Consider the following 57,671-nt stretch of genomic DNA (forward strand, 5'->3'; position numbering starts at 1 on the left):
GCGTGGCGAACCAGCGTTCGACCTGATTGAGCCATGACGCCGAAGTGGGTGTGAAGTGAACCTGGAAGCGGGGATGAGGAGCGAACCACGCCTTGCCAACCGGGAGAGAGCATTTTTCGAACGGACTGCTCAGGTCATCCTAATCTGACCCAGCAATGCTCGTCTCGCACTATCTTCCAGCCGGAACGGGTTACGCTGACGGATACTTCACAACTCACAGATGCGACGTCAACAGGACATCGGCCGGCGCTGCGAGTGCCGAAGGTTGCTTGAAAGGCGCGGTAGTCGGCGGTGTCGCTGGTCACTATGCTGGGCATCATGCTGTAGTTGGTGCAGTCGGCGGCTGCGTCGTTGGCCGGCATCTCGCCAAAGAGAAGCGGAAGCAAGCTGCCGCTCACGCGCAATCACAGGAACACGCGCAGATGCAGCCGACAGTCATGCGCTGAGCGGCGGCGTCGGCACGTTCAAACTGCAGGCACCAATTGAATCGGCTTGAGGGTTGACCATCGAGCGATGAGCCGGCGAAATCTAATGCACCGGCGACCGCGCCAGGCGAGCGCCTCCCAAAAGCGTTTCTCAGGACGTGGTCTTTTCGACCTTTTTTTGCAGGGTGGGTTGTCGGCTTGAGTGACCGACGCGCTATATGGAAAGGGACAGCATGAAGCGCTGCAGGAGAGCCGTGGACTGCTTTTCGGCATCGTCCTCAAGCGCCGCCGGGTACAAATCGGCGCCCATGCGCTTCACGCTCTTTCCGAAACTTTTGGGGGTTCGACGTCATAGTCTCGCTGATTACGTCGGCGCGCGCGGACCAAGCCTCGATGTCTTTTCCGAGCTAACTCAAGCGGTCGAGGGTCGTTTTAAAACGAATACCATGTTGAACTGAGGTTACGCTTTGGTCATTCAGCGGGGTAAATTGGGTGGGGGCCTCGATGCCGAGTGCCCAGAGCGTGGAACTTCAAATTTTCGCGGAAGTGTTCTATATAGGCCTAAAATTTCAATGAGCCATGCACAACGAGCGCGGAGGCGCCGAATGTTGCTCTATGTCTCTGTGACTTTGGTTTAGTTCGCATCGCGCAAGGGATGCAACGTGCCCGCAGAGTCCTGGTACATTCGTGAACACCATTGGATTGGACCTCCCACTTCGCCTCGCCACTCCTCGTCAAGACAGTACTTTCCGTCTTCGGTGATTGACCAGCGGCCGGTTGTCTTGCCGACCGAGGCGGACTTCGCAGCGGGCTTCGGCAACCGTACGATTGCGGCAGTGCCGTCGGCGTTGTTGCTCCAACGACGAACGCCACCGCTCTGACTGATGCGCTCCATATGCGAGTTCGGAACCAAGGCAACCAGCTACTTGTGCGTCAGCGGAACTCGTGATTCTGTAGGAGCCTCAGGCGACGAGCAGGCCAGCAGCACGAGTCCCAGAAGCATGAGAGAGCGATTCATGTGCAAGTTGCACCTCGTTTGTTTGCAATCTGTGCTGGCTCCCCGGTACGAGCCGCTCAAACGCGTCGACACCGGATACGGCGGAACCAGGCGACCTGGGCTTCCGTGTCGGCGGCCGACGTCAAGGCCGCCAACGACGCCATCGTGGCTCTCCTTGGCAACCTCCTGGCGGACGCGAAGGTCACGGTGCGGGTCGACTTGGTCAGTGCGCCGTTCGCGGCCGACCATACGGATATAGCTGGTTTTGCAAGGTCTATCAGGAATGGGCCCAGCGTCTGTCGGTCACTATGCGGCAGACGCACGTGCCCGACCAGAAGCTGTTCGTTGACTACTCTGGCAAGAAGCTCGGCATCATCAATCCGGACAGGGGCGAGATCCGCGAGGCCGAGCTGTTCGTCGCAGCGCTGGGCGTGTCCAGCGATACATTTGCGGAGCTCACGTGGATCCAGCATTTGCCCGACTGGATCGGCTCCCATGTGCGCGCCTTTGCGTTCTACAACGGACTGGTCGAGATTCCTGTGCCCGACAATTTGAAGTCGGGCGTGCACAAGCCCAGCTTCTATGATCCGACTGTCAACCGGACCTATCAGGAGATGGGGGGCCAGCGCGCAACGCCAAGAAGGATATCTTCTTCGGGCAATAAGTGTGCAAGAAGCATAAGCGCCTCGAAGGCTTCCTCCAAGTCGCCTTCGAGATGGCGACGTGCCCATTGCGTGCGAGATGCAATACTCCGGAAGTTTAGGTCTCGAGGGCCACGTCATCGCCGGGTACGAGATCACAGCATCCGCCGGACAAGTCGGACCTTACTATGGCGCATATGCCGCCTCGTCTGGCGCGCTGACAACTCGCGACAGACGACGCTCAAGCCCGATCACCCGAAGCCCACGCGACGGCCGGCTTCAGCTGACACTACTCTTGGTGGACTTGCAGCAAGCCACGGAAAGAAAACAGCCCAATCGGCGTGAGCCGCTTGAGCTGCTTTTTGATCGGTCGTACCTTTTCTAGCGACCCGCTCGCAAGCTGGCCCGTGCTCAACAATTGCCTTTCTTGCCTTGTCCCGGCGGGCAAAAGCCATTGCCGACGCCGCCTTGCGGCTTGACCGCGACAGCTGGCGAGTCGGGGACATACACAGCACACGCGCTTGTCACGCCGGCGGCGATCAACAGCGAGGCGAGGACGGCGATTCTTTTCATCATGTTCTCCTGGCGGAAAGGCGGGCGGCTCTTCGCTGCGCGTTGTATATGGTCAGAAGCTGAAATTGACATTGCTCGGATTCGTCGTCGCGTTGACGCTCGTCGACTGCGTGGCACCCGATGCCGCGTCCGCTTCCAGCGTGTATTGACCGGCGGCGGCCGGTGCAGCGGCGAAGCTCAGCGGCAGCGCGCCAGAGTAGGTGCTGACGATGGGCGCCGCGGCCGGCAACGACAATGCGTAGGTGCCCGTGTCGAGGTTCGCGTTGACGGACGCGATCTCATACGTGCCCGCGTCGATCGGCTGCGACGCACGGACGAGGGCATTGGCGGTCGCTGTCGCTTTCCCGCTCACCGTACTCATCGACGACGAAGGCAGTGCGATCGGCGCGTCGGAGGTGGAAACCGCGGTGCTCGTGTTCACGACGACCGGCACCGAGCGCACGATACCCGTGGCGACGTTCTTCTGGACGATGACCACATCGTAGGTGCCCTGCGTCGAGCTTTGAATCAGCGGCGAAAGCACGAACTTTCCGGTGCTGTCGGCGAGAGTGCCCTTGACGACCTTTCCGCCCTGTTCGGCATACACGGTGGCGCCTGCCTGCGCGCGCCCGACATAACCGGCGATTTGCCCGCTCACCGTGGTGGGCGTTGCCGTCACGACTGGCTTGAGCGCATAGGAGCCGTTGCCGCGCGTGACGATGGACTTGCACGCGTTGAAGTCGAGCACCAGGTCGACGAGCGTGTTCGGTTGCACTGTGAAGGGCTGGATGATCTTGTAGCCGCTTTGCGTCGCGCTCGGGGTGTCGAGCGGCTGTTCGGTGCCGCCGGACGGCACCACCGAGTTGGCGAGCGTGTTACTCGAGTTCGACGCGAGCAGCAGGCGCACCTGCTGGTATTGGCCCGCGGGCAGTGCGCTCTGACCGAGATCGGCGAGCACACCGTTGGTCAATGACAGCAGGTCGATCTTTTGCGGGGTGGGCAAGGCGACCGTGGTCCAGCCGGCGTCGTTGTCGCCAGCCTGCGCGCTTGCGTTGACGCGCACCTGCGAAACGGTCACGTAGACGTGATCGAAACCGCAGGAAGGCGCATCGGTCATTGCGACGTGCAGCGTGCCGGACGGCGTGCCCGAAGCGCTGTCACCGCCGCCACCGCCACATGCCGCGAGCATCAAAGGCAGTAATGCGGCGAGGCCCAGCATTCTCCAATGTCTTCTTGTCATCTTCGCACCCTTTATATTTGTTCGAGGTGGCGGAAGATTAACGCCTTAATGGTACGACGATTGTAACCGTGAGCGCGGAAACTGTAACTTCTCGAACAAGATGTAGATCATCAGCCTTGGATAAAACGCATCGAGATCCTTAAGCTTTTCATGTATCCGCCGCGGGTGTCTGTCATGCAGGAAGGCCGGCGCGTCCCACCCATCGCTGTTGCAACGTCGCGCCGAAGCGGATCGTCGTCAGGACAGCAACGAGATAGCCCGCGGTCATCAAGCCGCGAAAAAGTGACATGTGCGGTAACGCACGCGGGATTTTACCGGGGTAGTTACCGCTTGTTGGTATCACCTAGACTTTCGAGACAACCCGATTGCAGAATCAGAGGTGCCTGGTTGCTCTAAAAAGCGGCAGCAACGCTCGTGCAATTAGAAACAAGGTTGACCCCAAACAAGGCCTCGACATGAAAGAGGAAAGTCAAACCGTGCTGGTCACGGAAATCGCGCGTGACGTGCTGACGGAAATCGCCCCGCAGGAGCTGTCTGTCTTTGTTCCTGCGAGCAGGGCCTTCTTCGCGAATCCACAAGCCGTTATCAAGCAGACCCGATCAACCGACGCGTCCCTCGGATTCGGCGCTGACCCTTTTATCGTGTATCTGACGCCGGTGGTATTGCACGTCCTCAACGAAACTTATAAGTTTTTGATTGAGGTGGCAAAGAAAGCTGTCGCGGACGAGCTAGCCAAGGAAACGCCCGACATAATCCGGGGAATGTTCAAGAAATTCTCAACAACCAAGGTGGCTGTCCACATCACCTTGACCCCCGAACAACTTGAACTGGTACACGCAAATGCGATTCTCGCGGCAACGAGGCTTCGGCTCTCGCCCGACAAGGCCAAAGCACTTGCGAACGCGATCACTACGCAACTGGTACTCCCCGAGGAGTAGAGTGTGGCGCGCGTACTCTCATCCAGTTCAAGCAAGTTTCGCCCAAACCCGTTTCCGTTTCCGTCGGACACCACGCTCCGCTTCGCGCTCCTGGTCATTTTCGTGGTAGCCGGCAGCGAGATATTCTTCATAGATCTGTGGTGGGCGCTACATGACAGCGAAAGCGAAGCCGCCGGTGCGTGCGTCACGAAATACGTAACCGGCCTTCTCCAATACTTTCAATCCGCGTTGTCGTCGTCTTCGGACTCCATGAGCGCGATATACAAGGAGGGGATGCGTGGGTCGAGCAGTTGCTCTCAACTGATGCGGGGGTCCGGCTTCTTCGCCTTGGGCGGAGTCCTGCTTACGGTTCTGGTGTCGCTTGCAATCTATTTAATCCTGCCCGCGTGGAGGCGTAAAGCTCAGCGGTATGAGGACATCACCTTATCCGACTCGCCTGATCTTTACAGATCGCTAAACGACCTTTGTGACCGCGCTTCGCTCAAGCGGAAGCCAACCTTCGTCTGGAACCCACTCTCGATGCAGATGCCTAGCGTATTTGGCCGGATAGGACGTCATTACGTCGCGCTAGGGGGAGCATTCGTCGCCCGTTATTTTCGCGGTGAAAAGCTGGAATTTACGGCAATCGTTTCACATGAACTGGCTCATCTCGAAAACTCGGATGTGGATAAAACGTACCTGACGATAGCAGCGTGGGCCGCCTTTCTGGTGACGAACCTTTTGCCCGCTGCGATCATTTGCGCGGTAGCAGGCTTGCATCGCACGGCGCCTCTGCTCTTCGACGTCACCTTGTCGACGGTCGTCATCGTTTTTTCCGGGCTCGCGGTGCTGCGCACACGCGAATACTACGCGGATGTCCTGGTCTCAGCGTGGGACGAATCGCCAACGCCCATCGACCGTGCATTGGCATCCCTCCCGGCCGCGTCCGATTTTGGGTGGCGTCGCTACCTCCGGTTCCATCCGAGTCCAGCTGCCCGGCAAAATGTGATCAGAGACCCTTTTCATCTTTTTCCCGCGAGCCCGTGGGATGCCTTCGGCGTTGGTCTCGCAGCGTGGACCATTCTCTCGGCCACCAACGACGTACATGCCTCGTTCATTCCAACGACCCAAACCGCTTACCTGGCGTCCGACGCAGTAGCTCACGTTCTGGCACCCGCCGTCGTTTTGCTGATCGCCGTCGGTGCTGTCGGCATCGGCGTCTGGCGCACAGCGTTCATGTCGCTACTTACCGACAGGAATCCGCGCGCAGGATGCGCGCGCCTCGGTATCGCGTTCGGTTTGAGCTACCTCGCCGTTCAATGCATCGTTCTTGCCAGTGCGTTGATCACACCGGCACCAAGGGCAATTCCACAGGCCTGGCATATCTCCTACTTCGCTCTCCATTGCGCAATAGGGTTACTGCTCACCCTTGCCTGCATCGCGATTTTCGCGTGGATAGCCGATGCCGCATCGGCCTGGCTCGGAGTTGTGCTGAATCAACGCTCCCCGCATCCGGTCATGCTGATTACGGCGGCCGTGGCCCTCTTCCTTCTGGGTTGTTCACTCTTCGCCGCTTTCTCCCTGCTATCCTTTCCCGTTATATTCCGTCTGGATGCGGACGACCGTTTCACCTTAGTCGTTTTTGCTCTCGGGCCGCCAACGTTCCTCGCGTCGATTGCCGCATGCGCGTTTCCTCTGGCAGGCGAAATTCGTTCCCGCAGGCTCATGCCAGAACCGGTCCCCGCGTGGGCTATCCTTGATAGAGACTCGCAGCTGTTCGTTACGCAAGATCAGTTGTTCCTCTCCAGAGCGGCCGTAACTGGAATATGTGCAGGGCTGGTCTGCTGCCTTTATTGGGAGGCAATGTACTTTCGCAGTATCCTGCCTGCCGGACTCGGTCAACACATTTTCGCCCTTTACCTATGGATGCACAACGCCACTCGCGCACTCGGGCCGGACGTCGACCTCTATCTGACTTTCGGCGTGTTTCAGGGCGCGGCAGCCACGATTGCCGCAGCAGGTCCTGGCCGCTTGGGAACGGTCATGGGCCTGCTTGCAGCACTGACTTCCGGCATCGTCATTACAGCCGGCTACATGATCTCGCACGGCATTCCCGACAGTCCTTGGTCGCATGTTCTTCAACGGATACTGACACCAAACTATGTGGGTATGATGGTTGCGCTGCCAGCCGCTATCGCTTCGGCCGTTTTGGCGACACTTCTCCGTCGCTTTCGAGACTCTTCTGGGCGCGGAAGAGAACAGGTGTCAAACGCTGAAAGTGTCCGTGAGGCCGGGATTGACTCCGATGTTGCCAACTCCGATTGTCGCAATGTATCGCAGAATCCGGCCCTCAGCCGAAAGTGGCGGACATTTCAGAACTTCGCTGCTTCGACCCTTGCCTTGAGCGTTGCTGTCTGCTGGATCGTTCGCGCACAGGATGCCTATCGAAACCACCTCGGCGTGGAGGGCTATCGAGCCGCAGCACAGGCTGGTGATAGCCGTGCGCAGGAAAAAGTGGGCGATCTCTACGCGACGCGACAGTCATCTGCCCAACGCGACGCTCAGGCAGTCTTTTGGTGGAGTAAGGCCGCCGCGCAGGGTAGCGCCACCGCCGAGTTTAAACTTGGCACGATGTACGCTGATGGACGAGGCGTAGCGCAGAATAACGAGATCGCGTGGCAGCTCTTCAGCGATGCTGCTGCAAAGGGAAATCCTGTCGCGGAATTCCTTTTGGGTCAGATGTATCTGGAAGGACGATGGGTCAATAAGGATTTGGGTTCCTCAGCGTTCTGGTTGCGTCGAGCATCGGCCCACGGGTTGGACGATGCGTGGATTTACCTCCGGACGATGTGTCGCCACGATATCTGGCAGGCGTGTGATTGATCTTGGGACGCTGGGAGCCTAGGCGCGTAGCGAGCTAGGGCAGTGATCGAAAGGAAGCGACGCTGGCACACGCACCTGTCCGAGCTGCGCCAACTCTTCGCTTTCTGAGCGGAACGGAGTCCGAGCGCGGTTCAATCCTTCGACGACGCGGGTCTGTTGCTGCAGGCGGACATTACGGGGCAGGGCGTGGCGACTGCACGCCTTCAACTTGCGCGCGATTTCATTGTGAAATACCGGATCCTCGACACGCAGATGCCAGATGCCGATGTCGAACGGATAGGGATCGGGCGGCGTCACATCGGCGTGCGTGTGTAGCGAGATTCGGCGGGGACGCGACATTTGAACCCTTCTCTGCAAATTTCTCATCGGTTAAGTTTTGCTTACGTCAATTCTTTGGTCGCGACGATACCTGGGCAAAAAGCGGTCCGTAGCCCTCGTTCCAACGTAAGCGAGTACGGCGTACCGTCCAGGCACTCCAATCAAAAGTCGCCAGAGTAGCCCTCGCCACATCGAGTAGGGGGACTACCTCGACAACAGAAGCACCGACGAGAACTGGCCGTAAAGGCGTACCGAATCATCCGCTCGCATTCCGGCGCGAGATAGCCCGACTGGCGAGCGAACTGATACCCGGAGGACCGAACGATGACGAAGTACCTTATCTCCTTCCCCAAATCGGCGATGGACATCTCCGACGAAGACATAGCTGCGGTTGGTGAAGCGGCGCACGCGGTCATACGCCGGGCGAAAGATGCCGGTGTCTATGTTTTCGGCGGTGGTATCAACGAGGACGTCGCGCCGCTGATGGTCGCCGCTGACGGCACCGTCACGAACGGTACCTACCCGCAGACCAAGGAGTTCGACGGCGGCTTCTGTGTCCTGGAACTGCCGTCGCGCGAAGCCGCCGTCCAATGGGCCGCGAAGATCGCCAAAGCCTGCCGCTGCTCGCAGGAGCTCCGCGAGTTCGGGTATGACTCCGAGAGCTGACTGGCGAGGTCGCAGCCCGATAATAAGTGTGGCACCAGCGACGTTCTGACTAAGGATCGTGATCTTCAGACTGCGGTGCGGAGCTGGTCGGCGACGACCCACGGGGCGAGTTCGTCGATGCGGTTAATCGCATGATCGGCGATGCGTGCGGGCACGTAGCGAAGATATGCCTCAGGATCGATGCCGTTGAGTTATGCGGTGCCGACGCGGCTGTAGATTGCGGCGGCACGTTCGCCGCCAGAGTCTGCTCCAGCAAACAGACAGTTACGTCGACCGTCGGGAAGTGGGTTCGCGCGCGTCATGCAGGGCAGCTTACGCGACGGCGACGACGTTTACAACGCTGAGGCCGGTCGAGCCGTTCTCGCCGGTTGCCGCGAGTCGATGCCTTCCAGCAGCGTCGATAGTTGCGCCAGGCTCAGGCAAATGACGGCACCGTCGGCTTGAGGCCATACGAAGCGCCCCTTCTCGAGTCGCTTCATCGGCAGGCACATGCCATCGCCGCTCCAACACAGCACTTTGAGCAGGTCGCCGCGTTTGCCGCGAAACACGAAGACGTGCCCGCAGAAGGGATCCCGTTCAAGCACGGTCTGCACCTTGTCGGCGAGACTGTTGAATCCGGCCCGCATGTCGGTCACGCCGGCAGCGAGCCACACACGCGTGCCGGCAGGAAGGCCGATCACGTCTCAGCCTCCGCAGCGGCACGCAACGTATGCAACACAACACGCAGCGTGGCTGCGTCGGGCGTGCCCTCGATACGCACGCGTGCGACGCCGACGCAAATCTCAATCACTCCCGCGACGGCAGGCTGAGCCATACTCTGCGGCTGAACGGGCAATGAAGCCGCATTCTCGATCGCACGCTCCTCGGGCACCACATTTACCGGCAACAGGGTCGGCGGTTCGTACAGTCCAGCCTGATAGGCTCGGCGCCATTTTGAACAACAGATTGGTATTGAGCCGGTGTTCCAGAGCCAGTCGTGCGACCGACACAGCCGGTTCACATGCTGGCTTTGCGAGTTCTCGCCGAAATTCGGTGGGGTGTTGACCTCCGTTGACGCTGAAATCGAAATCGCGATCCGTATAGATGCGCTTGAGATACGCAAAGCACTCAGCGCGTAGGCGGCCGATCCGGGGTGACAGCGGGGCACTGAACGGCCGCCATTCTGCGCTGTGGCGCATCCTCGCCGGGTCGCTCCGGCAATCGCGGGGTCGGCCGCCGCGGGGATCCCCGGTACGCGATCGTGTCGTCGGTCGCGAGCGACGACAACGCGGCCGCGCTCAACGATCACCGAGAGAATCAGGCGTTCCGCCTCTCCCTGTACGCGCGCTGCGTCGCGCCCGACCCGTGCGAGGAGAGCCACGACTGGATGGCGTCGTAGTCGTTCGACGCGTTCAGCAGGCAGGCGTCGCGAGGTGCCCGGAATTGCTCCCACGAGCCGTCGGGTTCGTGCGGAACGCGAAGGCGTTCCAACGGCACGACCGGACTGGCCTGTTCGGCGGCAATCAGCGCGGGGGCGCGCTCCGTCCGAAGACGGCGGCCAGGTCCGCGCGATGGAGACTCTCGGCAAAGGCAACCAATTGGCGCCGGATGCGGCCGAACACGCCCGGCGCGGGCGTGCCCGCGACCTGGCGATCGTCGGGCTGACGGGTGACTGCCGCGCGTGCGCCCAGGACGGCGTACCAGCCACGCACGGCGAGCGCCGCGTCGTCGGCGAAGGTGAACTTGTTCAGGAGACGGACTTGATCTGACGTGGCCCGGCGGGGCTTGTTGGTGTGCTGAGCAAACCCGGGATTCTTCCACGATACGAACTATCCAGCGCGGCCTTTTACTTAGGGTTTCGATTTTCGCGCCGTAAACCAAATAAGCGCCGAAGCGGCTGCTCGTCGCCTGTCGCTTCATCTTCTTGAGGCGCATATCAATTCGACTCCGCCGAGTCGCGCATTTGTCATTCGATGGAATTTTTCATGGCCCCGACGCGCTCCGATATTCCTAGCACGATGCGTCGCAAATTCCTTTCGACGCTCGTCCTCGGCGCCGGCTCGCTTGCGCTGGCCGCTTGTGGCGGCGGCACGAACTCGCCGACTGTTGCCGGTTCGTCGAGCAAGACGAGCCCGAGCACGCCCTCCGGCTCGCAGGACACGAGCAACGCCGGCCCGAGCACGAGCGACACCGGCCCGAGTACGGTCAACCCCTCGCCGAGCACGAGCGACACCAGCCCGAACGCGGCCACCGGCTCGCCGAGCACGAGCAACCCCGACCCGAGTACGGCTAGCCCCTCGCGGAGCGCTAGCGACGCCAGCGCGAACGGCGTTCTGCTCGACTCGTCCTTCGGCGTGAAAGGCGACGGAATCACGAACGACCGCGTCGCGCTGCAGGCCGCCATCGACGGATCGGTCGGTCAGATCCTCTTGATCACCGGACAGAGCCGGATCGACAGCACGGGCCTCACGCTGCGCTCGAACACCCACATTCGTTTCGCACAGGGCGCTTCGATCAAGCTGCTGGCTCATAATACTGATTCGTATCAGATCATGCGCGTCTGGGATGTGAGCAACGTGAACATCGAGTCGCCGTATCTCGACGGCAGCAAGTCGCTCAACGCAGCGACGTCAGGCGAGTGGGGTATGGGCATCTCGATCGCCGGCAGCTCGAACGTCACAATTACGTCTCCGACGACCATCAACTGCTGGGGAGACGGCATTTACATCGCCAACAGCTATACCGAGGCCGGCGTGACGAGCAAGACCGTCGTGATCAACAACCATCTCGCGGACGGCTGCCGTCGCCAAGGTGCGACGATTATTTCGGGCGACACCATCACCTTCAACAACCCGGTGTGGCAGAACATCGCGGGTACGGCACCGCAGGCGGGCCTCGACATCGAGCCGGATGACAACACGGCGGTACTCCGGGCGATCAGGATCGTCAGCCCGAAGACGCTAGGCTGCGCCGGTCCGGGCATCCAGGTCTATCTCGGATCGTTCGCAGGGCCGGTCGCCAAGGCCGTCGATATTCAGATCACGAACCATACCGACGACAGCCAGACCACCGGGCCGTTCGGCGTCGGCGGCCTGGAACCGGGCGGCTACATCGTGACGGGCACGATCACGAGCGCGAATCCGGTGTGGAAGGAGACCTGGTATCTGGGCGACTGGGTCCCATCGGGCCCGACGGTCTCGGTTGTGAACCCGACGATCGGTTAAGCTCGCGATTCGAGCGGCAGAAGGCGCGCTGGGCGAGGAACGTGTCCAAACGAGTTCCACCAATATGCGCGATTTTTTGCTTGGCGACTCTCCCAAGCAGCCGTTCAACGTTCGACATGGTGCCCGGCAGATGAGCCAGGCATTCGCCACGCGACGACGGGCCAGTCGGACCCGCTCAATCGAGAAATGGAATCCGATTTTGCGACCACGCTCCTTGGTCGGGGCGCGGGTCGCGGCCGTTAATTCTTTTGCATGTAGTTGTGGGCCTCGGCGCGCCAACATTTGCTGCGCGAACCTTTGCACAGCGAGTAGCGCCGGCAGGTCTCTTAAGGGTTGCCTAAGGGTAATGGGGATATATTTCGCGGGCCATCGTTGAACAACGACGTCTCAGCAGACAGATAATAAAAAACGTGCGTAAGCCAGAATACCGTCCCAACGGCAGCTGGTCCCGTCGAACATGGTCGCATCCCGTCGCACAGGCAGGGAGCGTCTCGCTGGAATTTGTCATTCTGCTACCGTTCCTGCTCATGGTGCTGGTCGGTATCGTCGATTTCAGCCTGATGATGTATGACAAGGCAGCGCTCGTCACAGCTGCTCGCCTGGCAGCGAGGGCGGGGGCCGTAGTAAGCGTGCCAGCGCTGACAAGGACCCAGATTGCCGCGGTCGCGACCGCCAATGCGAACGGCTCGCGCATCAGCGGAGGCGCGAGCAGCACGCCAAGCGTCACCGTAACTCAAGCGAATGGTACGACCTCCGGGAGTGCGCTCACGGTTCAGATCTCCTATACCTATAACGGTTTGATCTTGGGGTCGACGCTAAGCGCACTGACCGGCCCTCTCGTGCTGAACGCGACGGCGGTGATGAATTACGAATGAGCCGTATGATCCAATGCGACACTCCTGCGATCTGAACACCGTGCACGGAGGACGTTTCCTTCCGCGCGCGCGCCGGGCCAACCATGCGGCGTCCCTTCGACGTCAGCGGGGCGTGATGTCAATCATGATGCCCTTTCTGCTGCTCATCGCGCTGATGGCGGGCGCCGTGGCATTGGACATGGGACATTTGTACCTGGCCCAGGCTGAATTGCAAACGGCGGCGGACGCTGCTGCCCTTGCCGGTGCGGCTTCGTTGCTTTCCGCTAGCAGTTCGGGCCCGAACTGGAGCGCTGCGCAGGCTGCCGCAGCAAGTGCAGTCAGCTTGAACTCCTCTGACGGTGTCACACTGCACGATGCCTCCATACAATCCGGATACTGGAATTTGTCTGGCTCCCCCGCGGGCATGCAGGCGACGACGATCGTCCCGGGAAGCTATGACGCGGCCGCCGTCCAGGTGACCGTCTCGCGCGCGCCGGGGCTCAATGGCGGTCCGGTCAGCTATTTTCTAGCGCCCCTCTTTGGCATGAACAACGGTCCGGTCAGCGCGACGTCGGTCGCGATGGTGTCCGCGCCGGGATCGATCGGGGCGGGTGGCCTTTTTCCTGTGGCAATCGGGACATGCATCTACAGCCTGTATTGGAACGCGCGGACGGGCACGCCCAAGATTGATCCGTCCACGGGAGCGGCCTACGAGGTGTCTTTTGGCGCTGGCTCGAACGTCAGGGGTTGCCAGTCAGGCCAATGGACCTCCTTCCAAACCAACGCAAACGACGTGCCGACCGTGCGCGGGTTTATCGCCAGCGGCAATCCAACGGCCTTGAACATCGGCGACTCGATCTGGATTGAGCCCGGCGCCAAGACAACGCTTTATTCGGATGTCAGCACGAAAGCCGGCATTAATGGCATCGATGTGATCCTGCCGGTCGTGAATGACGCGAGTTCCGCGAGCTCCTCGACGCAGCCCATCGTGGCATTCGCCGCATTTCATATCGACAAGGCGCATGGCGGCAGCGGCAAGTACATCCAAGGTCATTTGCTCGCCGGGTACAAAATAACGACGGTTGGCAACGGGCAAGTCGGCCCTTACTACGGTGCGTATGTCCCGCCGCGTTTGGCCCGTTGATGCGCTGACCTTGAACCGAAAGAGTGGGCGACCGCATTGGCCGCCCATCCGCTGTTCGGAGAACTCGGTTTCGACGATCGGAGTGCTCTGAAAGCGGACCAGCAAGAAAGCGGCAACGGTCTGCTAGAAATGGACCTCCGCGCTGAAACCGGGCACTTTTGAGGCTGTTCTGTGCCGCATCGACTTTGGAAAACGCTTCGTGCATCGACTCAATATTCGCTACTTTTTTGCCAGGTTTCCGCCGATAGCCACGAGTAGCGCGTTCAGCGACACTGGCTTACCCAAATGGGCATCGAACCCCGCACGTAACGCCTCGGCAGCGTCCTGCTCCCGCCCGAAACCGGTTAAAGCGATCGCTGGGACCGCCTTACACGCCGGCAGTTCACGCAACTTCGCAATCAATTCGTAGCCGCTCATCGTCGGCATGCCGATATCCGACAGAATGAGATCGAACTCGGTTTCGCTCGCGGCCTCGAGAGCTGCTTCGGGACTCGATTCCGCTCTGACCTGCGCCCCTTCTAATTCAAGCAAAGTCCGGAACCCTTCGAGGCTTTCCAGCGAATCGTCGACAAGTAGTACGCGCAACCCCTTCAGAATGCTGGGATCAGCGGTTTTACCCGTGCGCAATACAGATGAGGAGGGAGGAAGGTGCGGCAGCCATAGTCGGAAACAAGATCCTTGGCCCAAGCCAGCCGACGAGCCCTCAATGCGTCCGCCGTGCATTTCAACTAGTTGCTTGGTAAGCGACAAGCCGATGCCCAAGCCGCCGCGATCATGTCGGCCGCCGCCATCCGCTTGAGTGAACATATCGAAGACTTTCGGCAGAAAATCAGGCGCGATGCCTTGTCCCGTATCGCGTACCTCGATGCAGACGTATCGATCATCGCGCGTGAGCGATAGATTCACGCGTCCGCCGTGCGGCGTGAACTTCAAGGCATTTCGCACCACGTTCCAAATCATCTGCTCCAGTCGTACCGGATCGGCCTGAATCGTCAACGGCGCGTCAACGCCTGACACTAACATTTGAATTTGCTTGTTCGCGGCTTCCGTCTCACTCGCCTCGACAATTGCTCGAAGAACGGATGCAAGATTGACCGGCGAGAAATGCAACGCCAACTTGCCCGTGCGCACGCGCGACAGATCCAACAGGTCGTCTATGATCTTGGATTGCCCGAGGACCGAACGTTGAATCGCGTCCGCCGCATCCTGAACCAGCGCAATATCTTTCACTTCGGGCGAGCGGCTCAGCAACTCAGCCTTGACGTGAATCAGGTTAAGCGGATTCTTTAGCTCGTGCGACAGCACCGCGAAAAATTCATCCTTTTGGCGGTTCACCGTTTCCGCCTGAGCCCGAATGGCCCGCTCGAGCGCCAACTGAAGTTGCTGCTGGCTTTCCACGCTCTTACGGTCGGTTAAATCGCGCGCTATTTTCGCAAGACCCGTAAAGGCGACCGTGTCGATCCACGTCATGACACCGCTGCAATAGATCTTTCTCCCATCCTTTCTGAGATGCCAACGCTCGTCCTCAGCGCGACCTTCCTTCTTGGCTGTTTCTCGTTCGGCGAGCGGTGCGCTCGGCCGATCTTCCGGGACGAATATGAGATCGATCGGCTTGCCCACGACCTCGTGTTCTTCAAAGCCAAACATGCGATGCGCTCCTCGGTTCCAACTGAGGATCGTGCCGTCCGGATCTTGCACAATGATTGCATAGTCGTCGGTGGTCAACGCAGCAAGCTTCAGGCGCTCTTCGCTCGATCGGGCCGCTGCCTCGGCCCGGCGTCTTTCGGTAATGTCGATCAGCGTGAGCACGGCACCGTCGATGCGATCATCCAAGGTTCGGTATGGCAGTACACGAGCGAGGAACCAATTGCCGTCCATGGTGCTGACTTCCCGCTCCACTGTCTTCAGGTCCTCGAATGCGCTTCTTGCATCTGCGGCAAGCTCCGGATACTTCAAACGGTGCGTCAAATCGAGCAGGGGGCGACCGATATCCGTCTCGATTAAGTTGAACAGCCCCACGGCAGCGGGCGTATAGCGTTTGATGCGCATCGAATGGTCGACAAAGATGGTCGAGATGCCGGTGGAGGCGATCAAGTTTTGAAGGTCATCGTTGGCTTTCGCGGTCTCTTCTACCTTTGCCTGCAACGCACTGTTGATCGTCACGATCTCTTCGTTGACCGATTGCAGTTCTTCCTTGCTGGTTTCGAGCTCCTCGGTCGCGGAACGCATTTCTTCGTTGATCGCCTGCAACTCCTCATTGGACGCCTTTAGCTCCTCGCTCGAGACGTTAGAATGCTCGACGGTCGATTGCAATAACTCCTTCAGCCGCCGCACTTCGGCCTCGAGGTGAGCCACCACGGGACTCTCATCAGTCGGAGCGGCTGCGGAGGCATCGGGCAACGTCGTCTCCTCCGCCTCATCGAAGAACACTGCAAGGACGTCCCCACCGGCGGCGTCATGGAACGGGCGGACGGTCATATTGACGAAGGACAAAGCGGTGCCACGCGCAAATCTCACGCGTTCCGCATCGACGCTTTTGCCATGCCGCAGCGCCTGAAAGAGCGCGGTCTGGAGTTCCACTCGCAACTCCGGATTGATCAGGATGAGCAGATTGTGTGACGGTTCACCGCCGACGTATCGAAGGAATCGACCGATATCCTCAGACATATGCAGAATTTCCCCGTCCCGATCAATCAGCACGCTCGGCGGCGCATAGTGCGCCATCGCGCTTCGGTGCAAGGCGGCGAACGAAGAGTTCCTGCCGCCGATCTCTGGTTTTATGGTGCCGAAGTGAGTCCGCTGCGCCAGTGGCGCCGACGAGCGGTAACATCGTGGCAGTTCGCGCGCTCGCCGACTTCTTCGCGCGATAAATCCGGTTCTTCTTGTCGATGGCGGCGAAAAGGTCATCGGCAATCTCAGCCGACTCGGAACTACCCAGAAAAAGGTAACCGCCCGGTTGCAGGGCGAAGTGAAACGTCTGCAAGACTTGTCGCTGTACCGTACGGTCCAGGTAGATCAGCAGGTTGCGGCATGACACCAGGTCGAGCTTCGAGAAGGGCGGATCACGCAGAAGGTTGTGTGCGGCAAATAGAACCTGTTCCCGTAAGGATTTGTTGATGAGGTAGCGCCCATGCGTGAGCGTAAAAAACTTTCGAAGCCGTGCAGGCGGAACGTCGGTCACAATTGGTGACGGATAACTGCCCGTGCGCGCCATCTCGATGGCACTCTCATCGAGGTCTGTGGCGAACACTTGGATACCACAGCCTTTATTGCTTTCCGCTATACATTCATTAAGCAGCATGGCGACCGAATACGCTTCTTCGCCGGTCGAGCATCCTGCGGCCCAGACGCGGATGAACTCGTCATCGGACTTGTCTTGGCAGATGCGCGGCACAATTTCGCGCTCAAGGGCTTCAAAAGCGTCCCGATCGCGAAAAAAATTCGTCACCCCGATCAACATGTCCTTAAGCAACGCGGCGGACTCTTCCGGGTGAGCATCGAGAAACCGCTGATACGAAGGTAAGTCCCGAAGCGCGTTGACTTGCAGCCGACGTTCGATGCGTCGCAGAACCGTCGCGCGCTTGTAGTGCCGGAAGTCGTGCGCTGTACGGGCGCGCAGCGTGGAAAGGATTTTCTGCAGTGCGTCTTCCGCGAGCGACGCCGTCACTGCCGCTGCATTACTATCCGCCGACGTCTCCACTAGAGGCCGATCTTCGACGGTGGGAGGCAACTGAATCGCTCGCGCGTTGTCGCGTAATTCGATAAGTTTCTGTGGGATCTCAGCGACCGGCAGCGCAATGTCGACCAGGCCCGTCGCGATGGCATTGCGGGGCATCTCATCGCATTCGGCGTCCTCGGGACTTTGCGCGATCGTGACGCCGCCATGCTCCTTGATCCGACCTATTCCGATCGTACCGTCGCTACCAAAACCCGAGAGAATCACGCTGATCGCGCGGGTACCGTGTACTTCGGCGAGGCTACGAAAAAACAGATCAATCGCCACTGGTCGTCCTGGTTCGCGATTGGAAGACGTTACCCTGAGGTAGCCATCATTCATCGACAGGTCGTTGGCCGGCGAGATGAGATAGATATGATTCTTTTCGATTTGGGTCGGTTGCAGGACTTGCACGACCGGCATTCTAGTGAGTCTCTGGAGCACGGCGTCGGCCTGGCTCTCATGCTTGGGCGATAGGTGAAGCACGATCACAAAGGCCATGCCCGCGTCGTTTGGCATGTGCTCAAAGAGGCGCGTCAGCGCTTGAATTCCGCCGGCCGATGCCCCGATGCCGACGATCGGAAACTCCAGCGACGGCGTGACAGCTCGAGTCTCGTCGGGCGGGACAACCGAAGGCTCAGGCGCTTTATTGCTGGTCATGACGAGATCTTGGTTACAACACTTTTTGGCAGTTTTGCCAAAAGAATTCAAATGCGTAAGGGATTGATTCGTCGAGCGTACACCACGAGCGTCACGGACAGTGACTAAACAAGAGATCGCCTAGTTGGCACGGGGTTTTGGGGAAAATTTACATCCCTGGCAACTTCAAAGGCAGCGATATTGAAAATAGTGCCGAGCAAGCGCGGGCCCGTTCGCTCGGGCGCTCCACTTGCCCACGGAACGAAGCCGCGCAATTGAGATGCCCGCATTTCAAATACTGCCCGCGGCTTCAGACTGATTATGGCTTCCGAGGAGTCTCTTTTTGTAACTCGCTTTTGCTGGGCAAACACATTATGGCCGCCCACGCTTGTCTGGCCATATCGCACGCGTGGATGCGCAAGAGCCGTCCTCTGGCCCGATGGATACCGGCCGCCGATAACACGTGGCAATGTCGGTTGTACTCTGTTAGCAACCCGTGGATGCTCGACTGCATGGCCGGCGGCATTGGGTCGCGCAGCGACCGACGGAGCCAACAATCAATCTCGTTCATGCAGCAGAAAACCCAGCGTCCGGTGCAATTCAAGATCACCGAGCAGACACGGCATAGCGTCGCGGCCTGCATCTCGGCACGGGGACTGAAACCCGCCGATTACCTGTTTTCGAGTTGGTTGCGTTCATCGCCTCATCTGTCGACCCGGCAGTACGCGCGCATTGTTCACCGGTGGGTCGCATCGATCGGACTCGACGACGCGGCATATGGGGACTCACACGATGCGTCGCACCAAAGCTTCTTTGGTCTATCGGCGAACGGAAAATCTGCGCGGAGTTCAACTCCTGCTAATCGACTGCGTCATTGATTTGGCACCGAGCGGATCCGGCGCGAAGGATCGTCGTACTTCCACTTGATCGGCTTCGGATTTTTGTTGTGCTCGCGGATGTAATGCATGAGTTTGCGATCCCAATCTTTTACTGAAGTGAAGATGCCACGGGCGATCACATCACGCTGGATGCGCGAGAACCAGTTCTCCACTTGGTTGAGCCACGACGAGTAGGTCGGGGTGAAGTGCAAGCTCACATTGCGATGCGCGTTGAGGAACGCGGCGACTCGCTCCGTCTTATGGCTACTCACGTTGTCGCAGATGACATGGATTTCTCTGCGTTTGGGCTGGCTAGCCACGACGTCGATCAGGAAGGCCACGAACAGTTCGCTGGTGTGACGCGCCGCCGTTTTGCCCAATACCTCGCCGGTGGCGGCGTTGAACGCCGCGAACAGGCTGAGCGTGTCGTTGCGTGAGATTGACCCGCTCCAGTTGCTGCGGCTTGACTCCATGCTTGCGCCAGATGCGCTGCACGGTCGAGACTGACACGTCACCGAGTGCTGCTGCAAGCTTATAGCTGCTCCAGTGTGTCGAGCCGTCGGCGGGTTTGTGTTTGAGAGTACCAGCGCGCGATGAAGCGCGAGTCGCAACCCAGTGTGCGCATGATGCTGTCGCGCGATTCGCCGTCCTCGAGCATCAGGATCGCCTTCGCGCGTCGTACGTCCGCCGCACGCATCGTTCGGCTGCGCGCCGCCGACAGCAGTTGCTCGCGTTCGGTCTCGGTCAGGTTCATTTTGCCCATGAACTGCATCTGAACACACTTGGGTGCCAATTCAATGATGCGATGCACTAGCCCCGCCGGCCGCGATGCGCTTGCGCAACGCGGCCTTCTTGTCGGCCATCTCCTTCTGGACCTGGGCATGCGATACGTTTGGTCGCGGATCGTCCAACGACTCCTTGACCTGTTCACGGAACCACTTTTCATGGGCGGCCGCGTTCGAATGCGTTTGCTTCATGGCTTCCGCACGATCGGGTCGACTGGCCCGTTCGCGCGCGGTTTCGTCGGGGCGCCATGCCTCAAGCGAGAATCGCCCGTTCTCCACGCCGAGTTCGCGGATCACCTCGAGCGCCCTGATCGGGTTACGGAAGGCGCGCGGCCGCCGATTGTTGGAGGTGACCAGCACGGCGGTGCCGGCGGTGCGGGTTTCCAGCTCGATAAAGAAGTGGCCGCCGTCGGCCCGCAGGATGGCATTCAGGACACCACCGGCCTGGGCGGCGGCAGTGGCCTGGAAGTAACAGGACGTGGCTTCGGGAGCGTAATTCGCGGAATGCGCCGCGTGTAAGCGTCGCTGGAATATCGTCTGGTTTGGTTCGCGCCGCAGGCTCCCGGAGCGTTTTCCCCGGGTGCCGGTTCCGATCATGACTTTTCGCCGTAAAGCCCGTTCCGCCGCTCGATCCAAACCGGCTCTTCGCGGCCGATGCCGCTCACGCGCTACGACGCACATCATGCCCGTCATTGGCTCGGTCGCCCATGCGGGGATCTCGTGGGTTCATTCACTGTACTTGTGTCGCAAACCGTCGACGACGTGCTCGCACGCCTCGTCGCCGATGACCTTCGGCGTCGCGACGACGTGGAACTGTCGCACGAAGAAGTGCTGCCATGCGGCGAACTGTTTGCATGCATCGAGCGTCTGCCCCGCCATCCGGACCTGATCATTCTGGTCGGCTTCGCACCCGACATCGAGCGGCTTTCGGAGCAGCTGCTCGGTGCTTACGCGTCGCTCGGCGTGGCGCGCATCGTGATCGGCAGCGAGTTCGTCCACATGGACATTCGGCAGATCGACCTGCAGCAATTTATTGCGTCAGCCCGCGCGTTGCTCGTCAATGCACGCTCCGACGCCGCGCGCCGGGCGACCGAATTCAGGGCGATTGGCGACCCTTTGGCTCCGGCCGGACGGTTGCGACTCGTGGAATCGACGCAAGGCACCTCGATGCTGATGCGGGCGATGTCGTGGCTCGACGCCGTGCTGCGGCTGCATATCAAGCGCACCGCCGCGCCCGGCGCCGACCTCCCCGGTTTGTCGGTGAGCCGTGCAACGATCGACAGCCTTCTGATCGACCTCTCGGGCGAGCCCGACACGGAAATCGCCGCCGCGCAGCTCGCCGAAGAAACTGCCCGCGAGGAATTGCTGCACGCCTGCGCGGATGGCGCTCCGCAGGTCGACGCGCTCGCCGATCTGTGTCGCGGCTTCGGGCTCACGTCGCTTGAAACGCGCGCGTTCCTGTTGTGCCTCGCTCCCGAGCTCGACGCCAAGTATCAGCGCATTTTTGGCTACATCAACGACGACCTGAGCCGGCGCAACGCGAGTCTCACGCTGATTGCGGCGGTACTCGGCAATCCCATCGAGGTGCGTGCGGCACTCGCGCGACCGTGGCGCCTGCTTCGCCTCGGCGCGATCAGTGCACCGAGCAAACCGCTGCCGCACGGCGACGATCCGCTTCGGGTCGCGCCGGCGCTGGTCGCATGGGCATTCGGCGCGCGCGCTGCGCTCATGCACGAGCACAGTCCGGACGCGGCGTTGCGTGACGCTCCCTGGCCCGGCGCGCATTGGCTCGCCCACGACACGGACACGGAGCGCATCGGGCAAGTGCGCGCATGGTTCGAGAACGACCGCGAACGGATCGGGCCTCCGCGCCGTCTCGTGCTGGCGGGCAGCGATCCTTCCCTGTGGCGCGCGGTGCTCGAACAGGTCGCCGGCGCACGCAGGCTGAGACTGTTGCGCATCGAACTGCGAATGCTTGCCGTCGCGAATGACACGTCCGAGATGCAAGACACCAGCTCGACACTCGATGGTCGCATCGCACGCATCGTCTGGGCGGCGTCGCTGGCCGACGCCGTTTCGGTGATCGACGAAGGCGATGCCGAAACGCACGACACGCGCGCAGTGTTCGCCCGGCTCTGCGACGCGCTTGCGGAAGTTGCGGGGCCGGCCGTGCTGATCGTGCACCGGGTCGCGGACATCGGCGGCATGCTGCGGTTGTCGGCTACGCAGGTGCTGGAGTGGGGACCAGTCTCGGCAGCGTCCCGTCAGGCGGCGCTGCAGGGTGCGGCAGGGCACGCGGGAATCCGGCTTGCGGGCGCCGAAGTGGCGCAGCTCGCGGCGGCATTTCCACTGAGCATCGACGAATACGAGAAAGCGGCGCGTGTCGCCGCGGCGCGCGGTGCGCGCGAGGCCCCGTCCAGTGAGCGTGCCGCATGCGTGGCGGACGCATGCCGGGAGGTCGCGAGTCCCAGTCTGCCGCGCTTCGCGACCAGACTCGAGAGCGGCTATGGCCTGTCCGAGGTGGTGCTGCCGGAAGAGCGGCACAGGCAACTGACGGAGATCGTCGCGCAGGTCCGGCATGCGCCCAAGGTGTATTCGCAGTGGGGCTTTGGGGCGCAGCTTCCCTATGGGAAAGGCGTGGCCGCGCTGTTCAGCGGTCCGAGCGGGACCGGCAAAACCATGGCGGCGGGCGCGATCGGCGCGGCACTTCGCTGTCCCGTTTTTGCCGTGGACCTGGCGCGCGTGGTCAGCAAGTTCATCGGCGAGACCGAGAAACATCTGGATGCCGTGTTCGCCGAGGCCGAGAAAGCCCATGCCGTATTGCTCTTCGACGAGGCCGATGCACTCTTCACCCGACGCGCCGAAGTCAAGGACGCACACGACCGATACGCCAATCTCGAGACCGCTTTCCTGCTGCAGCGGCTGGAAGCGTTCAGCGGCCTCGCGATCCTGACCACCAATCTCGCTCAGAATCTCGACCGCGCGTTCCTGCGGCGGCTCAGGTTCATCGTCGAGTTCCCGTTGCCGGACGCGACGGCGCGCGAACAGATCTGGCGTCAATGCCTGTGCGAGCCAGCGCCGTTGCATCCGGACGTTCAATTTGGCTTTCTCGCACGCCGGATCGAGCTCAGCGGCGGCAGCATCCGGCAGATCACGTTGCGCGCGGCGTTTGCGGCAGCGGCCGAACCGGCGGAGAAGATCGCCATGCGGCACCTCGTCGGCGCGACGCGCGCCGAACTGCTCAAGCTCGGCATGCCTGGGCTCGAGCGCGAGTTCGCCGAACACCTGCGACGCGCGGATGCCGCGCGCGCGGTGCGGCAGCGAGCGCCCGAGACGCAGCCCGGTCTGACGGAAGCCAGCGAATCATGAGCGCGCGCGCGATCTATCTCGTCACCAACGCCATCGAGGCCCGTCTGAAGACGGCTCTCTCCGCCGCCGGACGTCCGGGCGACACGACCTTCGTCGGGCCGCTGGACGACCCTTCCGCCAGCAATGCCGCGCTTGTGCTCTTTCTCTATCGCGTGACGACGAGCGACAGCCTGCGCAACACCGAGCATCGCTTGGCCGGAGTGAATCTGGGCGACCCGGAGCAGGTATTCCTCGACGCGCTGCCGCTCGACCTGCACTACATGATCACCGTCGGCCCGCGCGACAAGGCAGGCGAGTCGGAGTCGCTGCGCCTGCTCGGCTTCGCGCTCCAGGCGCTCAATGACGCGCAGTCGCTGACAGGCTCGCAGGTGGAGGGAGAGGTCGTGCGCGTGTCGGTCGTGTCTGCCGGCAGCGACGAACTGAGTCACGTGTGGGCGTTGTTTCCGACCGTCAACTACCGGACGTCGGTGTTGTACATGGCTTCTCCGGTCTGGATCGATCCCGCGGCCGCGGCCGCCGCCTCGCCCGGCGTGGCCGTCCAGGACGTCGCGTCCGGGCAATTGAACTAGGAGCGCGACATGAGCGATCCGGCGTCGACGGTTACGACCCCACTGCGGCGCGTGGGGCTCGTGGGCATCGAGCTCATCGACCCGGTGACGCTCACGCGGGTCACGCAAGGCGTGCGGGTGAGCGCGCAGGGCCTGGCGAATCCGCCGGTGCTGAGCTACAGCGGCTGCTTCGTCTGGTTCAAGGAAGACGGCGATAGCTGGCCCGAGAGCATCAGCGTCGATGTCGGCAAGCTGCCGTACGAGCCGGTCGCCGGAACGATCGCGCCGCCCGCGCGTCCCGTCGATCTCGACGACGCACCCGTGAGTGCGCGGCTTGCGCGCGTAACGCTCTGCCCGTCGGTGGCCTATCCGTTCCCGGATGGCGTGCTGGGCCTGCGCGGACGCTTGCATGAAACCGCGGACCGCGCATCGCCGCCGGTCGCGGGCGCGCGCATCTGGCTGCGTTGGGGGAGCGCACCGGACGACGCGTCCGGCCGGATAGACAGTCCGGTGCGAAGCACGACGACGGAGTCGGGTGCGTTCGCCGTGTTCCTGCGCCCGCCGGTCGCGCTGATGCCGGAGGCCGCGAACGGCCGCGTCTCGCTGCAACTCGCCGTCTTGCCGGCGGGCGAGACCATGCCGCGCACGAAGCAGATCGAGGCGATGGACGGCGCCATGAATGTCGTGCCCGATCCGTCCGACCTGGCCGCGGTGTTTCCGCTGGACGAGATGGCGCAGGAGCCGTCGTAACGGTGACGGGGGGCTCGCAAGCCGCCGGTCGGGTCAGCCAACAGGGAGCGTCGAGATGGCCGAATATTTGTCTCCAGGTGTGTATATCGAAGAGATCGAGCGAGGTCCCAAGCCGATCGAAGGTGTATCGACCAGCACGGCCGCCTTTCTCGGCCGGACCGAACGCGGCACCACACAGCCGCAGCTCGTGACCAGCTTCAACCGCTACAAGCAGTTGTTCGGCAACGTCTTCGAGACGGGCGAATTCCTGCCGCAGGCGGTCAGCACGTTCTTCGACAACGGCGGCGTGCGCTGCTATATCTGCCGCATCGTCGGCCAGAACGCGTCCGTGGGATCACTCGATCTCGGCGACCTGCGCGTCAGTGCGAACGGTCCCGGCGCCTGGTCGGCGCGCGTGTACGTCAAGATCGATGCATCGAGCACGAAGACCATGGTCAACGGCGCGCTCACACCGGTCGGCATCAAGCTGCAGATTGCGTACTGGAGCGTGAAGCCGGAAAAGGAAGAAGATCCGTTCGGCACCGACCCGCTCGTCTACCCGCCGACGCAGGTGGAGCAGTTCGACGATCTGGTGCTCGACAACGCGCGCTCGCCCAACTATTTCCTCAAACGCGTGCCGAACAACTCGGGGCTGATCACGCTCGGTACGAAGGATGATCTGCAAGGCAAGCCGCCCCAGCCGCCGAACCTTCCGGCGACCGGATTGCTGAGCGCAGGGGCCGACGGCGATGCCGTGACCTCGGCGGACTACAACCTCGTGGTGGCGGATCCGTCCAAGCGCATGGGACTGCAGGCGCTGCTGCTCGATCAGTATCGCGACGTCGCGCTCGTCTATGCGCCTAACGCCGACGACGCACTGATCACGACCATCACCGCGCATTGCGAGCGGCAGCGCTTTCGCTTCGCGGTCTTCGACTCGCCGTCGGGAATCAGCGACGCGAGCAATCTCGATCCGCGCTCGAAGAACCACGACACGAGCTACGGGGCTTTCTACTATCCGTGGATCGCGATAGCCGACCCGCAGAGCGGCGCACCGCTGCGGATGCCGCCGGGCGGCGCGGTGCTCGGCATCTATGCGCGCTCAGACAACCAGCGCGGCGTGTTCAAGGCCCCGGCCAACGAAATCGTCAACGACGCGACCGATCTGGAGTACTACATCGACGGCGGCATTCAGGACGTGCTCAACCCGAGAGGCGTGAACGTGATCAGGCAGTTTCCCGGGCGCGGCATACGCGTCTGGGGCGCACGCACGCTGTCGTCCGACGCGTTGTGGAAGTACGTGCCGGTGCGCAGACTCTTCATCTTCCTGGAGCATTCGATTTTCGACGGCACGCAGTGGGTCGTCTTCGAGCCCAACGACGAGCGCCTGTGGGCGCGCGTGAAGGACAGCATCCGCGTGTTCCTGCGCGGGCAGTGGCGCGATGGCGCGTTGATGGGCACGACCGAAGCCGAGGCGTTCTCGATCGCCTGCGACCGCACCACCATGACCGACGACGACATCCTGAACGGCAAGCTCATCTGCGAGATCGGCGTCGCGCCGGTGCGTCCGGCGGAGTTCGTGATCTTTCGCATCTTCCAGATGACCGTCGAGGCGAAAACCTGATCTTCGCACTGATCCGCGGGCAAGGAGCACACCGAAATGGCACGCAAAGACCCTTTACGCAATTTCCGCTTCCGGCTGGAGATCGACGGCATCCAGCAGGCCGGCTTCAGCGAGGTGACCGTCGCCGACACGACGACCGATGCGATCGACTATCGCGAAGGCAACGAGCCGCCGCACTTTCGCAAGCTCTCGGGACTGACCAAGTATGCGAACGTCACGCTCAAATGGGGCGTGACGGATTCGACAGAACTCTACAAATGGCATGCCGACACCGTCACGCAAGGCAGCGCCGGCACGAACATCCGCAAGAAGGTCACCGTGGTCGTGATCGACGAGGGTGGCAGCGACAAGGCCCGCTTCGTCATCGCTCAGGCGTGGCCGATCAAGTACACGCCCGGCGCGCTGACCGGCAAGGGCAACGACGTGATGATCGAAACACTCGAGCTGGCCAACGAGGGCATCGAGCGCGTTGCCTGACGGGCGACCACGTGCCCGGCCCGGGAATGGCGGCGTGCATCGGAGGAGAACGAACATGAATCAGGCATTGCCGGCGCGTTTTCTCACGGAGTCCGAGTTCGTGCTGCCGCGCGGCTACATCGATGCGGCGGGCGTGCTGCATCGGCACGGTGCGATGCGGCTCGCCACGGCGGGCGACGAGATCCTGCCGCTACGCGATCCGCGCGTGCAGCAGAACGCGGCGTATCTCGCAGTAATCGTGTTGTCGCGCGTGATCGTGCGGCTCGGGTCCATGCAGGATATCGACGTGAAGGTGATCGAAGGACTGTTCGCGGCGGATTTCGATTATCTGCAGCGCCTCTACGAACGTTTCAACGCGGGTGAGGAAGAGAGCGCGCCGCGCGAGCGCGACGACGTTGCGGACGACGACGCGGGATCGGCACTCAGGCAGGAGAGGCGCGCGCTGGGGGAGGTTTGAAGGTCTATCCGAGTGAGCGTCTTTACGAGGAGATGGCCTTCATCGCCATGCATTTTCACTGGGGGCGCGCCGAGCTGATGTCGCTCGATCATCTCGAGCGGCGGCGCTGGTGCGAGGAGATTTCGGCGCAAAACCGGCGGCTGGACGAAGCGGCGATAAATGCGCCAGACAATCCGTTCGACGTGTAGCCGGACGGATTCGACGGGAGCGCGAGGGATGAACGGTAGGGATCCATATCAGGGCTTTCGGTATGTCGTCGAGATCGAAGGTCTCACGGTCGGCGGCTTCAGCCGCGTGAAAGGCCTGACCCGCGAGGTAAAGGTCGAGGCGTACAGGGAGGGCGGCGTGAACGACTTCGAGTACAAGCTGGCCTCGCTGTGCAGCTTCGGTGCGCTCACGCTCGAACACGGTCTCGCCGACTTGACGCTGTGGCAATGGAACGATGCTGTCGTGAACGGCGACGTGCGTCGCCGCAAGATCACGATCGCGCTGCAGGACGGAGCGGGCAATGAAGTGTGGCGTGTGCATGCCGACGATGCATTCCCCGTCAAGTGGACGCTTACGGACTTCGATGCCGCCAACTCGCAGGTGATCATCGAGAGTGTCGAATTCGTTCATCACGGTCTGAGGCGCTCATGAAAACGGCCTATATCTCGCGCCGGTTGTGCGGTACCCCCGGCCATGTGCATGAGGCGGCGAGCTGGCGCCGTCTCGCGCTACGTTTTCGGGCGGATCGGCGCGGCCGTCATCTGCGCGCAGCGGTGGTCGTCCACCGGGATTCGCGCGTATTCCTGACGATCCGGCCCATGACCTGGCTCGCTGTGCGGCGGATCCACGATGCGCCGAATATGACGCGTGAGCACGACCAGGCGGGCTCGACGTCGGTCCGTGCGCGGGTGTCGCATCCCGCGAAGCATGCGAACGATGTCGTGCGCGCAGGCGCCTCGCGGCCGGCGCCGGCGGCCATGCCGTTGCTTGCCGTGAACAGACTCCGTCGCGATGCTCGGCGCGAACCGGCGCTGCCCGTCGGCGGGGCGGCTGCGGCGACCTCGCTTCCGATGGCGCAATCCACGTCGACTGCGTGGCACGTACGCATTCGCCAGAACGACTCCGATTCGGCACGCGCTCGGACGATCCGCGCTCCCGATGCGCCACGCGGCGCGATCACATCGCCGCGGCCGTATCACGCCGCTGCGACACCGGTCTCGCGGGCCGGTGGTGCGTCCGCACGCGCGCCGGTTCCGGGCGCCGCAGCGTCGGCATCCACGTCTGCGTTCGCGCCGTTGGATCGCGCCTCGCCGCGATCCGTAACACGGCTCACGACACCGCACGACACGCGCATTCACTTGGCTTCGCCGTCTGCTCGCGCCGTCCGCGTGACGGTCGCGCCGGCTGCGGAGCTCGTCTGGGCGAGATCCCCGCGCCCCGCGCGCGCGGTCGATGCAACACGGCCCGTATCGCTGGACGAACGCCCGGCGCACGCGCCGCCCGCGCGCGCCCCGGCGCTTCAGGCCGAGATCGTCTCGCACGCCTGCGAAGTCGTGCGTCGCGAAATGCTGAGCGGCGCCGTGGTCGAGCGTCTCGCGGAGGACGTGATCCGGCGCATCGACCGGCGCTCGCGCATCGAACGCGAGCGGCGCGGACTCTGAAGCCTTTCTCACGGATATCGAAGGAGCGCATCGTGGCAAAGCTCGAGAAGGCGAAGATCACCGTGCTGGCGGGCAGCAAGAATGGGCAAGTATTCGAAGTGCTGTTCAATCCGACCGAGTACAGCTTCGACCGCTCCAACACCTACAAGGCGACCGCCGTGCCCGGCCTCGGCAGCCCGTTGCTGCAGTTCGTGAACGGCGAGGCCGATCAGCTGAGCATGGAACTGTTCCTCGACGACTACACCGATCCGTCGGGCCGTCAGCCGGCGACGACGCAGCGCTCTGTCGAGGATCGTCTCAAGGACCTGGGCGGCCTGCTAAATATCGATCGCGATCTGCATGCGCCGCCGCCCGTGCGCTTTTCATGGGGACCGCTCGAATTCACCGGCGTCATCGAAAAGCTCGGGCGCAAGGTCAGCCTGTTCCAGCCGGACGGATCGCCCGCGCGCGCTCGATTGTCGGTGACCTTCAAGGAATACCGTACGCTGCAGGAACAGCTCACGTCGCCGCGGCGCGAGTCGGCCGACAAGAGCAAGCGCCGTGTGGTGGTCGGCCCGCAGGCGCTCTGGGCGATCGCCGCGCAGGAGTACGGCGATGCGGCGCAATGGCGGCGGATCGCCGACGGCAACGATCTCGACGACCCTCGCGACATCCGCCCGGGTCAATGGCTGATTCTTCCGCCTCAGGACAGCAACGATGGAACTGGCGCAAGTCTCTCGTAACAGCGGCGGGTTCTATGTGCCCGCATTCGCGGTGCGCGTGGCGCGCCGCGATCTGATGCGCGAGCTTCTGATTCCCGTGAGTCAGGTCGAGGTCGACCTCGTGCTGAGCGCGGCCGGGCGCTTCTCGTTCACGGTGGTCAACGTGTACGACATCGACCGGCATGCGTTCGTCTCGGGGCTCGGCCAGCCGGTGCTCGATGTGCTCGCGTTCGGCGCGGCAGTCGAGATCCGCATCGGTTATGGCGACGTCAGCGCGCTCGACACGATCATGACCGGCGTGATCACCGAAGTCGGCACGAACTTCCCGGAAGGCGGGCTGCCCGAGTTGAGCGTGGCGGGTTACGACCGCGGCTTTCCGCTCACGGTCGGCAAGAACTCGCGCACCTGGGCGAACGCGAGCGACAGCGACGCCGTGGCGGAAATCGCGCGCTTCCATCATCTCGACGGCGAGATCGAGAGCACGCGGGAAAAGCATGCGCAGATCGAGCAGAACCAGGAAACCGACATCGATTTCATCAAGAAGCTGGCGGAGCGCAATCACTTCGAGTTCTACGTGCGCAAGGACACGCTGCACTTCAGCAAGCCGAAGGACAAGGGCGACGGCGTCGTCACGCTGAAATGGGGCGAAGGATTGCTGAGCTTCAAGCCGGAGGCGAATCTGGCGGGGCAGGTAAGCGGCGTGGAAGTCTATGGCTGGGACACGAACTCCAAGCGTCTCATCAAGGGCGTGGCGCGAGCCGGCGACGAGTCGGGCCGCGAGCCGGGGCGCCAAAGCGCCGCCGATCTCCTGCGCGGGCCCAAGACGCAGTTGCCGATGCTGCGGCTGCGCCAGCCCGTCTTCACCAAGGCCGAGGCCGACGAACGGGCGAAGTCCGCGCTCAACGAAAGCGCGAAGCAGTTCCTCACCGGCGAGGCCGAGTCCATCGGGCTGCCGCAGATCCTGCCTGACGAGAGCGTGTCGCTGCTCAACCTCGGCATGCCGTTTTCCAAGACCTACTACGTGCAGCAGTCGGTGCACAAGGTCGATTCCAACGGATATCGCACGCGTTTCAAGGTCAAGGAGACGACGTTATGAGCGAACAGTACGCCGGGCCGCGCGAAACCAGTCTCGAAGCCGGCGGCTTCGTCAAGGGCGTGGCGCTCGCGCTCGTCGCGGACAACCACGATCCGGACGGCCTCGCGCGCATCAAGGTGAGCTACCCGTGGCACAGCCAGCCCACCGAAAGCTATTGGGCCCGCATCGCGGTGCCGATGGCGGGCAACGGGCGCGGCGCGGTGTTTCTGCCGGAAGTGGGCGACGAGGTGCTCGTCGTGTTCGAACGGGAGGACATGCGCTTTCCGTTCGTGCTGGGCGGGCTCTGGAACGGCAAGGACAAGCCGCCGGAATCTAACTCCAATGGACGCAACGATATCCGTGTGATCAAGACCCGCAAGGGCCACACACTGTTGTTCGACGACAGCGAGGGCAACGGCCGCGTCGAATTGCAGCTCGCCGACGGCAAGCGGCTCGCGATCGACGACAGCGGGCTCAAGCTCGACGACGGCTCCGGCAACGTACTGACGATCGACACGCGCGGTGGCGCGATGAGCCTGAAGGCCGGCCAGCGCATTTCGCTGCAAGCGCCGTCGATTTCACTAGAGGCGACGGGCAGTCTGTCGCTCAAGGCGAATGCATCGGTGGAAGTCAAAGGGATGCCGGTCAGCATCAATTGATGCATCGGCGTAGGGCGACATCGTTTCAAGGAGGCGGACATGGGACTTCCTGCTGCGCGGCTCGGCGACATGACGAGCCATGGCACGCCGCTCGGACCGGGGCCGGGATGCCCGACCGTGCTGATCGGGGGCAAGCCGGCGTGGCGTAGCGGCGGCGACGCGCACGCCTGCCCGCTCAGCGACGGACCCAAGCCGCATGTCGGCGGCAGCGTCGCGCTCGGCAGCACGAGCGTCGTGATCGGCGGCGCACCGGCCGCGCGGCAGGGCGACGCGGTCGTCGAGGCGAGCGCGCCGAACCTGATCGCGGCGGGTTGCCCGACCGTGCTCATAGGCTAGCTGCGCCATGACCGACAAACGCGAATTTCTCGGCCGCGGCTGGGCTTTTCCGGTGCAGCTGGACCCGGCCACGGGCACGGTCGCGATCGCCGAGTACGAGGAGGACATCCGCCAGGCGATCCGCGTCATTCTCGGCACTGCGCCGGGCGAGCGCGTGATGCGCGCGGATTTTGGTTGCGGCATCTACGACATGGTGTTCGAAGTGATCGACGCGGCGACGCTCACGCGCGTGAACAATCTGATCCAGCAATCGCTGACGCAATACGAGCCGCGTATCGAACTGCTGCGGGTGGACGTCGATCCGTATCAGGCGGCACAAGGCCGGCTCGACGTCTCGATTGACTATCGGGTGCGCAGCACCAATCAGGCCGGCAATCTCGTCTATCCGTTCTACTTTCGCGAGGGAGGGCAGACGTGAACCGCCCCGATCCGACCGTCGAAGCGCGCCGCGCGCCCGAGCTGTTCGCGCAGCTGGCGGCGCGCGCCCGGCTGTGGCTGCCCGGGTGGCAGCCGGTCGGCGCTGCGCCCGACTTCATCGAAGCGCTGCTGCGGATTGCGGCGAAGCTCGAATCCGAAGTCGCGGAACGGCTGGACCGGACGCCCGCCAAGGCGGCGCTCGGCTTGCTGGACTGGCTCGCGATCAGGCCGCAAGCGGGACTGGCGGCGCGGCTGCCGGTGGTTTTCGGCCTCTCGGACCGCGCGGTGAACGCGCTCCTGGCAGTCGCGCCGGTGCGCATCCAGGCGAACGCCGGTGATACGCCCGTCGCGTTCGAGACGCAGCAGGACGTGCAGCTCGTGCTGTCGCCGATCGTGCAGCTGGTCGGTGCGAATCTCGTCGACGACGTGTTCGATCTGCCGCCCGCGAGCGTGCTGAGCGTTGCTTCACCGGAGCCGGCACCCGCGGAATGGCTCCTGACGAGCGACGCGCCGGCCGGCTCGGCGCGCGTACAGCTTGCCCCGGCGCTGGGCTTGGGCGCGGGCATGGTCCTTCGCATCGGCGCGGCGCTGTACGTGGTGTCGGCGGATCCGACAGGCGATCTCGTTCCGCTTGATCCGCCGCTCGCAAGCGGCGCGGCAGCGGGCACTCAGGTGGTCGAAGTACGTGACTTCGCGCCGTTTGCGGCGACCGTACTGAACCGGCAGGTTCACGCCTTGTACATCGGCGACGACGATGCACTCAATCTCGAGACGGCCGCGACCATCACCGTCGACGCGGCCGGCTTGCCAAGCGATCTGGACTGGCGCTACTGGGGCAAGACGAGCGACGGCGATCCCGCCTGGCTGCCGCTCGCTGCCGAGCCGGCCGCGCCGGGCATCCTGCTGCGCAAAAGTTCGACCGCGCCGTTCGAACCGCTCGAGATCCACGGCGTGCAGACACGCTGGCTGCGCGCAACGGCGCCCGGCGGCGATCGCGAGCCCACGACGTTACAGAGCCTCGGACTGAAGATCGCGTCGGTTCCGCTGCCGTCCGCGCAGGACTCTGCAGCAACCGACGATCCCGGCGCCGCGAGCGCGGGCACGGGGTCGGACGGCTCGTCCGGCGTGGATGCCTCCTCCGACGTTGCCGCCGCGCCGAAACTCGAAGCCGTGGCGAACACGACTGCGATCGTGCTGAACGACAAGTTTTATCCATTCGGCCAGATCCCGCGGCAATTCGATGCGTTCTACGTCGCGTCACCGGAAGCGTTCTCGAAGTCCGGCGCGACCGTCACGATCGCGTTCCGGATGTCCGACGCTACCTCCGGGCCGAGCGTTCTCGTGCCGATGCGTGACGGCGGCTTCCGCGTGTTCGGCGTCGGCCGGGACGGCGCCTTGCATCAGTACGTGCTGTCACCTGGCGAGCCCCTGCGGCTGCGCTACCTCGGCCCCGCGCGGCCGGCGCTGAGCGGCGACGATGCGGGCGGCGCGGCGGCCAGCACGCCGCGCTTTCTCGGCGCGGACTGGCGCATGCCGCCCGCCGTCGCGTCGCAGGACGGGCGTCTGCTGATCGCGGTGTGGTCGGGCGCGGACGTGTGGGCCTGGACGCAGAGCATTGAGGAGCCCTCGCAGGGTCGCTGGTCCTATTGCGGCACGCTTCCCGGCAGCGCCGACGGTGCCCGCGTAAGGCAGCTCGTCGCCCTCGGCGGCGACGGATCGACGGAACTCGCGTTGCTTGCCGTCGCCGGCAAGGACAAGGAAGGCACCCTGTATGACAGCGTGCTGTCGTGGCAGGCGAACGAGGTGGCAGCGCCGGGAAAGGTAGAGTTGCGCGCTCCGTGGACGCGGATCGCGGCTGCTTCGCCTGCCGCTCGATGGCAACGCATCGCGCCGGTGCTCAGGGCATCGGCGGGTCCGTGGGGGGCGGCGCTGCGCGATGTCTTCTTCGCGCTGGACGCCGACGGGCATGTCGCGCTGTTCGGATCGAATGGAGACGAACGGACGTGGAAGCGACTTGAGCTTCCCGGCGAAGCGATCAGGGACAGGGCATGGTCGCCCGACTTCACGCCGCTCGCGGTCCTGTCCGGCGTGGAGGAGAGCGTCGCACCGCTGCACGGAACGCTCGAACTGGCCGGCGTACGCAAACGCGAAGAGAAGAGCAGCGATGACAAGCTGCTTTACTATTCCTGGCGCGACGCCACGATCTCGGGCGCGGATACGGTATTGAAGGACGAGCATTCCGTGGAGGATGTCGACCTTTCCGGCACGGTGGTCGGCGCCGGGCCCGCGCTGGCGCCGGCGCCAGATACGGGTCCGGCCGCCGCCTCGCGCTGGAGCGCGCTGCTGACGCTGAACCACGATCATGCGCGTTCGCTTGCGCGATGGCCCGCGGCGAGCGATTCGGTCGACAGGTTCGACGTGCCGTCGCAGATCGGCCTGCCGAACACCAGCCCGGCGGTGGCGGGCGCGCGTCTGATCGTTCCGGGTGCGAATCGCGACATCCTGATCGCGACCGTCAAGGACGGGGCGTCACAGCAGCTGAGCATCGCATCCGGCACGCTGTCCGATGCGTTCGTCACTACCGACGAGCTTGCAGAAAAAGATGTCCTCGAATTCGATGCTGGGCGCTGTGTGCGCGCGGATGCCGGGCGGCAGGTCGATTTCATGTCCGGCTCCTGGCTCTATCTGCCCGGCATTCCGCTCGATGGCGATCAAGCGAAGCATTACGTCGTCGATTCCGCCGACCTGACTTTCTCCGCACGTCGCAGGGTCCGGCAAGGCAAGGGCGTTCTATGGACGTCGGCTGCCTCGCCCGACGCATTTGAAACAGGCATGCGCCTGCTGCTGGAATGGAGCGCCGACGGGAAGCAGCGATTGCAGACCTGCATCATCGAGACCGTGAAGGCCGAATCCAGGAAAGCGAAGGCCGTGGTCATCGAGGTGGACGCCATCCCCGACGTGCCGAACCGGGATACCGAGATCACCTGCCTCGGCTACAGGAACGCTCCCCCCGAGATCGGGTTCGAGGTCCATCCGACCTTCGAACTGCCTCCGCAGAAGGAGGCGCAGCAACTGCTGACGAAGGGCCGCGTCATCCGGTTCGCAGCGCAGGACATCGCACCGCGCGAACAGACCGTCAGCGGGATTCTGCCGCCGCAGTCGCCCGCGCGTGTGGTGCTGTCCGACGCTTGGACGCAGCGCCCCGCGAGCGGCGCCGAGATGGCCTTTTCCGTGGATACGACCCTCGCCGACTGGCAGCCGTTTACGGGCGACGTATCCACCAACCCGGCGTTGTCGTGGGAATACTGGAACGGCGCGGGATGGTGGAAGCTCGATGCCGCGCGCAGTCTGCGCGACACAACCGGGAATCTCAAGACGTCGGGCACGCTGCAGTTCATGGTGCCCGACGACATGGCGCGGACCAATGTGATCGGCCGCGACAGCTACTGGATCCGCGCGCGGCTCGTGGGCGGGGACTACGGGCGCGAGCGCTACACCATCGTGACGACGCCGCCCGCCAACAGCGACGGCACTGCGCCGAGCGAGATGCAGACCCAGACCGCCGTGCTCGACACGGACGACATCCACGCGCCCATCGTCCTGCAGATGACGCTCGCTTATCAGCGCGACGAGTCGGTGCCGCCGCAGCATGTAATTTCCTTCGACAATGGTTCATGGCGCGATCAGAGCGAAGCGAACCGTTCCGGCGCTGCCGTCGTCGAGGCGTTCGTGTCGCTGCGGACACGGCTGGGTCGGTTTGATGGCACGGCATCCGGCAGCGCCGGCGCAAACTCGAATGTGACGGTGACTGCCGGGCCATGCTGTGCACCGTGCACGGCAGCAGCGCGCGCGGCATCCGGCGTCAGCGCGGCCGCAAGTACCACGACCGGCGTCTCGGCCACGCCGGGCACACCGGCGGACCGTGCGCTCTTTGTCGCATTCTCGAAGCCGCTAAGCGGCGGCCCCATCCGCTTGTTGTTACTTGTCGCGGACAGCGCAGAGGCGAGCGACGTTCCGCTTGTCGTCGAGGCACTGCGCAACAATCGCTTCGAACCGCTGATCATCGAGGACGGCACACGCGGCCTGCTCGAAAGCGGCGTGGTCACGCTGTCGCTCGACACGTCGCCCACGCTCACCGAACTGTTCGGCATGGCCGGTTACTGGCTGCGCGTGCGGCCGCGCGATGCCACCGCGGCCACCGCGTGGGCGCCGAGGCTGCTCGGCGCGTACATCAATGCAGTCTGGGCGCATGCGGCCGAGACGCAGGAGATGGAAGTGCTCGGATCATCGGACGGATCGCCGTCGCAGACCTTCGCGCTGTCGCGTCCGCCCGTGCTGAGCGGCACGCTCGAATTGCGGGTGCTGGAGCCGTTGGGCGACGAGGAAATGGACGCGCTGCGCGCACAGGGCGGCGAAGCGGCCGTACTCGACGACGTCTTCGCCATGCCGGGCCGCTGGGTGCGCTGGACCGAAGTCGACGATCCCGGTGACGCCGGACCCGACGAACGTGTCTTTGCGCTGGACTTCGCGTCCGGCGCAATCGTCTTCGGCGACGGCCTGCATGGCGCGATCCCGCCCGCCGGACGCGATGCGGTGGTGGCGTTCTCGTATCAGCGCGGCGGGGCGGCGGGCGGCAATGCGGTGCCGGCGTTCGGGCCGCTCGATCTCGTCACGCCGCTCGAAGGCGTCGAATCGGTCGTCGCGGTCGATGCCGGGGCGGGCGGCGCGGACCCCGAGAACGCCGCGACGCTGCGTCGCTTCGCGCCATCGCAGTTGCGCAATCGCGGGCGAGCGGTTACGCGGGCGGACCTCGAGGATCTCGCGCTCGGGTCGTCACCGGATATCGCGCAGGCGCGCGCGCTGAACAGCGCGCAGGGAATCAAACTCGTCGTCGCGATGCGCGGCCAGCAGCCGCTGCCGGACCGTGCGCAACGGCGCGCGCTCTCACGCTATCTCCTTTCGATGGCGAGCCCGCTGCTCGCACGTCCCGCTGCGTTGAACGTCATCGGCCCACGACTCGTTTCGTTTCGCGTCGTGCTCACCGTGCGCATCGACATGCTGGATGTCGCGGGTCGCGTGGCCGGCGTGGCGAGCGAACGCATGCGCGCGCTGTTCGATCCGGCGACCGGCGGCGCCGACGGATACGGCTGGCCGCTCGGCGCCGTGCCCGACGCGGACGATGTCGCGGCCGCGCTCGTCGATATCGACGGGCTGTCGGGTATCGCGACGATCGATTTCGAGCCGGACGGCGCGGGCGAGTTGCCGCCGGCGTTCGCGCCCGACCAGCTCGCGTGGCTCGTCGCCGACGGCGTGCAGGTCCATTTTCTCGATGCGGCGGCGACATGAACACCCTGCGCCCGGATCTCGACTCCATCGACTTCGACAAGCTGGTTGAACTCGGCCGGTCGCTGTTGCCCAAGTACGCGCCCGCGTGGACCGATCACAATCTGCACGATCCGGGCATCACGCTGATCGAGCTGCTCTCGTGGGTAGCGGATGCGCAGATCTATGCGCTCGCGCGCATGCGGTCGGACGAGCGCTGGGCTTACGGCGCGCTGGCCGGCGTGAGGCCACGTGGACCGATTCCGGCCAGAGGTTTCGTCTGGCCTCGGGCCATTGCGAATAGCGCGGCGGCGGATTCGCCTTTCGGCCCCGGCGTTCTGCTGGAGGCGCAGGCGCCCGTTAAGGCCGAGCGAGCGCAGATGCCGGCCTTCAGGATTCGCGATGCGGTGAATCTGACGGGCGCGCGGCTTAGCCGCATGGAATCGGTTCTCGCGAACGGCGTCAGGGTGGATCGGACGCGTGTCAACGAAGCCGGGCAGGCGGGCTTTTATCCGTTCGGAGAGACGCCCGCGCGCGGCGACCGCCTCGTGCTGAGCTTCACCGGGCCACTGCTCGCCCCGGACGTTCCCGGCACGCCGCCCCGCCGCGCGCGCGACGCGTGTCTCGCGCTCGGCGTGAACGTGCCCGTACCGGTCAATGCCGAGGTCTCTCAAACGCCGGACACCGACCACGCTCCGAACGGCCGGCACCGTCACGGGGACCTCGACGTGCGGCTTGCGGTCGGGCCGGCGCGCTATGAGTTGCCGGTTCGTCTGGACGGCACGGAAGGCTTTCTGCGCAGCGGCGTCATTTTGCTTGGGCTTGCCCAGGTGCCGGCGGCGTTGCCGGATGAGTTCGTCATCGAGATGACGAGTCGCGGGCACGGTTTCGCGGGCGCGCCGCGCATCCGTCAGATCGTGTTGAATGCACTGCCGATCGAGCAGTTGCGCACGGTTGAGGACACGCTTGCGGCGTGGAGCAATGGGCTGCCGACCCAGACTTACGAACTGAGTTCGGGCGGCGTCTGTTATTCGGCGGCACGACCGGCGCCTCGCGTCAGTCTCGTCACGGCGGGACGCGCGGCACGCTGGCACGCCGTGAACGATCTGTCGGAGGCCGGTCCTGCCGACGCCGTGTTCAGTTTCGATCCGCAAGGTGCGCGCGTGACCTTCGGCAATGGCGTCAACGGGAGGATTCCGGCACCGGGCGCTACGCTGCGCGTGGTCTACGACGTGTGCGACGGCGCGGCCGGCAACCTCGGCGCGGGCCTCGGCTGGCACGTGACCGGTGCGCCGGTGCAGAACGGAACGTCGGTCTACGGCAGCAATCCCGCGCCGATCGCGGGCGGCGCGGACGCGCTCGATCTCGACACGCTGCGCCGGCTCGCACGACGCTCGGTGCGCGACGCCCACCCGATCGTGACGACGGACGATCTCGAACAGGCGGTGCTCGCGCTCGAGGATCTGCGGGTGGCGCGCGCGCAGGAACTGCGGCCGTCTGCCGCCGCTTCGGCAGGAGTGCCGCGCTCCGAGGTCCGCACGCTGGTCGCCGTGCGGGCGCGCGCTGCCGGCGACGATCCTGCGCTCGCGTCGGAGAGCGAGGGCTGGCTCGACGCAATCCGGCGCCGGCTCGTGGGACGCATGCCGCTGGGCGAGCGCTTGAGGATCGTCGCACCCGACTATCGGACCTTGCACATACAGGCGTCGATGCGTGCTCGTCCGGGATATTCGACCGAACGGCTGGCTGCGCTGGCGCTCGATCTGCTCACCGCGTGGCTCGCGCCGGTCGCCGGCACGTCGGGCCGGTTCGATCCCTGGCCGCTGGGCCGTGCCGTCGAAGTACTGGACGTGCGGGCGCGTCTTCTCAGGATCGATGGCGTCGCGTCCGTCGTGAGTTGCGCGCTGCTCTGGGACGGCGATGCCACGCAACCCGTGCCGCCGGCCTCGCGCGCGTTCCTGCCGCTTTTCTCCGCCGCGTCGAGCGTCGTCACGGTCGAGGCTTCCGCTCCGGGAGCACGGCGATGAGCAGCCTCGACGATCTCCGGCAATACCGCTTTGCGACTGCCGCGCAGTGGGGCTCGGGATTGAGTTCGGGTCTCGGCGCTGGCCGCGCGGGTGGCCTCGTCGCGGACGGGCGGTCGGTGCTGTCGGGGCGTTTCATCGCGCAGGCAGGCGGCGCGGCCACGCCGGCTCTCGATGGCACCGGCGCGGGTATCTGGCGCACCGGCGACGGACGGCTCGCGTCGATGCGACCGGACGAAGCATTGCCCTGTGTCATCGCCGTCGACGGCGTACTGGCCGCGAGCCCCCGGCTCGTGATCGGCCGCGGCGCGATGTGGGCCTTCATGCCGGGTGCGAGCGAGCTGGTTCGCTTCGACGCGGCGTCGCTCATTGAAGAGGTCACGATCGCGGTGCCAGGCATCGCGATTGTCGATGTCGCCGGCGACGGGCGTGGCGGCGTCTGGGTGCTGGTCGACGAAAAGCGTGCCGATACCGCGCAGACGACCGCGGGCACGCCCGATACCGGCCCCGCCCTCATGCATGCCGATGCGCGCGGCCGTATCGTGCGCCGCGCTTCGCTCGCCGCCACGCTGACTCATGCACGCGGCATGGCGTGGCTGGCGGCCGCGCAACGCATCGTGATCCTGACCGGGGACGGCGGCACGCTCGCCTACGTCGATCCTCGAGCGCCGCAATCCTGTGCGCTTCTGCCGCTGGCGAGCGTGGTCGCGGGCTTCGTCGCGACGACGATAGGATCGGATCGACACGGTCGCGCGCTGATTGCCGGCGGCGTCGGCACGAACTCGGCCGACACGCTGCTGATCGTCGACGCTTCGGGTGCGCTCCTCGCCAGCGTCGGCCCGGACGACCTGTCGGCCCTCGCGAATGCTGGGCCGATGACAGGCCTCGCCGCGTCGGACGACAGTGTGCTCATTGCCGCCAGGCGCGGCGTCGTGTGGTTGAACGTCGGTGCCGCGGCCGCGCAGCGGAGCCCGGTCTCGGCGCCGGTCGTCGAAGCCGGCGCGGCAGGCGTTTTCCTCACGCCGACGCTGTTCTCGCCCGTCACGGCGACCTTGCGCGGCTGGCTGCGCGCCGAGCTCGAGATGGACTTGCCGCCGGGCGCTTCGGCGACCGTCACGCGCTTCTGTACCGACGATCCCGCCCTGCGCGACGCGCTCGATACGCTGCTTCGCGATCAGAGCCAGCTGTCGCAGGTTCGCATTGCGCGCTTCCAGGCGAGGTTCGCAGCCGGTGCAATACGCGCGTTTCGTTTCGATGCGCCCGACTCCGGTGCGAACGCCGCGCCGGGCACGGCGGCGCCGGCGACCCGTTCGTCGCTCGCCGTTCCGCTGTTCGGCGTGCCTGACCGGTGGCTCTGGGTGTGCGTCGAGCTGCATGGCGCGGCCGCGTTGCATGCGTTGCGCGTGCTGTATCCGGAAGTGTCGTTAATGGAGCAGCTTCCGGCCATTTACCGGGGCCGGCGGCTGGACCAGGATGTACCGGCGGCCAACGCCGCGGGCTTGTTCCGCTCGCTGGTCGGCGTGCTGGAGGCAATGACCCAGGAATTCGACCGGACGATCGCGCGATCGGGCGCGCGCGTCGCGCCGCTCAGCGCCGATATCGACTGGCTCGATTTCGTTGCCCGCTGGATCGACTTGCCGTGGAGCGATGCGTTGTCCATCGAGACGAAACGCGCGCTGCTGTCGCAAGCAGGCGCGCTGCTGACGCAGCGCGGCACGCGCGCGGGCCTCGTCTTGCTGTTCCGCTGTCTTCTGCCGCATGCACGTGTGACGATCGTCGACGTCGAGATCGATCTCGGCTTCGCGCGGCTGGGCGGCGTCGGCAGACCGGGTGCAGTGCTGCCCGCGCTGCTCACCGGGCTGCCGCCGGAGGCCAGCATGCCGGGACGGCACGCCCGCCTCGGCAACGCGCGCCTGTGCCGGCAGCCCGATACAACCGGCACCGCGCGCTTTCGCGGCTGGATCAGGATCGGGATCACTGCTTCTGCGAGCGATCGCGCGGCGCTTGAACCTCTGGCGACGGCGCTGGCCAATGCGATGACGCCGGCCGGCATGCGTGTGCGGATCGTCTGGAGAACCGTCGCCGACGATGCGCACGCACCGGGCAGCAATGTCCTGCTTCGTCTTGACGACGAGTCGGCGCGCCGGCTTGCAAGAGATGCGTGGCTCGGCCTGACGATACTCGACGCCGGCCATGCGGTGCGCTTGTCGGAGACCGGCCCGGACGCGGGTTTTCGTCTCGACTGACGGGAAGGGATGCGGCGCGTGAGGTCGCCCGCTGATGTCGCCGAACGCCGAAGTGTTTCGATTGAAGTCGATGTGCAGACCGGATCAAAAGGACCACATCATGAACGAGAGCAGACAAGCGCCCGCTCAGGCATCCGAAGCGCCGGACAGTTGCGCGGCTGGCAAGCGCAACCGCTACTTCCGGAGCAAGCAGATGCGGGCGGGCGATTTCAGTCTCGAGCAGCGCTACGGGATCGGACGGCGGCGCATGTTGACGCGTGCGATCGCCGGCTGGGGCGTGGCGTGCGGTTTCGAGCTGACCTCGAGCGACGAGAAGGGCGGCACGAATCGGACACTGGCATGCGGCACGGGCCTGGCGCTGGACCGTCATGGGCGCGAACTCGTGCGCATGGCCGCCGGGCCGCTTGCCCTGTGCGACGTGCTGCTGCTCGGCGATCTGCAGAAGATCGCCGACGACAAGGCGCGCGCCGCCGCGTCGGGCACGCAGGCGCCGGCCTCGGACCCGGTGGATTTCAAGTGCCTGCTGCAGGCGCACTACAGCGAGCGCAACGTCGACCGAGTCAGGACGGACGATGGCTGCGGTTGCGGCGAAGACGAATGGAACCACGTCTGCGAAACGCTGACGTTCTCGCTGGCGATGCTCGCCTGCGGTCGATGCGAGAGCAGCGAGGACGGCTGCATGTCGTGCGGCTGCTGCGTTGCCGCGCCGGCGCAGCCTCCAGACGCCGGCCATGACGCGAACCCGGAAACCACGGGTGACGCGCCCGTTCAGTTGCCCGCTGACGCAACTCCCCTTGATCGAGGGCCGCATGGTTGCCTGTGCGAATGGCAGACGCATCGGCCCGTGTCGGACGGCAGCGGCGATCTGTGCACCTGCGAGGGCGCGGCCATTGCCATCGAGGATGGCGTGCCGCTCGCTTGTGTCACCATCCGTTTCGACGAGTGCGGCTGTCCCGTCATCGTGAGCATCGACGATGCCTGCGGGCCGCGACGTCTCGTCAAGACCAACGATCTCCTGTTCGACCTGATTCGCGGCTGCGACCTGACCCGCATCGTGGACGTGAGCTGGAAGAAATGGCATCGCAAAGGCGAAGTCATGCCGTGGACCGACTTCCAGGCGTACTTTCCCAGCCCGTCCGACAGCGCTCGACAGCCACGCGCGCCGGTTGGACCGGTGCGCACGGGCTTCTCGATGACGTTCTCAGGACCGGTGATGGTCGACACGCTCACGCCCGACTGCGTCAAGGTGTCCGTCCGCGTCGCCGAGCATCGTGGCGGCTGGATCGAGTCCGACCAGATGCCGGTCGTCGATCTCGCCGCTGCCGATCCAAGCTCCGGAGATCCTGACGGCACGACGCGAAGCGTTTCGCTGGTGGTCGGCGGACCGTGGTGCCGTGACGAAATCTGGAACGGCCCGTCGGAACTCGACTGCGAAGTCGCTTGCGTCGAGATCCAGGTCTTCGGTGACTTCATCCTGGACTGCCGCGGACAGGCGGTGGACGCGAACCCGGTGGGGCTGCGTGCAGCGCCCTCCGGTAACGGCACGCCAGGCGGCACTTATCTCTCGCTATTTCGCATCGCGCCGCGCGGCTGAGCCGCCGATGCATTGGACCATCGACGAGGAGTACCTATCATGACCGCATCGAACACCCGGCTGCCGGAACCTCTTCAGGGCGATGGTTCACTGATCCGTCCGCGGTTCAGCGCGGGACTGCTGCTTCAGGACGACGATCTTACGAGCACCGTCGACTACACGCGCGATTTGCTGAGCCTCCTGTTGCGCAGTATGTTCGGCTGCGGCGTGCTCTGCGGGCTGTGCGTCAAGGCGTCGATCGTGTGCGGGAAGCTGCGCGTCGAGGTTGCGCGGGGCGTCGCACTCACCTGCGGCGGTCACCTGATCGAAGTGGCTCGCGACGGCGTGATCGACGTCGACCCGACTTGCGGTACCACGATTCCTCCAAAGTTGTGGGTCAAGGTCTGCCGCAGGGAAAAATCCTGCGCCCCACGCGAGACGATGTGCTCGCCCGACGACGATCTCTCATGCGCCTATACGCGCACCCGTGAAGGCTACTCGATCGAACTGACAACCGATGTGCAGGGCGCATGCGCCTGTGCGCCGGACCGCGAGGCACCGACCGGACGTGACGACGACGAACGCGCCAGACGACTGGAAGCAGCCCGGATACTGCGCCTCGCGACCGGCGACGACAGTTGCCATGCGGATCACTATCTCGGCGCATGCGGATGCGGGTGCGATTGCGATTGCGTGATCATCGCCAGAGTCGACTACGACGGCAGGACGGACCCGAGAGTCGATCACACTGTGCGACGGTTCGTGCGAGTGGCTCTGCTGCGGGATCCTTGCGCCGACCGGAAGCAGGATGCGGGCAAGGGAGACGTTGCGAATCGGTGAGAAGAGCAGGGGAAGAAAGACTGAACATGATTCGGCAGAGCCGCGCCGAATCAGGAGAGCGGCTCTGCGCAGCGACCGCTATGCTTTTTTGATCTGTGCGAGGATTGCAGCCCTGCGGGCGCTCGTTTGCGCAGCGAGTGCCGCCGACGCTTGCTTCAGCGCGGCTTGCGCACCATCGGCTGCAACTTTGCTGTCGGTTGCGTCATGCTTGCTGGTTTCGAGCTCGCCCGACAAGCGACGCAGTTCCGTTTCGTACTCGTCCGGCTTCGGAATTGCCGTCGTTGTCACGAGCGTCACTGCTTCCTTCGCATAGAAGTACGACGCCGCGAAGTCCCCCTGAGTGAAGGCATTTTTTCCTTGCTCGATGAGACCGGTCACGTCCTTCAGCATCGCGGCGAGCTTTTTCGGCAGATCTTTTTGCGCGTCGACGTCGTCCTGCGCGGGCGGCACGGCTTGAGCCGCGTCCCACGCGGCCTTGGCGGTCGTCTGCACCGTCGTCCTGGCATTCTTCTCGTTCTCTGTGAGCTGCTTCGTGGCGCCGTCGTAGGCGGTGATGGCGGCGTCGATCGTCTCAATCGTTGCGGCATCCAGCTTGGCCTTCGCGCTCTCGAGTGTGACCTGGCTGGCCGCGCTCAAGGCTTTCTGGTTCTGATCCGCATTGGGCAGCGACGCGTCGTAACTCTTCTTTGCCTGTGCGACATCGTTGATGCCCGATTGCAGCTCCTTGATGTCACTCTGCAGGGTCGTCAGTCTGGACTGAATCTGTTGCAGTTCGAGCTGCCTAACCTGCAACTGCTCCTCGAGGGTCTGCGGAGCCGCGGCTTGCTGTGGCTTCGCGGCGCCGTCCTGCGGTTGCTGCGGCGCAGGTGAGGTCCGGCCGTTCCCGGCCGGGCCCGTCTCTGCCGCCATATCGCCAACCACGGTCGTTGCAGCCGCTTCCGCACCCGCCGCCGTCACGGGCGCCGTCGTTGCGTTGCCTTGCGTCGAGGCCTGCGCGTCCATCTTCGTCTCCGGATTCAGTTGGGTTGCTCATCCACGCCCGACGCGTACCGCCGCATCGGCGCTGAAGTGGTCGATGGCGGGTCGTGGATCGGGGGCTGGCGCCGCGGACGTCGAGTTGGCCGCGCCCGGATGCCTGCTTGCGTTCCATGCGCCGCCGCGCTGCTGCGCGATCCCGGCGATCCAGGGCGCATCGCGAACGCGCCGCATCGCCTGTGCACGACGCGTGACCTGCAGCTTGTCGAGAATGCTGTGAACGTGATGCTTGATCGTCGAAAGGCTGAGTCCGAGCTCGCGCGCAATCTCCTTGTTGGAGAGACCATGCCCGACGTGTCGAAGGACGTCGCATTCGCGCTTCGTCAGGGCCAGATCGGCTTCGTCCGTGGATGCATCGGGCGGACCTCGGTACAACGCGCGCAACAACTCTCCTGCCACTTCCGGTGGGCAGACGAGTCGCCCGGAGACGGCATCCCGAATCGCGGCGAGCAGCGCGTCGAGCGAAGCGTCGCGGCCCACGTATCCCGCGAAGCCCGCGCGGCCGCAGCGGATAACGTCCTGATGGGCGGCGGTCAATCCGAGCGCGAGTAACGTGAGCGACGGCCGGTTGGACGCGAGGTCGCGCACCTCGTCGAAGTCGATACCCTGAGTGACGTCGATGAGCGCGATATCGACCGGTGTATCGGCGAGCAGGGTGCGCAGCATCGAAAAGGTGCGCACGGTCGCCCGCACATGTATGTCCTGCAGAGCCGTGAGAAACGAGGCCAGGCCATCACCGAACAGACGCACAGGCGTGAGGATTGCGATATCCATCCCATCTCCTTGTGCCTGCCGCGACTGTCGTGCGTCATGGCGACCAAGCGATAGCATTCAAACGAAGTATTGCATGCAGGCAGTCCGGGGTGCGCGGATCCGCGAACCGGATTGTGTGCGCACAGGAACGGATCGATGTCTGGGGGCAGCACTCGCAATCCGTACCTGCATCCGGCGAGTTGCGTTGCGCATCAGTCGCACGTTCCGCAGGCAGAATATCGCAGTCCGGAACGTTCCTGATCAATACTAGTTGCGACCTGACAAAACGCAAGCACGACGTATCGTATTTTTCCGCCGCAATGACCTTCGTGTAGTCACGACCGGCAATTTTGGGACGATAGTCGTAGACACTCGTGAGCGAGTTGGCGCTCGTGTCGGAATCGTGACGAGACGTGCACGAGGACAGGGTTCCGTCTGTCGATCCAAGGATCCAGATCGAACGTGAGCTGGCGCTGGATCGTCTGGATCGGTTGCATCCATCGGAGCCGTGCACGATAGTCGTGGAGAATATGGCGCATCATCGAGATCGCGGTGCGTTATGAATCACCCTTGCATGACAACCGGCGAAACCTGCGCCCGGTCGAAGACGGGAGATGACCTCCCAGGGGCACCATGGCGAACGTGCGCGCTTCTGTACGACAGCCGGCCGGACCTGAGAGGAAACCGGTTGCCGCTCTTGCTCCGCTGCATCAATCAGCGAATGAGGCGCGTCCTGCGCAACGTCTGCAACAACGGTTAGGCAATCAGGCAATTCAGGCACTGCTTGCCCCGGCCGCTTCGCGAGACCACCCAGTGGCGAAGGAGAGCGTAGCCGGCGCCAACGCGAACGCCGCTCCAGTCGCGACCGCGGGAGCCGGCCGTGAAGCGCCGCGCTCGAACACAACGTCGCTATCCGCGAGCGCTCCGAAAACACCGACCGTTAGCGAGGCGGCTCGGGCCGACACAACGGCAGCCCAGTCGCGCGGCGCGACCGGAGGCGCGCAGGCGCGGTCGGGGCGCGCCGGCCCGGCGAGTGCCGTACACGCAGCGAAAGGGGCAGGTCCTAGTGCGCATGCACGGAAAGGTCAGCCTTCGAAACCGGCGGGCGCACGGGCCGCGATGGCTTCGGCAGGCGCATCTTCCGCCGAGGCGAGCCGGGGACGGTCGCCCCACGAGGCGATCGGACCGGCCATCGCCGCTATCAGGCAACGCGCCGGTACGACGCGCAAGCACTCGGCGCCAGGCGTATCGGTGGCATCGGCGCAGGCAGCGGCAGTCCATCCGGCCACCGAACAGTCTCGCTCGGCAGCGACACAGACGATCACCACGCTCGATTCGACCGAGGCGGAGAAGGTCCGGCGCGATCAGTTCAAGAATCAGCTCAAGAAGGCAATCGACGCGGCGACACCGAAGCCGAAAACGGAATCGGAAGCCGAGAACGTGATGAAGTCTGGCGGAACGCGGGCCAGTGTCAGCTTGCGCGACAATCTGGCGACCGAGCGCGATGCCGCCGCGGGTCCGCTGAAGTCGGCCGCCGGCGGCGAAGCGTCGCCCGCCTCGCAGCCCGCGCCGCCTGCGTCCGAGCTTCATCCCGAGCCGGTTGGCGCGCCGCCCGCACCGGTTTCGGCCGCGCCCGTCGTTCCCGCGCCGTTGCCGCCGGAGCGCCTCGACTATTCGGAAGATCGGGCGCCGACCGAGCAGGCGATGGCGCAGAGCGAGGTCACGCAGGATCAATTGAAGGAGGGTAACGAGCCGGCATTCGGGCCGACGATCGACGCACGTTCTAAAGCCGAACAGCACGAAGCCGGCGCGGAGGCGCGGTATCGCCAGTCGGAGGCGAAGGTTCAGAACTCGGCGCAGGGTGCGGCGCAGGCCGCGTTGACGACGGATCTTGACGGCATGCACGGCATCAAGGCGTCGCATGTCGGTCACGTGGTTGGGCAACAGCATGCGACCGTCTCGAAAGATGCCACCGAACGGGAGCGGATCACCAGCACGATCAACGGCATCAAGGATCGCACGCGCACGGAGGTGGGAAACATCCTCGGCTCGATGGAGAGCGAAGCGTCCAGCGTGTTCGAGGCGGGTCTTGCACGCGCGGAGAAGGCCTATGAGGATACTTTCGAAGACGCCAAGGGTGGCGTCGGTACCTGGCTCACGACCTGGGGCAGCGACTGGGAAAAGCTGATCGAGAACTCGCTTGCGAAGGCGCGTGGAGAGTATATGCGTCAGGTCGATGTCGCGATCGACGAAGTGGCCAATCTGGTGGACGCGAAACTCGACGCAGCGAAGAAGCGGGTTACAGACGGACGCAGGGAGGTGGAGACCTTCGTCAAGTCGCTCGATGCGAACCTGAAGGGCTTCGGCGAGGAAGCGCTGCAGGCGGTTTCTAGCGACTTCGATGCAATGGGCAGCGAGATCGACCAGCGGCGCGACAGCCTGATCGACAAGCTGGCCCAGCAGTACAAGGACTCGTACGACCGGATGTCGGCTGCGGAGGAAAAACTGCGCGAGGAGAACAAGTCTCTTTGGCAGCGTGTCTACGATGCAACCGTTGGTCTCGTCAAGAAGATACTGGCCTTCAAGGACATGCTGCTGAGTGTCCTCGGTAAAGCCGCCAGCGTGATAAGCGACATCATCGCCCATCCGATCCGGTTCCTCGGAAACCTGGTGTCCGGCGTGATGCAGGGCTTGAAGAACTTCACGGCGAACATCGGCACGCACCTGAAAAAGGGGTTGATGGACTGGTTGTTCGGCGCGCTTGCCGGAGCCGGACTTCAATTGCCTGATTCGTTCGACCTCAAAGGCATCGTCAGCATCGTTCTGCAGGTGCTCGGTCTTACTTACGCGAACTTCCGCAAGCGCGCGGCTGCCATCGTCGGCGAATCGGTCGTTGCCGCGCTCGAGCAGGTGGCCGACGTCTTCAAGGTATTCCTGAAGGAAGGCGTCGGCGGCATCTGGCGGTTCATCAAGGAGAAAGTCGCCGATCTCAAGTCGATGGTGCTGGACGCGATCTTCGACTTCGTGAAGGAAAAAGTGATCATGGCAGGGGTCACATGGATCATCGGCCTGCTCAATCCAGCGTCCGCATTTTTCAAGGCATGCAAGGCGATCTACGACATCGTGATGTTCTTCGTGAATCGTGGCAGTCAGATTCTCGCGCTCGTCAATGCGGTGATCGATTCGATGGCGTCGATTGCCAAGGGGGCCATCGGCGTGGCGGCCGGGTTCGTCGAGAACGCACTGGCCAAGGCCATTCCAGTTGCCATCGGATTTCTGGCGAGCCTGCTGGGTCTCGGCGATCCGTCCAAACCCGTGCGCGGTTTCATCGACAAGGCCCGCGGGCCGGTCGACAAGGCAATCGACTGGGTGATTAATCTGGCGGTTAAGGCAATTAAGGCAGCCGGAAAGTTCATCGCGGGCTTGTTCGGCAAGAAAGAAAAGGATGGCGAGAAGGCGTCGCCGAAGTCCGTGAAGGGCGAGGTAACAGCCGAACTGGCGAAGCGACTGACTGCCGACCATACGATCGATGAGGCACGCGCGATCGTGACGAACGTCGGCGAACAATATCGATCAGCGGGCGTAAGCAGATTGTTCGTCTCGGGGCCCGACGAGGGTGGAGAACTGTCGGTGATCGTCGAGATGAGTCCGGGGGACGAGCTAGCTCGGCTGTCTCCCGGAAGCGCCATCGAACGCGCCTCGGTGAGGCTCAACGTGGAACTGACGCTCTCCGCTGCGGAGGCTTCGGATCAGGGTACGGTAGCCGGCACCGTGGAAGAGTCCGACAAGCCGCGACGCAGAGACGGACGCGAGTATGAGTATCTGGAATCGGTCGAGAAAAACGCCGCGAGGAAATCGCGGAGCGGAATATCCGTTGGGGGAATGATTTTTCCGGAAACACGTGGAAAAATCCAGCTCATCACATGGAATACGAGCTCGTTGGAACCGGAAAAACGCAGCAATACGACGCATGCCGAGCGACAGTTCGACCACTGGCTGACCAACTTGAGCAAGAACCCGGAAGGGCAAAAACTTCTCGACAGGGTCATAGGCATAGAGATGCACCTGCGCGACTACAGTCCGTGCCAGGCTTGCGGGGATCTCTTTCCATCCATTACGGCGAGAATGCCGAACGCGAAAACGAGAAAACTCTATTGGTACAAACAATATGCTGGACGGAATGTGGCGAGCCCGACCACCCACCAGACAGTCAACGAGATTGTTGGATGTGGCTGGAGCGTGTATGCACCAGGAACCGAGATACCGGAAGGCGGCGGCCCGCTCAGAGTTCATCTGATCAACAAGCTGCACAAGTAGGCGCTATGCCGCGCTGGGGGCCGTGCCAACGCCGTTGTAAAACGCCTTCCTTCAGTGATAGCCGAGCATCCACTGCCGCCGCGTCTTGTCTTGATACTCGAACGGCTACCCAGGACGCAAGCCGCTCGACAATCGTGCGGTGCTCACAGGCATCCTCTTCATCTTGCAGACCGGCCTGCGGTGGGACCTACTACCTCGTGAGATGGGCTGCGGCAGCGGTATGAGTTGCTGGCGCCGCCTGCGTGACTGGCAGGAGGCGGACGTCTGGGACCGGTTGCACGAGTTGCTGCTTGCCCGGCTACGTGCCGCCTACCAAATCGACTGGTCTCGCGTCATCGTCGATTCCTCTTCAATCCGCGCTGTGGGCTCGGGTCAAAAACGGGACCGAATCCCACAGACCGCGCGCGACCCGGTTCAAAGCATCACCTCATCACCGAAGCGCAGGGCATCCCGCTCGCGGTGATACTGACCGGCGCCAACCGCAACGACGTCACTCAGCTTCAAGCGCTGGTCGAGGCTATCCCGCCCATCAGCGGCAAGCGTGGCAGCCCCCTGTCGAAGCATCGGGTCGTTCAGGGTGACAGAGGCTACGACCACGACAAACATCGACGTCCGTTGCATGCAACGGGCATTGCCACAGAAATTGCTCGGCGCGGTCAGCCTCACGGCAGCGGATTGGGTAAAACACGCTGGGTCGTGGAGCGGACCATTTCGTGGTTTCACAACTTCAGCCGACTGCGCATTCGCTTCGAACGGCTCGCCTTCATCCACGAAGCCTTGATGAAAATCGCTTGCTGCATCATATGCTGGCGACACCTGCAAAAGTCATTCTGTTAACGCCTCTTATTGGTTGGATCATGCGCGAAGCCAGAACGACAAAGCGGGCGCCAGTGCCCTTACTAAAATTATCGTGTGCGATTGCCGGGCAATGGCGGCGGTTCGGCTTTGTGCCTGATCCGTGTCATGCGCTCGTCGGAACCGAGCAGTGCGACTGTGACAATGAAGAACTGTGCGGTGAGGACCCGGTTGCCGTCGGACATCTGCAAGCGAATGGCCCGCAGCGGGTTGCCAAGCTTGCGCTAAATGAGGCGTCGATTTTTCAGACCATGCAGGAGATGGGCGCACGCGGCGTTCCTGTTCTACGAGTAGGCCCCGCTAACGCAGCAGATGCGCAAAGGATCAATTGAGCAACCATCGATGCAAACATCGGACCGGCTTCGGGCCAGTTCCGGCCGTTCGCCGCGGCCCGCGCACGGTCATTCGAGCGGCGGTTCGCCCTAGGTAATAGACATTCAGAGGGCCGAATATCGAGCGGCTCGGAAGGGTCGATCCGCGACACACCTATGGCGGATTGCCGACGTGGCCCATTCATCAATAGACGCCGGCTCAACCGGGCGTGCTTAAGCGTTTCTTCAGGTTTCGTCGATGGCTCCCGTGCGCCGCTCGGCGCATCCTGACGGCTAGGCGCGAAGTCACAGCCTCCCGCAGGCTTCTTCTACGCGCCGACGTCCACGGCTGGTTTCTCGACAGCCGTGCCAAATCCGGAATCGGAGTAAGCCGAAATGAAAATAACCCAAGTCGTAGCGGTTCTCGCAACGATGGTCGTCTCGTGCCACGTATGGGCGCAAGGCGGACAGTCGGGCCAGCAGCCTCAATCAGCGCAGTCCGCACAGGATATCGGCGGTGTCGCAGATACGTCGGTCACGAGCGAAGGTTCGCTTTCGTCTCTGGACCAAAGTTATTCCAGTCCTGGCGATTCAGCCCGGTCGAGTGAAATGCGCATGCGGTCCGATACGTTTCGCCATCACTGAACGGTCGCAGGGAAAGTCAGTGGCCGATGCGCCGTTCGACGTTGCGGAAACGTCCCATCGAGCGGAAACGCCTAAACCAGGCGTTCGTGCGAAGCTCGCAAAGCCCAGGCGAGCGTTCCGCGAGCGCGACTTCAAGCCAATGAAACATTTCGTCCGGCCGCTCGAGTCGCGCGTAGATCTCGGCGAGCAGGAAAGGCGAGGTGTATCGGTGTCGTCGTCTTGCCAGCAAATCTTGTAGGTACCATTCGAGAACTTTTTTATAACCGCCGGAACACCACACTGTCCGAATCGCCTCGGCACGGGCGAATTCATTGCAGCGCGTGAGCGCGTCGATGGTTGCGTCGATCGCTTCCTCGAAATGCTCCTCGACCTCGAAAGCGGTCGCGAGCAATTGATAAATGAGCGGCGAGCTCGGGCCGCGCCCCGCGCTGAGATACTCGCGAATGACCTCGTCATACCGGCCCGACTGCACGAGCCCGAAGACGCGCGAACCTTCGAATCCGAGGGGATCGACTCTTTCCGCGAGGTCAAACTGGGCGCGTCCTTCCGCCTCCCGGCCGAGCACGAGCAACAGCCGCGCATAGAGGCGGCTGGTTTCGGCGTGGCTCGGATTCAGGCGCAGCGCCGCGAGAAACTCCTCTTCCGCGCGGCGCCAGTCCCAGTCGTAGAAGTAATGGACGCCCGCGAGGGCCTGATGCGCCTCGGGAAGGCTTGGGTCCAGCTCCAAGGCGCGCAGTGCCGCTTCGCGCGCTTTTGGATAGCCCAGAGAGGGCGCGTAGAAGCCATGTGTCGCCGTGGAGCCGTAGATGTTCGACATCCCCACGTAGCCCAGTGCATACGTCGGGTCGAGATCCAGGGCGGTCTCGAAGTAGCTGTGCGCACGGATGAAGTCCTCGTCGTTCAGCGCATGATGTGCGGCGAAGCCGGCATCAAAATGCACGCGGCGCGTCCAGTAGTAGCGGCCACGCAGATACGCGTCGTGTGCGGCCGGATCGATTGGCAGCCTGCGTGACAACCTGTGTTCCTGCCGCTCGGCGAGTGCGGGCGAGACCTCCCTCGCTAGCGCCGCGCCAACCTCCCTCTGAATATCGAGCGCGCCATTCGCCATCGGCTCGTGCGCGCAGCTCAGAAGCTGCACTTGATCGAAGGAGCGAATGAGTTGCGCCAGAATGCGAACCCGTCCGCCTTCGCGCATCAGCGATCCTTCCAGCACATAGTCTACATCGAGCTCGTGAGCGATCTGGGCGATGCTCTTGTTGGCCCGCTGATAGCGAGCGGCCGTGGTGCGTGCGATCACCAGGATCCGCTGCGGATCGAGCATGCCGACATTCGCGGAGGTCTCGTCAGCGAGCGCGGCGCAAAAGCTGTCGAGGCCGATGTCGTCGCTATTGTTCTCGAACGGCAAAACCAGAACGCGGATCGGTGCGGCGGGCGTAGCAGGCGCGGCTTGCGCGCCCGGTTCCCCGGCCACTGTTCGAATGCCTTCCAGGCGGTAGCCCTTGCCCTTGACTGTGATCAGATAGCGCGGGACGTCGGGGTCTTCGTCGAGCGCGATACGGATCTTACGGATGGCCGTGTTGATGCTGGTGTCGGTCTCACGGTACGCATTTGCGCCCCACAGCGCCCGCACGATGTCCGCGCGGGTGACGAGCTGCCCGTTGCGCGATGCCATCAGGATCAGCAGCTCCATCGGCAGACGTTCGAGCTTGACCGGTTTGCCGCGGCGCCGCAACTCGTACCGGCGCGTGTCCAGCTCGACGTCTTCCATGTCCGCGGAGCCAGGCGTATTCATGGGCGCTCTCTCAGGGACGATCGTATGTCCACATCCGTTGCGTTGGCCGGTTGGGCGTTGCGCGCCATGCCGAACGATGCGGCGAACGACAGCAGCGCGCACGCCACCATGACGAGCGCGGGCGAAGCGCGCAATCGCGCATCCAAGAAATGCGCCGCGAGGGGTGTCAAGCCGAGCGCCAAGGTGAGCCCGAGATTCATCGCGGTGGCGACGCCGCTGAACCGGACGTCGAGCGGAAAGGACTCGGCGATCGCGCAAGCGTAAGTGCCGTTCGCCAGTGATGCGATGACCCCGGCCATTACATATAGAGCGGCCAGGCTGCACGAACGATTCGTCACCGCGATGAAAAAAATGGGCGCGAAGAGTGCGGACAGAACCGTACCGAGTCTGAACACCTGACGGCGGGACACGCGGTCGCCGAGATGCGATGTAACGAGGATGCACGCCGCGACGACGATGAGATATCTGATTTGCGCGTCGATGATCTGGGCCTGCTCATAGTGGAGGCTGCGCAGATAAGTCGGCAGATAACCGATCAAGATGCCGCTCGACGCACCTACCAGAAGGCACGCGCCCGTGCCCGTCACCAGACGCATGAAATGTCGACGGCAGAGCGTGTTGACGGGCTCACGATGGCGCGCGCTGACGGCGCGCGCGTACTCGTCGGTTTCGGCGAGACGCCTGCGTATCGCGAAGCTTAATAGACCGGTCATGCCGCCGATGAGAAAGCCGAGCCGCCAGCCGTACTCGTCCATCTGAACGGGGGTGAAGGACCTTTGCACGACGAGATTGACGCAGGTCGCGAGGACCAGGGCGAGATTGACGGCGACGAACACGATGCCACATAGGAACCCCGGCCGCGCGCGGGCGGTTTCCACCGCATAAACGACGGCACCCGGGAGTTCTCCGCCGAGACACAATCCCTGAATTAGTCGAAGCAGCACGAGAAGCATGGGCGCGGCGATGCCCCAGTTGGAATATGTAGGAAGCACTCCAATGAGGAAGGTCGCCACGGACGCAATCATCGCGGACGACAGGAAAGCAATGCGCCGGCCATACAGATCGCCCATGCGCCCAAACAGGATGCCGCCAAGAGGTCTCGACAGATAGCCGATAGCAAGCACCATGAAGGACAGCATTTCGCCGGATGTGCCCGCGTGCCAGGAGAAAAATGCGGCGCCAATGTTGCGGGCAAAGAAGCCATAGATCACGAAATCGAAGACTTCGAGTGCGCCACCTGTACTCGCCACCAGTATCGTCCAGCGTTGGCGGGCAGTCATGGCCGTCGTGGGTCGTGAACGGTTGTCTGGTTTTCTTGACAAGGCGCCTCCATGAATGCCGGCGATCCGTTTCGATAAAGAGTAGGGCAGTTTTCTTCCGCGCGAAGCCTGGAAAGCGCCCCCGTTCATGATTTCTTCATCTCGTCTCCATGGTTCGTCACCCGCCGCCGCCGCAGTATGGGCAAGTGTCGATGACAAAGGGGACTGAAATGAAACACCGATTCTGGAGTGCTTACACGGTCTTGGTGGTCGCATTGCTGCTCTCGGGCGGCGTCGCACGCGCCGATGATCACCAGTGCTCAAACGCTACCCTGAGGGGGACCTACGCCTTCGCCGCACACGGTTCGCTGGTGGGCATCATTGTTGGCGGCATGATCTATCCGTACGCGAGTCCGCAGTTGATCGACGGCGTAGCCGTACAGACGTTCGATGGCAAAGGGTCGTTCACGCGCAAAGACTTCCTGATGAACACCGGCATGGCGCGGCCGGGCGCGGTCAATTCGGCCGGTTTCGCCCAAGGGCAGACCGGCGCGTATCAGGTGAATAGTGACTGCACGGGCTCGATGCACATCGAGTTTCCGGGAGCGCCGGAGGCGGGTGCGATACTCGATGTGCAGATCGTGGTCGAGCGCGACGGTCGCGTCGTCAGAGGGGTGCTGAGCCGCGAGCAGGTTCCCGGCTCGATGCCATCCGGAAACGGCACACCATGCGGCTCTCCGTGCCTGCTGGCGCCGCAGATCAGTCTGGAAGGCACCCGCGGGGATTTCGACGGAGGAAGGTGAGGCTCGATCGCTCATCAGGACGCTGCGGGTAGCTGTACTCATGTTGAAGGCGAGAATGCCCAGTCCATTGCGTACCATCGCACTGCTGACGTGGCTTGCGTCGGGCGCCGTCGCGTTTGCCGACTGCCGGATGGCATCGTAGGGAAGCTGGCGCATTGCGGCACGTGACCGATCCGGCCGCTACGGGATCGCTCTATGTGCCCCGAGTGAAGGATCAGTCCTACGCAGAGGCCCGGTGACGCGGATCGTCAGCTATGGCTCGGATGAGAGGGAACGGCTCGACATCTTCGTGCCGGACGCGTCCGTCTCAACTCCCCGCTTTGACTTGTTCCATGTGCACGGTGCGGCTAGTGCAGCAGATGCCCGCCGCGCCGATTCAATTGCTCTGGCACGCGCGAGTCCGGCGGGACGAAAGTAATCGGTGGCTGCGCGAGGTGGTGATGGACCTATTCGCGGACTCGGCGATGCCGGCGCGAAAAGCGAATCCTGCGCAAAAAAGCGGTAGTTCGAAGCAAGACGTCTGGTCGCGCGGCCTGGTCGAGTCCGTCGAGCGAGGATATGGACGAATTCGGCGCCAAGAGCTGTCGCTCCGAAGCACCGTCGGTCGAATATTCGGAGGTCGGCTCCGTATCGCAAGCGGCCGTTGATGGCGCGCCAACGTGAACGTCAGTTGCGGTTCGAAGAGCGACCGCTGCACGGGGCGGACAATCGATCTCCCTTCATTCAAGAGGAGGTTGACATGGAAACGCTTAATTCTTTCAGCGCTCGTCGCCGGCTTTAATGAGATGGTCAGCCTGACCGAAATGGCCCGATCGGCTTACGCTGATCGGGTCATTTCCATTCTGGGAGGTCATCATGGCAAACGCTACGCTTATCGGCATCGATCTAGGCAAGCACTGCATTTTCCGCGCAGGACGCGCGCGGGTGCAGGCATGGCGCAAGAAGATGACGTGCAAGCAGCTCTACGTATGTCTGGCGACGTGTCCGGGCTCGGTGATCGCCATGGAGGCATGCGCCGGCGCGCATTGGCTGGCACGCAAATGTCAGTCTTATGGACATCAGGTTCGTTTAATCGCGCCGCAGTTCGTCAGGCCATTCGTCAAAGGCAACAAGACAGACTTCGCCGATGCTGAGGCAATCTGCGAGGCCGCCTCTCGCCCCTCCATGCGTTTCGTCGCGGTCAAGACAGCCGAGCAGCAGACGCTGCTCGCATTTCATCGAGTGCGTGAGTCGCTGGTTGGTGAACGCACGGCAACCAGCAATCAGATTCACGCTTTCCTGCTCGAGTTCGGTATCAGTCTGCCCGTAGGCGCGTTGGCCATTACCCGTTTGCCTGTCTTGCTCGACGATCCCGCGAATGCACTGCCGCCCGCGATAGTGGCCTTGTTGCTGCGTTTTGCATCGGCGTTGCGCACAGTTGAGCCAAGAAATCATTGAGCTTGAGACTCAGATCAAGCAATAGACGATCGAAGATGAAGCGGGCCAGCGCCGGCTCACGTTCCTGGAATCGGCCCGATTACCGCCAGCAGCTTGCTGGCAATGGCCGGCGACGCACGCGCGTTCAAATGTGGCCGTGACTTCGCCGCCTCCCCGGGGCTGGTCCCGCGCCAGCGTTCCACTGCAGGTCGAGCGACCCTTTTGGGCATCTCCAAGCGTGGCAACAAGCAGTTGCGCTGTCTGCTCGTGCAAGGCGCGCGAGCCGTGATGCGTTATGCAGAGCGGCGAACCGATGCGCCAGGTCGCTGGCTGCAGTCGTTGCTGCGACGCCGTCACAGCAATGTCGTCGCCTGCGCACTTGCCAACAAAATGGCCAGAATCGTTTGGCGATCCTGGCCAAAGGTGGCGAGTACCGGGCGCAACCGGCTATCGCTTGAAGTGCCTTCCCGCCAGCTTTTGCGACCACTGAACTGTGATGAAGATAAACGGCTCACGGCCCGACTGAAAACCTGACAAACAATCCAGTCCTGCAGACTGAGGCTTTTTTAAGGACAGTCGGGCGCG

The 57,671-nt window shown here is 63.4% G+C and carries 40 protein-coding genes and 7 pseudogenes; 32 read left to right on the forward strand and 15 right to left on the reverse strand.

Annotated features, from left to right (window positions below; all coding sequences use genetic code 11):
* Positions 1-1,059 precede the first annotated feature (1,059 nt).
* Positions 1,060-1,320, reverse strand: a complete 261-nt coding sequence (locus AWB83_RS37775; protein ID WP_159463092.1) for a DUF995 domain-containing protein — start codon at positions 1,318-1,320, stop codon at positions 1,060-1,062.
* 350 nt (positions 1,321-1,670) lie between these two features.
* Between AWB83_RS37775 and AWB83_RS37400 the strand changes: the two are divergent.
* Positions 1,671-2,036: pseudogene (locus AWB83_RS37400) on the forward strand (IS21 family transposase); the annotation flags it as partial.
* A 438-nt stretch (positions 2,037-2,474) separates the two neighbouring features.
* Here the strand turns inward: AWB83_RS37400 and AWB83_RS30800 are convergent.
* Both AWB83_RS30800 and AWB83_RS30805 read right to left on the reverse strand, forming a co-directional pair.
* Positions 2,475-2,708: a hypothetical protein gene (locus AWB83_RS30800; protein ID WP_143750129.1), complete on the reverse strand. Its 234-nt coding sequence runs from the start codon at positions 2,706-2,708 to the stop codon at positions 2,475-2,477.
* Entirely contained in the window at positions 2,689-3,834 is a 1,146-nt protein-coding gene (locus AWB83_RS30805; protein ID WP_244197935.1) for a DUF4382 domain-containing protein, read from the reverse strand. Before AWB83_RS30805 ends, AWB83_RS30800 begins: the two co-directional genes overlap by 20 nt.
* Before the next feature lie 476 nt (positions 3,835-4,310).
* On the opposite strand from AWB83_RS30805, the gene AWB83_RS30810 reads away from it, so the two are divergent.
* Positions 4,311-4,793 (forward strand): hypothetical protein, encoded by a 483-nt coding sequence (locus AWB83_RS30810; RefSeq protein ID WP_159463093.1) that lies wholly within the window; start codon positions 4,311-4,313, stop codon positions 4,791-4,793.
* A gap of 3 nt (positions 4,794-4,796) precedes the next feature.
* Positions 4,797-7,655, forward strand: a complete 2,859-nt coding sequence (locus tag AWB83_RS30815) for a sel1 repeat family protein (protein ID WP_087049419.1) — start codon at positions 4,797-4,799, stop codon at positions 7,653-7,655.
* Positions 7,656-7,673: 18 nt separating this feature from the next.
* Here the strand turns inward: AWB83_RS30815 and AWB83_RS36275 are convergent, their stop codons facing one another.
* On the reverse strand, positions 7,674-7,994 hold the full coding sequence (locus AWB83_RS36275) for a hypothetical protein (protein ID WP_143750130.1): 321 nt from the start codon (positions 7,992-7,994) through the stop codon (positions 7,674-7,676).
* Positions 7,995-8,297: 303 nt separating this feature from the next.
* Between AWB83_RS36275 and AWB83_RS30820 the strand changes: the two genes are divergently transcribed.
* The gene (locus AWB83_RS30820; RefSeq protein ID WP_087049420.1) at positions 8,298-8,639 is read left to right on the forward strand and encodes a YciI family protein; all 342 of its coding nucleotides are present in this window, start codon (positions 8,298-8,300) and stop codon (positions 8,637-8,639) included.
* 65 nt (positions 8,640-8,704) lie between these two features.
* On the opposite strand, the pseudogene AWB83_RS30825 reads toward AWB83_RS30820, so the two are convergent.
* The 3 genes and pseudogenes from AWB83_RS30825 to AWB83_RS30840 form a co-directional block, all read right to left on the reverse strand.
* A pseudogene (locus AWB83_RS30825) lies at positions 8,705-8,914 on the reverse strand (transposase domain-containing protein); the annotation flags it as partial.
* 57 nt (positions 8,915-8,971) lie between these two features.
* Positions 8,972-9,319: an IS66 family insertion sequence element accessory protein TnpB gene (tnpB, locus tag AWB83_RS30830; protein ID WP_087049421.1), complete on the reverse strand. Its 348-nt coding sequence runs from the start codon at positions 9,317-9,319 to the stop codon at positions 8,972-8,974.
* Positions 9,320-9,738: 419 nt separating this feature from the next.
* A pseudogene (locus tag AWB83_RS30840) lies at positions 9,739-10,369 on the reverse strand (integrase); the annotation flags it as partial.
* A gap of 234 nt (positions 10,370-10,603) precedes the next feature.
* Between AWB83_RS30840 and AWB83_RS30845 the strand changes: the two are divergent.
* The 3 genes from AWB83_RS30845 (at position 10,604) to AWB83_RS30855 (ending at position 13,840) form a co-directional block, all read left to right on the forward strand.
* Positions 10,604-11,842 (forward strand): right-handed parallel beta-helix repeat-containing protein, encoded by a 1,239-nt coding sequence (locus AWB83_RS30845; RefSeq protein WP_244197936.1) that lies wholly within the window; start codon positions 10,604-10,606, stop codon positions 11,840-11,842.
* Between the two features lie 494 nt (positions 11,843-12,336).
* Complete coding sequence (locus tag AWB83_RS30850; RefSeq protein ID WP_279629103.1) at positions 12,337-12,717, forward strand: TadE family protein; 381 nt, start codon at positions 12,337-12,339, stop codon at positions 12,715-12,717.
* A gap of 115 nt (positions 12,718-12,832) precedes the next feature.
* Positions 12,833-13,840, forward strand: a complete 1,008-nt coding sequence (locus AWB83_RS30855; protein WP_279629102.1) for a TadG family pilus assembly protein — start codon at positions 12,833-12,835, stop codon at positions 13,838-13,840.
* A 219-nt stretch (positions 13,841-14,059) separates the two neighbouring features.
* Here the strand turns inward: AWB83_RS30855 and AWB83_RS37410 are convergent, their stop codons facing one another.
* Positions 14,060-16,564, reverse strand: coding sequence for a PAS domain-containing protein (locus tag AWB83_RS37410; protein WP_244197937.1), 2,505 nt, complete (start codon positions 16,562-16,564; stop codon positions 14,060-14,062).
* Entirely contained in the window at positions 16,530-18,215 is a 1,686-nt protein-coding gene (locus AWB83_RS37415) for a CheR family methyltransferase (protein WP_244197938.1), read from the reverse strand. Before AWB83_RS37415 ends, AWB83_RS37410 begins: the two co-directional genes overlap by 35 nt.
* A 548-nt stretch (positions 18,216-18,763) precedes the next feature.
* Here AWB83_RS37415 and AWB83_RS37420 point away from each other — a divergent pair.
* A pseudogene (locus tag AWB83_RS37420) lies at positions 18,764-19,121 on the forward strand (site-specific integrase); the annotation flags it as partial.
* On the opposite strand, the pseudogene AWB83_RS30870 reads toward AWB83_RS37420, so the two are convergent.
* Both AWB83_RS30870 and AWB83_RS30875 read right to left on the reverse strand, forming a co-directional pair.
* Positions 19,066-19,844: pseudogene (locus tag AWB83_RS30870) on the reverse strand (IS630 family transposase). The pseudogenes AWB83_RS37420 and AWB83_RS30870 overlap by 56 nt on opposite strands.
* Before the next feature lie 22 nt (positions 19,845-19,866).
* The gene (locus AWB83_RS30875) at positions 19,867-20,454 is read right to left on the reverse strand and encodes a hypothetical protein (protein WP_244197939.1); all 588 of its coding nucleotides are present in this window, start codon (positions 20,452-20,454) and stop codon (positions 19,867-19,869) included.
* 123 nt (positions 20,455-20,577) lie between these two features.
* Between AWB83_RS30875 and AWB83_RS30880 the strand changes: the two genes are divergently transcribed.
* From AWB83_RS30880 to AWB83_RS30970, 19 genes are all read left to right on the forward strand, one after another.
* Positions 20,578-23,226: an ATP-binding protein gene (locus tag AWB83_RS30880; RefSeq protein WP_159463094.1), complete on the forward strand. Its 2,649-nt coding sequence runs from the start codon at positions 20,578-20,580 to the stop codon at positions 23,224-23,226.
* Entirely contained in the window at positions 23,223-23,795 is a 573-nt protein-coding gene (locus AWB83_RS30885; RefSeq protein ID WP_159463095.1) for a Pvc16 family protein, read from the forward strand. Before AWB83_RS30880 ends, AWB83_RS30885 begins: the two co-directional genes overlap by 4 nt.
* 9 nt (positions 23,796-23,804) lie before the next feature.
* A complete protein-coding gene (locus AWB83_RS30890) occupies positions 23,805-24,524 on the forward strand; it encodes a hypothetical protein (RefSeq protein WP_087049426.1) in 720 nt (239 codons plus the stop codon).
* 55 nt (positions 24,525-24,579) lie between these two features.
* Positions 24,580-26,127 carry a phage tail sheath family protein gene (locus tag AWB83_RS30895; RefSeq protein WP_087049427.1) on the forward strand — a complete coding sequence of 516 codons (1,548 nt, stop codon included), beginning with the start codon at positions 24,580-24,582 and terminating at the stop codon, positions 26,125-26,127.
* A 36-nt stretch (positions 26,128-26,163) separates the two neighbouring features.
* Positions 26,164-26,604 carry a phage tail protein gene (locus AWB83_RS30900; protein WP_087049428.1) on the forward strand — a complete coding sequence of 147 codons (441 nt, stop codon included), beginning with the start codon at positions 26,164-26,166 and terminating at the stop codon, positions 26,602-26,604.
* Between the two features lie 55 nt (positions 26,605-26,659).
* Complete coding sequence (locus AWB83_RS30905) at positions 26,660-27,061, forward strand: hypothetical protein (RefSeq protein ID WP_244197940.1); 402 nt, start codon at positions 26,660-26,662, stop codon at positions 27,059-27,061.
* Positions 27,058-27,249, forward strand: a complete 192-nt coding sequence (locus AWB83_RS30910; protein WP_087049429.1) for a DUF6760 family protein — start codon at positions 27,058-27,060, stop codon at positions 27,247-27,249. Before AWB83_RS30905 ends, AWB83_RS30910 begins: the two co-directional genes overlap by 4 nt.
* A gap of 28 nt (positions 27,250-27,277) precedes the next feature.
* Complete coding sequence (locus AWB83_RS30915) at positions 27,278-27,700, forward strand: contractile injection system inner tube protein (RefSeq protein ID WP_087049430.1); 423 nt, start codon at positions 27,278-27,280, stop codon at positions 27,698-27,700.
* A gap of 707 nt (positions 27,701-28,407) precedes the next feature.
* Complete coding sequence (locus tag AWB83_RS36870; protein WP_167389182.1) at positions 28,408-28,710, forward strand: hypothetical protein; 303 nt, start codon at positions 28,408-28,410, stop codon at positions 28,708-28,710.
* 32 nt (positions 28,711-28,742) lie between these two features.
* Positions 28,743-29,432, forward strand: coding sequence for a CIS tube protein (locus AWB83_RS30925; RefSeq protein ID WP_244197942.1), 690 nt, complete (start codon positions 28,743-28,745; stop codon positions 29,430-29,432).
* On the forward strand, positions 29,407-30,507 hold the full coding sequence (locus AWB83_RS30930; RefSeq protein WP_087049432.1) for a phage late control D family protein: 1,101 nt from the start codon (positions 29,407-29,409) through the stop codon (positions 30,505-30,507). Before AWB83_RS30925 ends, AWB83_RS30930 begins: the two co-directional genes overlap by 26 nt.
* Positions 30,504-31,145 (forward strand): phage baseplate assembly protein V, encoded by a 642-nt coding sequence (locus tag AWB83_RS30935; RefSeq protein WP_087049433.1) that lies wholly within the window; start codon positions 30,504-30,506, stop codon positions 31,143-31,145. The genes AWB83_RS30930 and AWB83_RS30935 overlap by 4 nt, the downstream gene beginning before the upstream one ends.
* A 39-nt stretch (positions 31,146-31,184) precedes the next feature.
* The gene (locus AWB83_RS30940) at positions 31,185-31,481 is read left to right on the forward strand and encodes a PAAR domain-containing protein (RefSeq protein WP_087049434.1); all 297 of its coding nucleotides are present in this window, start codon (positions 31,185-31,187) and stop codon (positions 31,479-31,481) included.
* 7 nt (positions 31,482-31,488) lie between these two features.
* Positions 31,489-31,899, forward strand: a complete 411-nt coding sequence (locus AWB83_RS30945) for a gp25 family contractile injection system sheath assembly initiator (protein ID WP_087049435.1) — start codon at positions 31,489-31,491, stop codon at positions 31,897-31,899.
* Positions 31,896-37,244: a baseplate J/gp47 family protein gene (locus AWB83_RS30950; RefSeq protein WP_087049436.1), complete on the forward strand. Its 5,349-nt coding sequence runs from the start codon at positions 31,896-31,898 to the stop codon at positions 37,242-37,244. Before AWB83_RS30945 ends, AWB83_RS30950 begins: the two co-directional genes overlap by 4 nt.
* Positions 37,241-39,244 carry a putative baseplate assembly protein gene (locus AWB83_RS30955; protein ID WP_087049437.1) on the forward strand — a complete coding sequence of 668 codons (2,004 nt, stop codon included), beginning with the start codon at positions 37,241-37,243 and terminating at the stop codon, positions 39,242-39,244. The genes AWB83_RS30950 and AWB83_RS30955 overlap by 4 nt, the downstream gene beginning before the upstream one ends.
* Positions 39,241-41,487, forward strand: a complete 2,247-nt coding sequence (locus AWB83_RS30960; protein WP_087049438.1) for a phage tail protein — start codon at positions 39,241-39,243, stop codon at positions 41,485-41,487. Before AWB83_RS30955 ends, AWB83_RS30960 begins: the two co-directional genes overlap by 4 nt.
* 100 nt (positions 41,488-41,587) lie before the next feature.
* A complete protein-coding gene (locus AWB83_RS30965; RefSeq protein ID WP_143750131.1) occupies positions 41,588-43,081 on the forward strand; it encodes a hypothetical protein in 1,494 nt (497 codons plus the stop codon).
* 39 nt (positions 43,082-43,120) lie between these two features.
* Positions 43,121-43,900 carry a hypothetical protein gene (locus AWB83_RS30970; RefSeq protein ID WP_087049440.1) on the forward strand — a complete coding sequence of 260 codons (780 nt, stop codon included), beginning with the start codon at positions 43,121-43,123 and terminating at the stop codon, positions 43,898-43,900.
* Positions 43,901-43,978: 78 nt separating this feature from the next.
* Here the strand turns inward: AWB83_RS30970 and AWB83_RS30975 are convergent, their stop codons facing one another.
* Entirely contained in the window at positions 43,979-44,902 is a 924-nt protein-coding gene (locus AWB83_RS30975; RefSeq protein WP_087049441.1) for a hypothetical protein, read from the reverse strand.
* Positions 44,903-44,929: 27 nt separating this feature from the next.
* Positions 44,930-45,709, reverse strand: coding sequence for a response regulator transcription factor (locus AWB83_RS30980; RefSeq protein WP_087049442.1), 780 nt, complete (start codon positions 45,707-45,709; stop codon positions 44,930-44,932).
* A gap of 1,098 nt (positions 45,710-46,807) precedes the next feature.
* Here AWB83_RS30980 and AWB83_RS30985 point away from each other — a divergent pair.
* From AWB83_RS30985 to AWB83_RS30995, 3 genes and pseudogenes are all read left to right on the forward strand, one after another.
* Positions 46,808-50,005 carry a phage tail protein gene (locus AWB83_RS30985; RefSeq protein ID WP_087049443.1) on the forward strand — a complete coding sequence of 1,066 codons (3,198 nt, stop codon included), beginning with the start codon at positions 46,808-46,810 and terminating at the stop codon, positions 50,003-50,005.
* Positions 50,006-50,114: 109 nt separating this feature from the next.
* Positions 50,115-50,842: pseudogene (locus AWB83_RS30990) on the forward strand (IS5 family transposase); the annotation flags it as partial.
* Positions 50,797-51,192: a hypothetical protein gene (locus tag AWB83_RS30995; RefSeq protein WP_244197946.1), complete on the forward strand. Its 396-nt coding sequence runs from the start codon at positions 50,797-50,799 to the stop codon at positions 51,190-51,192. The pseudogene AWB83_RS30990 and the gene AWB83_RS30995, both read left to right, overlap by 46 nt.
* Before the next feature lie 640 nt (positions 51,193-51,832).
* Here the strand turns inward: AWB83_RS30995 and AWB83_RS31000 are convergent.
* On the reverse strand, positions 51,833-53,608 hold the full coding sequence (locus AWB83_RS31000) for a winged helix-turn-helix domain-containing protein (protein WP_087049445.1): 1,776 nt from the start codon (positions 53,606-53,608) through the stop codon (positions 51,833-51,835).
* Complete coding sequence (locus tag AWB83_RS31005) at positions 53,605-55,017, reverse strand: MFS transporter (RefSeq protein WP_087049446.1); 1,413 nt, start codon at positions 55,015-55,017, stop codon at positions 53,605-53,607. Before AWB83_RS31005 ends, AWB83_RS31000 begins: the two co-directional genes overlap by 4 nt.
* Positions 55,018-55,097: 80 nt before the next feature.
* Between AWB83_RS31005 and AWB83_RS31010 the strand changes: the two genes are divergently transcribed.
* Both AWB83_RS31010 and AWB83_RS31020 read left to right on the forward strand, forming a co-directional pair.
* Entirely contained in the window at positions 55,098-55,670 is a 573-nt protein-coding gene (locus AWB83_RS31010) for a hypothetical protein (protein ID WP_143750132.1), read from the forward strand.
* A gap of 855 nt (positions 55,671-56,525) precedes the next feature.
* Positions 56,526-57,544, forward strand: a pseudogene (locus AWB83_RS31020) (IS110 family RNA-guided transposase).
* The last annotated feature ends 127 nt before the right edge of the window (positions 57,545-57,671 follow it).

It is taken from the genome of Caballeronia ptereochthonis (assembly GCF_001545075.1).
Taxonomy (GTDB): Bacteria; Pseudomonadota; Gammaproteobacteria; order Burkholderiales; family Burkholderiaceae; genus Caballeronia; species Caballeronia ptereochthonis.

What these genes read in the sequence shown, in the direction of transcription:
- AWB83_RS30960 (WP_087049438.1), top strand. Translation starts at nt 39,241, where the DNA reads ATGAGCAGCCTCGACGATCTCCGGCAATACCGCTTTGCGACTGCCGCG.
- AWB83_RS30875 (WP_244197939.1), bottom strand. Translation starts at nt 20,454, where the DNA reads ATGATCGGAACCGGCACCCGGGGAAAACGCTCCGGGAGCCTGCGGCGC.
- AWB83_RS30945 (WP_087049435.1), top strand. Translation starts at nt 31,489, where the DNA reads ATGACCGACAAACGCGAATTTCTCGGCCGCGGCTGGGCTTTTCCGGTG.
- AWB83_RS37775 (WP_159463092.1), bottom strand. Translation starts at nt 1,320, where the DNA reads ATGGAGCGCATCAGTCAGAGCGGTGGCGTTCGTCGTTGGAGCAACAAC.
- AWB83_RS30810 (WP_159463093.1), top strand. Translation starts at nt 4,311, where the DNA reads ATGAAAGAGGAAAGTCAAACCGTGCTGGTCACGGAAATCGCGCGTGAC.
- AWB83_RS37415 (WP_244197938.1), bottom strand. Translation starts at nt 18,215, where the DNA reads ATGACCAGCAATAAAGCGCCTGAGCCTTCGGTTGTCCCGCCCGACGAG.
- AWB83_RS30980 (WP_087049442.1), bottom strand. Translation starts at nt 45,709, where the DNA reads ATGGATATCGCAATCCTCACGCCTGTGCGTCTGTTCGGTGATGGCCTG.
- AWB83_RS30955 (WP_087049437.1), top strand. Translation starts at nt 37,241, where the DNA reads ATGAACACCCTGCGCCCGGATCTCGACTCCATCGACTTCGACAAGCTG.
- AWB83_RS30940 (WP_087049434.1), top strand. Translation starts at nt 31,185, where the DNA reads ATGGGACTTCCTGCTGCGCGGCTCGGCGACATGACGAGCCATGGCACG.
- AWB83_RS30900 (WP_087049428.1), top strand. Translation starts at nt 26,164, where the DNA reads ATGGCACGCAAAGACCCTTTACGCAATTTCCGCTTCCGGCTGGAGATC.
- AWB83_RS30800 (WP_143750129.1), bottom strand. Translation starts at nt 2,708, where the DNA reads ATGTCAATTTCAGCTTCTGACCATATACAACGCGCAGCGAAGAGCCGC.
- AWB83_RS30895 (WP_087049427.1), top strand. Translation starts at nt 24,580, where the DNA reads ATGGCCGAATATTTGTCTCCAGGTGTGTATATCGAAGAGATCGAGCGA.
- AWB83_RS30885 (WP_159463095.1), top strand. Translation starts at nt 23,223, where the DNA reads ATGAGCGCGCGCGCGATCTATCTCGTCACCAACGCCATCGAGGCCCGT.
- AWB83_RS30965 (WP_143750131.1), top strand. Translation starts at nt 41,588, where the DNA reads ATGAACGAGAGCAGACAAGCGCCCGCTCAGGCATCCGAAGCGCCGGAC.
- AWB83_RS30985 (WP_087049443.1), top strand. Translation starts at nt 46,808, where the DNA reads ATGGCTTCGGCAGGCGCATCTTCCGCCGAGGCGAGCCGGGGACGGTCG.
- AWB83_RS37410 (WP_244197937.1), bottom strand. Translation starts at nt 16,564, where the DNA reads ATGGCGCACTATGCGCCGCCGAGCGTGCTGATTGATCGGGACGGGGAA.
- AWB83_RS31010 (WP_143750132.1), top strand. Translation starts at nt 55,098, where the DNA reads ATGAAACACCGATTCTGGAGTGCTTACACGGTCTTGGTGGTCGCATTG.
- AWB83_RS30930 (WP_087049432.1), top strand. Translation starts at nt 29,407, where the DNA reads ATGGAACTGGCGCAAGTCTCTCGTAACAGCGGCGGGTTCTATGTGCCC.
- AWB83_RS31000 (WP_087049445.1), bottom strand. Translation starts at nt 53,608, where the DNA reads ATGAATACGCCTGGCTCCGCGGACATGGAAGACGTCGAGCTGGACACG.
- AWB83_RS30890 (WP_087049426.1), top strand. Translation starts at nt 23,805, where the DNA reads ATGAGCGATCCGGCGTCGACGGTTACGACCCCACTGCGGCGCGTGGGG.
- AWB83_RS30905 (WP_244197940.1), top strand. Translation starts at nt 26,660, where the DNA reads ATGAATCAGGCATTGCCGGCGCGTTTTCTCACGGAGTCCGAGTTCGTG.
- AWB83_RS30970 (WP_087049440.1), top strand. Translation starts at nt 43,121, where the DNA reads ATGACCGCATCGAACACCCGGCTGCCGGAACCTCTTCAGGGCGATGGT.
- AWB83_RS30935 (WP_087049433.1), top strand. Translation starts at nt 30,504, where the DNA reads ATGAGCGAACAGTACGCCGGGCCGCGCGAAACCAGTCTCGAAGCCGGC.
- AWB83_RS30820 (WP_087049420.1), top strand. Translation starts at nt 8,298, where the DNA reads ATGACGAAGTACCTTATCTCCTTCCCCAAATCGGCGATGGACATCTCC.
- AWB83_RS31005 (WP_087049446.1), bottom strand. Translation starts at nt 55,017, where the DNA reads ATGAACGGGGGCGCTTTCCAGGCTTCGCGCGGAAGAAAACTGCCCTAC.
- AWB83_RS30845 (WP_244197936.1), top strand. Translation starts at nt 10,604, where the DNA reads ATGGCCCCGACGCGCTCCGATATTCCTAGCACGATGCGTCGCAAATTC.
- AWB83_RS30805 (WP_244197935.1), bottom strand. Translation starts at nt 3,834, where the DNA reads ATGCTGGGCCTCGCCGCATTACTGCCTTTGATGCTCGCGGCATGTGGC.
- AWB83_RS30855 (WP_279629102.1), top strand. Translation starts at nt 12,833, where the DNA reads ATGTCAATCATGATGCCCTTTCTGCTGCTCATCGCGCTGATGGCGGGC.
- AWB83_RS30915 (WP_087049430.1), top strand. Translation starts at nt 27,278, where the DNA reads ATGAACGGTAGGGATCCATATCAGGGCTTTCGGTATGTCGTCGAGATC.
- AWB83_RS30975 (WP_087049441.1), bottom strand. Translation starts at nt 44,902, where the DNA reads ATGGACGCGCAGGCCTCGACGCAAGGCAACGCAACGACGGCGCCCGTG.
- AWB83_RS36275 (WP_143750130.1), bottom strand. Translation starts at nt 7,994, where the DNA reads ATGTCGCGTCCCCGCCGAATCTCGCTACACACGCACGCCGATGTGACG.